Source organism: Scandinavium sp., assembly GCF_051650185.1.
Taxonomy (GTDB): domain Bacteria; phylum Pseudomonadota; class Gammaproteobacteria; order Enterobacterales; family Enterobacteriaceae; genus Scandinavium.
Genome location: NZ_JBOFIN010000125.1, coordinates 1 through 57,671 on the forward strand (window position 1 = coordinate 1; position 57,671 = coordinate 57,671).

At 55.1% G+C, this 57,671-nt stretch carries 52 protein-coding genes, 1 pseudogene and 1 riboswitch (1 of these 54 running past the window's edge); of the genes and pseudogenes, 29 read left to right on the forward strand and 24 right to left on the reverse strand.

Annotated features, from left to right (window positions below; genetic code table 11):
• Window positions 1-56: 56 nt before the first annotated feature.
• The 3 genes from cspE (at window position 57) to rlmA (ending at window position 3,064) form a co-directional block, all read left to right on the forward strand.
• On the forward strand, window positions 57-266 hold the full coding sequence (gene cspE / locus ACRCWW_RS16265) for a transcription antiterminator/RNA stability regulator CspE (protein ID WP_001062678.1): 210 nt from the start codon (window positions 57-59) through the stop codon (window positions 264-266).
• A 206-nt stretch (window positions 267-472) separates the two neighbouring features.
• On the forward strand, window positions 473-2,206 hold the full coding sequence (ftsI, locus tag ACRCWW_RS16270; RefSeq protein ID WP_438683329.1) for a peptidoglycan glycosyltransferase FtsI: 1,734 nt from the start codon (window positions 473-475) through the stop codon (window positions 2,204-2,206).
• Window positions 2,207-2,269: 63 nt separating this feature from the next.
• Window positions 2,270-3,064: a 23S rRNA (guanine(745)-N(1))-methyltransferase gene (gene rlmA, locus ACRCWW_RS16275; RefSeq protein WP_438683330.1), complete on the forward strand. Its 795-nt coding sequence runs from the start codon at window positions 2,270-2,272 to the stop codon at window positions 3,062-3,064.
• Here rlmA and mntP read toward each other — a convergent pair.
• The 5 genes from mntP to manX all read right to left on the reverse strand — a co-directional run bounded on the left by mntP (window position 3,061) and on the right by manX (window position 7,241).
• Window positions 3,061-3,627, reverse strand: a complete 567-nt coding sequence (gene mntP / locus ACRCWW_RS16280) for a manganese efflux pump MntP (protein ID WP_404656757.1) — start codon at window positions 3,625-3,627, stop codon at window positions 3,061-3,063. The genes rlmA and mntP overlap by 4 nt on opposite strands.
• A gap of 5 nt (window positions 3,628-3,632) precedes the next feature.
• Window positions 3,633-3,835, reverse strand: a riboswitch (yybP-ykoY riboswitch).
• Between the two features lie 199 nt (window positions 3,836-4,034).
• Entirely contained in the window at window positions 4,035-4,493 is a 459-nt protein-coding gene (locus ACRCWW_RS16285; RefSeq protein WP_438683416.1) for a DUF986 family protein, read from the reverse strand.
• Between the two features lie 56 nt (window positions 4,494-4,549).
• Window positions 4,550-5,401, reverse strand: coding sequence for a PTS mannose transporter subunit IID (locus ACRCWW_RS16290; protein WP_330983575.1), 852 nt, complete (start codon window positions 5,399-5,401; stop codon window positions 4,550-4,552).
• Window positions 5,402-5,413: 12 nt separating this feature from the next.
• A complete protein-coding gene (locus ACRCWW_RS16295) occupies window positions 5,414-6,211 on the reverse strand; it encodes a PTS mannose/fructose/sorbose transporter subunit IIC (RefSeq protein ID WP_330983574.1) in 798 nt (265 codons plus the stop codon).
• Window positions 6,212-6,272: 61 nt separating this feature from the next.
• The gene (gene manX / locus ACRCWW_RS16300; RefSeq protein WP_438683331.1) at window positions 6,273-7,241 is read right to left on the reverse strand and encodes a PTS mannose transporter subunit IIAB; all 969 of its coding nucleotides are present in this window, start codon (window positions 7,239-7,241) and stop codon (window positions 6,273-6,275) included.
• Window positions 7,242-7,695: 454 nt separating this feature from the next.
• On the opposite strand from manX, the gene yoaE reads away from it, so the two are divergent.
• Entirely contained in the window at window positions 7,696-9,258 is a 1,563-nt protein-coding gene (gene yoaE, locus ACRCWW_RS16305) for a CNNM family cation transport protein YoaE (RefSeq protein WP_438683332.1), read from the forward strand.
• Window positions 9,259-9,261: 3 nt separating this feature from the next.
• Here the strand turns inward: yoaE and ACRCWW_RS16310 are convergent, their stop codons facing one another.
• From ACRCWW_RS16310 to pabB, 4 genes are all read right to left on the reverse strand, one after another.
• The gene (locus tag ACRCWW_RS16310) at window positions 9,262-10,854 is read right to left on the reverse strand and encodes an EAL domain-containing protein (protein ID WP_438683333.1); all 1,593 of its coding nucleotides are present in this window, start codon (window positions 10,852-10,854) and stop codon (window positions 9,262-9,264) included.
• A 130-nt stretch (window positions 10,855-10,984) separates the two neighbouring features.
• Entirely contained in the window at window positions 10,985-12,349 is a 1,365-nt protein-coding gene (sdaA, locus tag ACRCWW_RS16315; protein WP_404656761.1) for an L-serine ammonia-lyase, read from the reverse strand.
• A gap of 174 nt (window positions 12,350-12,523) precedes the next feature.
• Entirely contained in the window at window positions 12,524-13,102 is a 579-nt protein-coding gene (locus ACRCWW_RS16320) for a CoA pyrophosphatase (RefSeq protein WP_438683334.1), read from the reverse strand.
• A 3-nt stretch (window positions 13,103-13,105) separates the two neighbouring features.
• Window positions 13,106-14,461, reverse strand: a complete 1,356-nt coding sequence (gene pabB, locus ACRCWW_RS16325) for an aminodeoxychorismate synthase component 1 (RefSeq protein WP_438683335.1) — start codon at window positions 14,459-14,461, stop codon at window positions 13,106-13,108.
• Window positions 14,462-14,546: 85 nt separating this feature from the next.
• Between pabB and ACRCWW_RS16330 the strand changes: the two genes are divergently transcribed.
• On the forward strand, window positions 14,547-14,744 hold the full coding sequence (locus tag ACRCWW_RS16330) for a YoaH family protein (RefSeq protein WP_438683336.1): 198 nt from the start codon (window positions 14,547-14,549) through the stop codon (window positions 14,742-14,744).
• Between the two features lie 110 nt (window positions 14,745-14,854).
• Here the strand turns inward: ACRCWW_RS16330 and ACRCWW_RS16335 are convergent, their stop codons facing one another.
• The gene (locus ACRCWW_RS16335) at window positions 14,855-15,199 is read right to left on the reverse strand and encodes a RidA family protein (protein ID WP_438683337.1); all 345 of its coding nucleotides are present in this window, start codon (window positions 15,197-15,199) and stop codon (window positions 14,855-14,857) included.
• Between the two features lie 129 nt (window positions 15,200-15,328).
• Here ACRCWW_RS16335 and ACRCWW_RS16340 point away from each other — a divergent pair, with 129 nt between their 5' ends.
• The 5 genes from ACRCWW_RS16340 (at window position 15,329) to rnd (ending at window position 21,737) form a co-directional block, all read left to right on the forward strand.
• Window positions 15,329-17,239, forward strand: a complete 1,911-nt coding sequence (locus tag ACRCWW_RS16340; protein ID WP_438683338.1) for an ATP-dependent DNA helicase — start codon at window positions 15,329-15,331, stop codon at window positions 17,237-17,239.
• Window positions 17,240-17,307: 68 nt separating this feature from the next.
• Window positions 17,308-18,003 (forward strand): tRNA (adenosine(37)-N6)-threonylcarbamoyltransferase complex dimerization subunit type 1 TsaB, encoded by a 696-nt coding sequence (tsaB, locus tag ACRCWW_RS16345; RefSeq protein WP_438683339.1) that lies wholly within the window; start codon window positions 17,308-17,310, stop codon window positions 18,001-18,003.
• 38 nt (window positions 18,004-18,041) lie between these two features.
• Window positions 18,042-18,635: a Slp family lipoprotein gene (locus ACRCWW_RS16350; protein ID WP_438683340.1), complete on the forward strand. Its 594-nt coding sequence runs from the start codon at window positions 18,042-18,044 to the stop codon at window positions 18,633-18,635.
• Between the two features lie 215 nt (window positions 18,636-18,850).
• On the forward strand, window positions 18,851-20,536 hold the full coding sequence (fadD, locus tag ACRCWW_RS16355) for a long-chain-fatty-acid--CoA ligase FadD (protein WP_438683417.1): 1,686 nt from the start codon (window positions 18,851-18,853) through the stop codon (window positions 20,534-20,536).
• Window positions 20,537-20,609: 73 nt separating this feature from the next.
• On the forward strand, window positions 20,610-21,737 hold the full coding sequence (gene rnd, locus ACRCWW_RS16360) for a ribonuclease D (RefSeq protein WP_438683418.1): 1,128 nt from the start codon (window positions 20,610-20,612) through the stop codon (window positions 21,735-21,737).
• 109 nt (window positions 21,738-21,846) lie between these two features.
• Here rnd and minE read toward each other — a convergent pair whose 3' ends face one another.
• From minE to minC, 3 genes are read right to left on the reverse strand one after another with little or no spacing between them, the layout of a single operon-like run.
• Entirely contained in the window at window positions 21,847-22,116 is a 270-nt protein-coding gene (gene minE, locus ACRCWW_RS16365) for a cell division topological specificity factor MinE (RefSeq protein ID WP_064544824.1), read from the reverse strand.
• 3 nt (window positions 22,117-22,119) lie between these two features.
• Window positions 22,120-22,932 (reverse strand): septum site-determining protein MinD, encoded by an 813-nt coding sequence (gene minD / locus ACRCWW_RS16370; RefSeq protein ID WP_330983561.1) that lies wholly within the window; start codon window positions 22,930-22,932, stop codon window positions 22,120-22,122.
• Window positions 22,933-22,955: 23 nt separating this feature from the next.
• Complete coding sequence (gene minC, locus ACRCWW_RS16375) at window positions 22,956-23,654, reverse strand: septum site-determining protein MinC (protein WP_438683341.1); 699 nt, start codon at window positions 23,652-23,654, stop codon at window positions 22,956-22,958.
• 126 nt (window positions 23,655-23,780) lie between these two features.
• On the opposite strand from minC, the gene ACRCWW_RS16380 reads away from it, so the two are divergent.
• From ACRCWW_RS16380 to ACRCWW_RS16390, 3 genes are all read left to right on the forward strand, one after another.
• Window positions 23,781-24,056, forward strand: coding sequence for a YcgL domain-containing protein (locus tag ACRCWW_RS16380; RefSeq protein ID WP_438683342.1), 276 nt, complete (start codon window positions 23,781-23,783; stop codon window positions 24,054-24,056).
• 19 nt (window positions 24,057-24,075) lie between these two features.
• On the forward strand, window positions 24,076-24,735 hold the full coding sequence (locus tag ACRCWW_RS16385; RefSeq protein WP_438683343.1) for a fumarylacetoacetate hydrolase family protein: 660 nt from the start codon (window positions 24,076-24,078) through the stop codon (window positions 24,733-24,735).
• Between the two features lie 94 nt (window positions 24,736-24,829).
• Window positions 24,830-25,273, forward strand: coding sequence for a YcgN family cysteine cluster protein (locus ACRCWW_RS16390; RefSeq protein WP_438683344.1), 444 nt, complete (start codon window positions 24,830-24,832; stop codon window positions 25,271-25,273).
• A 64-nt stretch (window positions 25,274-25,337) separates the two neighbouring features.
• Here the strand turns inward: ACRCWW_RS16390 and ACRCWW_RS16395 are convergent, their stop codons facing one another.
• From ACRCWW_RS16395 to nhaB, 3 genes are all read right to left on the reverse strand, one after another.
• Entirely contained in the window at window positions 25,338-27,527 is a 2,190-nt protein-coding gene (locus tag ACRCWW_RS16395) for a TonB-dependent siderophore receptor (RefSeq protein ID WP_438683345.1), read from the reverse strand.
• 213 nt (window positions 27,528-27,740) lie between these two features.
• Complete coding sequence (dsbB, locus tag ACRCWW_RS16400) at window positions 27,741-28,271, reverse strand: disulfide bond formation protein DsbB (RefSeq protein WP_438683346.1); 531 nt, start codon at window positions 28,269-28,271, stop codon at window positions 27,741-27,743.
• A gap of 135 nt (window positions 28,272-28,406) precedes the next feature.
• Window positions 28,407-29,963: a sodium/proton antiporter NhaB gene (gene nhaB / locus ACRCWW_RS16405; protein ID WP_438683347.1), complete on the reverse strand. Its 1,557-nt coding sequence runs from the start codon at window positions 29,961-29,963 to the stop codon at window positions 28,407-28,409.
• Window positions 29,964-30,177: 214 nt separating this feature from the next.
• Here nhaB and fadR point away from each other — a divergent pair, with 214 nt between their 5' ends.
• On the forward strand, window positions 30,178-30,897 hold the full coding sequence (gene fadR / locus ACRCWW_RS16410) for a fatty acid metabolism transcriptional regulator FadR (RefSeq protein WP_438683348.1): 720 nt from the start codon (window positions 30,178-30,180) through the stop codon (window positions 30,895-30,897).
• Window positions 30,898-31,002: 105 nt separating this feature from the next.
• Here the strand turns inward: fadR and ACRCWW_RS16415 are convergent, their stop codons facing one another.
• Window positions 31,003-32,535 carry a SpoVR family protein gene (locus ACRCWW_RS16415; RefSeq protein ID WP_438683349.1) on the reverse strand — a complete coding sequence of 511 codons (1,533 nt, stop codon included), beginning with the start codon at window positions 32,533-32,535 and terminating at the stop codon, window positions 31,003-31,005.
• A 319-nt stretch (window positions 32,536-32,854) separates the two neighbouring features.
• On the opposite strand from ACRCWW_RS16415, the gene ACRCWW_RS16420 reads away from it, so the two are divergent.
• Window positions 32,855-34,153 (forward strand): D-amino acid dehydrogenase, encoded by a 1,299-nt coding sequence (locus ACRCWW_RS16420; RefSeq protein WP_438683350.1) that lies wholly within the window; start codon window positions 32,855-32,857, stop codon window positions 34,151-34,153.
• A gap of 9 nt (window positions 34,154-34,162) precedes the next feature.
• Window positions 34,163-35,233, forward strand: coding sequence for a catabolic alanine racemase DadX (gene dadX / locus ACRCWW_RS16425; RefSeq protein WP_438683351.1), 1,071 nt, complete (start codon window positions 34,163-34,165; stop codon window positions 35,231-35,233).
• Between the two features lie 159 nt (window positions 35,234-35,392).
• Here dadX and ACRCWW_RS16430 read toward each other — a convergent pair.
• Window positions 35,393-37,060, reverse strand: a pseudogene (locus ACRCWW_RS16430) (potassium/proton antiporter); the annotation flags it as partial.
• Window positions 37,061-37,158: 98 nt separating this feature from the next.
• Window positions 37,159-38,070 carry a muramoyltetrapeptide carboxypeptidase gene (gene ldcA / locus ACRCWW_RS16435; RefSeq protein ID WP_438683352.1) on the reverse strand — a complete coding sequence of 304 codons (912 nt, stop codon included), beginning with the start codon at window positions 38,068-38,070 and terminating at the stop codon, window positions 37,159-37,161.
• Window positions 38,071-38,163: 93 nt separating this feature from the next.
• On the opposite strand from ldcA, the gene emtA reads away from it, so the two are divergent.
• Entirely contained in the window at window positions 38,164-38,784 is a 621-nt protein-coding gene (gene emtA / locus ACRCWW_RS16440; protein ID WP_404656782.1) for a membrane-bound lytic murein transglycosylase EmtA, read from the forward strand.
• On the opposite strand, the gene ycgR is transcribed toward emtA, so the two are convergent.
• Window positions 38,781-39,512 carry a flagellar brake protein YcgR gene (gene ycgR, locus ACRCWW_RS16445; RefSeq protein ID WP_438683353.1) on the reverse strand — a complete coding sequence of 244 codons (732 nt, stop codon included), beginning with the start codon at window positions 39,510-39,512 and terminating at the stop codon, window positions 38,781-38,783. The two genes, emtA and ycgR, sit on opposite strands and share 4 nt — an antisense overlap.
• A 205-nt stretch (window positions 39,513-39,717) precedes the next feature.
• On the opposite strand from ycgR, the gene ACRCWW_RS16450 reads away from it, so the two are divergent.
• A complete protein-coding gene (locus ACRCWW_RS16450; protein WP_438683354.1) occupies window positions 39,718-39,969 on the forward strand; it encodes a GlsB/YeaQ/YmgE family stress response membrane protein in 252 nt (83 codons plus the stop codon).
• Window positions 39,970-40,071: 102 nt separating this feature from the next.
• On the opposite strand, the gene ACRCWW_RS16455 is transcribed toward ACRCWW_RS16450, so the two are convergent.
• Together ACRCWW_RS16455 and ACRCWW_RS16460 are read right to left on the reverse strand one after the other, a co-directional pair.
• Entirely contained in the window at window positions 40,072-42,192 is a 2,121-nt protein-coding gene (locus ACRCWW_RS16455) for a TonB-dependent siderophore receptor (protein WP_438683355.1), read from the reverse strand.
• Between the two features lie 269 nt (window positions 42,193-42,461).
• Entirely contained in the window at window positions 42,462-44,150 is a 1,689-nt protein-coding gene (locus tag ACRCWW_RS16460) for an alpha,alpha-trehalase (protein WP_438683356.1), read from the reverse strand.
• 299 nt (window positions 44,151-44,449) lie between these two features.
• On the opposite strand from ACRCWW_RS16460, the gene ACRCWW_RS16465 reads away from it, so the two are divergent.
• The 6 genes from ACRCWW_RS16465 (at window position 44,450) to dbpA (ending at window position 51,149) form a co-directional block, all read left to right on the forward strand.
• Complete coding sequence (locus ACRCWW_RS16465; RefSeq protein WP_438683419.1) at window positions 44,450-45,844, forward strand: glycoside-pentoside-hexuronide (GPH):cation symporter; 1,395 nt, start codon at window positions 44,450-44,452, stop codon at window positions 45,842-45,844.
• A 159-nt stretch (window positions 45,845-46,003) separates the two neighbouring features.
• Complete coding sequence (gene phnC, locus ACRCWW_RS16470; protein WP_438683357.1) at window positions 46,004-46,846, forward strand: phosphonate ABC transporter ATP-binding protein; 843 nt, start codon at window positions 46,004-46,006, stop codon at window positions 46,844-46,846.
• 47 nt (window positions 46,847-46,893) lie between these two features.
• On the forward strand, window positions 46,894-47,832 hold the full coding sequence (phnD, locus tag ACRCWW_RS16475) for a phosphonate ABC transporter substrate-binding protein (RefSeq protein WP_438683358.1): 939 nt from the start codon (window positions 46,894-46,896) through the stop codon (window positions 47,830-47,832).
• A 59-nt stretch (window positions 47,833-47,891) separates the two neighbouring features.
• A complete protein-coding gene (gene phnE, locus ACRCWW_RS16480) occupies window positions 47,892-48,758 on the forward strand; it encodes a phosphonate ABC transporter, permease protein PhnE (protein WP_438683359.1) in 867 nt (288 codons plus the stop codon).
• A complete protein-coding gene (phnE, locus tag ACRCWW_RS16485) occupies window positions 48,755-49,636 on the forward strand; it encodes a phosphonate ABC transporter, permease protein PhnE (RefSeq protein WP_438683360.1) in 882 nt (293 codons plus the stop codon). Before phnE (ACRCWW_RS16480) ends, phnE (ACRCWW_RS16485) begins: the two co-directional genes overlap by 4 nt.
• A gap of 139 nt (window positions 49,637-49,775) precedes the next feature.
• Window positions 49,776-51,149: an ATP-dependent RNA helicase DbpA gene (gene dbpA / locus ACRCWW_RS16490; protein ID WP_438683361.1), complete on the forward strand. Its 1,374-nt coding sequence runs from the start codon at window positions 49,776-49,778 to the stop codon at window positions 51,147-51,149.
• Window positions 51,150-51,260: 111 nt separating this feature from the next.
• On the opposite strand, the gene hutU is transcribed toward dbpA, so the two are convergent.
• The gene (gene hutU, locus ACRCWW_RS16495) at window positions 51,261-52,946 is read right to left on the reverse strand and encodes a urocanate hydratase (RefSeq protein WP_438683362.1); all 1,686 of its coding nucleotides are present in this window, start codon (window positions 52,944-52,946) and stop codon (window positions 51,261-51,263) included.
• 141 nt (window positions 52,947-53,087) lie between these two features.
• The gene (locus ACRCWW_RS16500; protein WP_438683363.1) at window positions 53,088-53,630 is read right to left on the reverse strand and encodes a HutD/Ves family protein; all 543 of its coding nucleotides are present in this window, start codon (window positions 53,628-53,630) and stop codon (window positions 53,088-53,090) included.
• A gap of 208 nt (window positions 53,631-53,838) precedes the next feature.
• Between ACRCWW_RS16500 and ACRCWW_RS16505 the strand changes: the two genes are divergently transcribed.
• The 5 genes in view from ACRCWW_RS16505 to ACRCWW_RS16525 are tightly spaced (at most 12 nt apart) and all read left to right on the forward strand, a layout consistent with a single transcriptional unit that may run on beyond the window.
• Window positions 53,839-54,684: a transporter substrate-binding domain-containing protein gene (locus ACRCWW_RS16505; protein WP_438683364.1), complete on the forward strand. Its 846-nt coding sequence runs from the start codon at window positions 53,839-53,841 to the stop codon at window positions 54,682-54,684.
• Window positions 54,685-54,696: 12 nt separating this feature from the next.
• Window positions 54,697-55,416, forward strand: coding sequence for an ABC transporter permease (locus ACRCWW_RS16510; RefSeq protein ID WP_438683365.1), 720 nt, complete (start codon window positions 54,697-54,699; stop codon window positions 55,414-55,416).
• Window positions 55,417-55,425: 9 nt separating this feature from the next.
• Complete coding sequence (locus ACRCWW_RS16515; RefSeq protein ID WP_404656802.1) at window positions 55,426-56,157, forward strand: ABC transporter permease; 732 nt, start codon at window positions 55,426-55,428, stop codon at window positions 56,155-56,157.
• A 1-nt stretch (window position 56,158) separates the two neighbouring features.
• Complete coding sequence (locus tag ACRCWW_RS16520; RefSeq protein ID WP_404656803.1) at window positions 56,159-56,953, forward strand: ABC transporter ATP-binding protein; 795 nt, start codon at window positions 56,159-56,161, stop codon at window positions 56,951-56,953.
• Window positions 56,950-57,671, forward strand: partial view of an HAL/PAL/TAL family ammonia-lyase gene (locus ACRCWW_RS16525; RefSeq protein WP_438683366.1) — the 5' end (the start) only. 775 nt of this gene lie beyond the right edge of the window; the window shows 722 of its 1,497 coding nt (coding positions 1-722); its start codon is at window positions 56,950-56,952; its stop codon lies beyond the right edge, outside the window. The genes ACRCWW_RS16520 and ACRCWW_RS16525 overlap by 4 nt, the downstream gene beginning before the upstream one ends.

A 57,671-nucleotide genomic window follows, 5' to 3' on the forward strand; every position in this document is an offset into this window, starting at 1 on the left:
AGTTTTAGCTATGTAAGTGCCCACGGGCGAAGAAAACACTCTAAGGAATTTTGCAAATGGCAAAGATTAAAGGTCAAGTTAAGTGGTTCAACGAGTCTAAAGGTTTTGGTTTCATTACTCCTGCTGACGGCAGCAAAGACGTGTTCGTACACTTCTCTGCAATCCAGGGTAACGGCTTCAAAACTCTGGCTGAAGGCCAGAACGTTGAGTTCGAAATTCAGGACGGCCAGAAAGGCCCAGCAGCTGTTAACGTAACGGCTATCTGATTACGAATCCACTGATCTCTATTTGACATCAGCCATAAAGCCTCGCTCTTAGCGGGGCTTTTTACTGTCCGTTGCAAACTATGTCTGTATTCCCCCGCTGTCGCGCTTTGTTGCAAATCCACATCATTATTAGCATTGTTTAGCGGTTATCCTGGCCTCTTTTCACGTTAAATCATTGGGTTGTAAATTATAACCCGGGAGCCGGAGTGCAGAACCATCGCCGTCATTTTACCCCTGTCCGTTTTGGGCTGGTGTGTGTGGGAATTTTATGTTGTCTTGGACTGTTGCTGGCGCGCGTTGGCTGGTTGCAAATCATTTCTCCGGATAATCTCGTCAAACAAGAAGATATGCGCTCACTGCGTGAAGAGCCCATTGATGTTCCGCGCGGTATGATTGTCGATCGTGAAGGCAGGCCATTGGCAGTCAGCGTGCCAGTGAGTGCCATTTGGGCCGATCCGCAAACGCTCATAGAAAAGGGCGGCATCGGCTACAACGCCCGCTGGCAGGCACTCGCGAATGCATTACATCTTTCACTTAACGACCTGACAGCGCGCATTACCCAGCATCCTCACTCTCGTTTTCTTTATCTGGCTCGCCAGGTTGATCCCCAACAGGCGAACTGGATTGAAAAACTGCATCTGCCGGGCATCAATCTGCGTGATGAGTCTCGTCGTTTTTACCCTGCGGGGCATGTGGCGGCAAATCTGATTGGTTTCACCAATATCGACGACCAGGGTATTGAGGGCGTTGAAAAAAGCTTCAATACCCAACTGCAGGGAAAACCTGGGTTACGTCTGGTGCGTAAAGATCGCCATGGTCAGGTCATTGAAAATCTGACCGAGCAAACGCCGGTGCCAGCGCATAATTTGCAACTCAGTATTGATGAGCGTCTGCAAACCGTCACCGAAGATGCTCTGGACAATGCTGTTCGCTGGAATAAGGCGGAATCTGGCGCGTCGGTTTTAATTAAAATCAATACCGGTGAAATTCTCTCAATGGCGAGCTTCCCGGATTTTAATCCTAATAATCGCGACAAGGCGACACTCGACGATTTCCGCAACCGTGCCATCAGCGATACCTTCGAGCCCGGCTCTACGGTAAAACCTCTGGTTATCATGACCGCGCTGCAACAGGGCATTGTCCAGCCAGACAGCGTAGTGGATACGCATCCCTATGTTGTGGACGGGCACAGGATCCGCGATGTGGGCTACTATCCTGAACTGACACTCACCGGCATTTTGCAAAAATCGAGCGACACAGGCGTTTCGCATTTGTCACTGGCGATGCCCATTCAGCGACTGCTCGATACCTATAAAGCCTTTGGTTTTGGGCAATCGACGGGATTAGGGTTAACCGGTGAAAGTCAGGGACTCATGCGGCAACGCCGCTTTTGGGGACAGCTTGACCGCGCGACGTTTGCCTTTGGCTATGGCCTGATGGTGACCCCGCTTCAGCTTGCCCATGTGTATGCCACGATAGGGGGTTTTGGCATGGAGCGCCCACTCTCTATTACGCGTATCGATCCGCCGGTTATGGGTCACCAGGTGATGTCGCCGGAGATTGTGCATCAGGTCGAACATATGATGGAGAGCGTGGCTCTGCCCGGCGGGGGAGGGATTAAGGCAGCGGTGCATGACTACCGCGTGGCCGTGAAAACCGGTACGGCGAAAAAGATTGGGCCGGATGGTAAGTACATCGACAAATATATCGCTTATACCGCAGGTGTCGCGCCAGCCAGCAATCCTCAGTATGCGCTGGTGGTGGTCATCAACGATCCACAAAATGGAGATTACTACGGCGGGGCGGTCTCTGCGCCAGTCTTCAGCCAGATTATGGGCGATGTGCTGCGTCTGGAAAATGTCATGCCGGACGGCATTGCGCCGGGTTCCGATAATCTCATCGTGATGCACCATGACAACAGCGAGACTCCGGCGCTGTAATCCATTCACCTGAAGGGCGAATAGCGGTACACTTTCGCCCTTTCTACTGTGACCGGAGTCATCATGTCCTGGAGTTGTCCTCTCTGTAACGCACCGCTTGAGCGCCATAACAACAGCTATTTCTGCCCGCAGCGCCATCAGTTTGATCTGGCGAAAGAGGGTTATCTGAACCTGTTGCCGGTGCAGTTCAAGCGTTCGCGCGATCCGGGTGACAGCGCGGAGATGATGCAGGCGCGTCGGGCGTTTCTGGATGCCGGGCATTATCAGCCTCTGCGAGACACCATCAGTGGGATGCTTAAGCAGGTTAATGCTGCCAATATTCTCGATATCGGTTGTGGCGAGGGGTATTACACTCACGTCTTTGCTGAACATGCTGAGCACACCTGGGGGCTGGATGTGTCAAAAGTCGCCGTGCGTTATGGCGCTAAGCGGTATCCGCAGGTGGATTTTTGTGTGGCTTCAAGCCAGCGTTTACCTTTTAGCGACGCCTGCATGGATGCTGTCGTTCGCATCTACGCGCCCTGTAATCCGCAAGAGCTGAAACGAGTGGTGAAAGAGGGCGGAGTGGTGATTACAGCTACGCCGGGGCCGCGCCACCTGATGGAGCTCAAAGGGTTAATCTACGATGAAATTCGACTGCATGAAGCCAACAGCGAAGTGCTTCCAGGTTTCCGCCTGAGTGAAACGCAGCAGCTTGCCTATCCTATGAAGCTGAAGGGCAGTGAAGCGGTCGCTTTATTGCAGATGACGCCGTTCGCATGGCGGGCAAAACCTGAAGTATGGGAAAAACTGGCGGGGCTCGAAACATTTGACTGCCAGACCGACTTTTTGATTCAGGTCTGGCAGCGCGAAGATTAACCGGCGAAGTGGCTCCAGAGGATCTGGACGCCAATGCCAATCAGCACAATACCGCCGAGGATCTCGGCTCGCTTGCCCAACAGCGGGCCGATGAAACGTCCGACCATCATGCCAATGGTGGTCATCACCAGCGTGGCGCAGCCAATAGCCAGCGCGGTGAACACAATATTCACCTGCAGGAAGGCAAGGCCGACACCGACCGCCATGGCGTCCAGACTGGTGGCAATCGCGGTGGTGACCAGCAGCCAGAAACCGTGACGGCTTGGGGCTTTCTCTTCTTCATCTTCATTTCCACGCCAGCCTTCAATCAGCATTCGACCGCCGAGGAAGACCAGCAGGACAAAAGCAATCCAGTGATTCCATTCCAGCACGAACTGGCTGGCAAGCATGCCGAGGCCCCAGCCGATCAGCGGGGTGATGGCTTCAACACAGCCAAAAATAAGGCCAGTGCGTAAAGCTTCAGAGAATTTCGGTTTATGAAGTGAAGCGCCTTTACTTATCGATACCGCAAACGCGTCCATCGACATACCAAAAGCTAGGAGGATAGTGGCTGAGAGATTCATCGCTTGTCCTGACCGGGGAAATATCCATATGACACACCACTGCCCCCAGTAAACCCATGCCCGAATAATCCGGCCATGATGCAGGTGGTATGTCTATGGTCTCGCCTGATCATCTTGCTGATGAACCGTACGTGCCACGTTTTGCAACGAGTATGTTGACACGTACATTTCCGGGAAAGGAAATCGGCTACTCCCCAACGACGGGCGCAACCTTAACATAATTTGAGAAAATAAAACAATAACAAAAAGACGTTATTTAAATGACTTATTGATAACGATTTTCATTTGGCTTTACAGGTAAGTGAATCGTTAATAAATATGAGGGAATAAAAAGAGGGAATATAGCCATGGCTATACAATTACCTGCACAATATAGCAGCGTATATAGCCATGGCTATAAATATAACTTACTGAGAATTAACAAGAAGTTTGTAAATGCGTTCAAGGTCGTCGATATTTTTAACCCTGATGAGCAGGCGCCGTTGTTCTAATTGCATAACCAGAACACCATCTTCAGATAAATTCATTTCTTTGATTCGGGAATAAGCAATCCACACGTTGCTGAAGAAAAAGCCATCTTGTTTAAAAATAATTTTTGGCGTGCGGATCCAGAACAGATATAACCCCATTAAGGCCAGAGCACATAATAACCATGTGGTGATTAACTGACCGTGGGCATTGATGTTTTGGTAAATCAGAATAGCGACCAGACCGACGAAAATCAGGCCATCAACGCGTCCACGGCGGAGCAGGGGAATGGCAAGCCGCGTGGCACCGTGGCGGCCCGGCATGATGAACTGATCGTAAAGGGCGTACGCGAGCAGGGCCACAATAAACAGCACCAGCACCCAATCCGTGATTGTCATTGAACCTCCAGAAATAAAAAACCGGGGCACGATGGCCCCGGCTGAACAACGCGTTATTACAGACCCAGCAGGCCGACCGCGTAGCCCGCGATACCGATGACGAAGAAGCCAACGATGATCCACAGCGGGTTCACTTTCTTACGCAGCAGCCACATACAGGCGAAGGTCAGCAGCAGCGGTACCAGGCCCGGCATCAGCTGGTCAAGGATAGTCTGCACGGTGGTCACACGAGTTTGGCCATCCTGACCGGTGATGGTCGACACCACCAGCGGGATATTCACGTGCGTCCACTTGTTAACCAATGCCCCCATGACAAACAGGCCGAGGATTGACGCCCCCTCAGTCAGTTTCTGCAGGAAGCCGCCGCCCATATCTTTAACGATGTCCACACCTTTACGGTAGCCGTAAGCCACGCCGTAGTAACGGGTTGCCAGACGCACGGCGTTGAACAGGATGAAGAACAGCAGTGGGCCGAGCAGGCTGCCGCTCATCGCGATACCGGCACCCAGTGCCGCAAATACCGGACGGACGGTACCCCAGAAGATTGGGTCACCCACGCCTGCCAGCGGACCCATCAGACCGACTTTGATACCGTTGATGGCACCATCGTCAATCTCTGCGCCGTTTGCACGCTGTTCTTCCATCGCCAGCGTCACGCCCAGTACCGGAGCGGCAACGTAAGGATGGGTGTTGAAGAATTCCAGGTGACGCTTAATCGCCTGACGACGCGCTTCGTTATTTTCCGGATACAGGCGTTTGATAGCCGGCACCATGGAGAAGCAGAAGCCCAGCGCTTGCATACGTTCGAAGTTCCATGAACCCTGGAACAGGTTAGAACGAAGGAACACGCCACGAATGTCACTCTGAGTGAGTTTTTTCTCAGTGGTAGTTTTAGTGATATCAACCATTTCGCTCACCTGTTAGTCCAGTTGGTTATCGAGATCGTTGTTAGCAGCCTGTACCGGGCCACCCGCAACGCGATTGTATTTAGGGCTCAGCTGGATATACAGAATTGCCATGACGGCACCAATCACACCCAGAGCAACCAGGTTGAAGTTGGTGAATGCTGCGGTAACGAAGCCGAGGTAGAAGAACGGCATCAGGTAGCCAGCACGCATCATGTTGATGACCATTGCGTAACCCACAACCACGATCATGCCACCGGCGATGTTCAGGCCGCCTGTCACCACTTCAGGGATCGCATTCAGCATGCTCTGTACTTCGCTGGTTCCTACGGAGATAGCCACGATAACCGCCGGAATAGCGATACGCATTGCCTGCAGGAACAGGGAAGAGACGTGGATCCAGGACAGCGCCGTCAGGTTGCCATTCTCTGCCGCCTTATCTGCCGCGTGCTGGAAGGCTACGGTGATAGTACGAACGATGATGGTCAGAACCTGGCCTGCTGCTGCCAGTGGGATAGCCAGTGCAATACCTGCACCGATGCTTTGATGTCCTGCGATAACCAGAACGGTTGAAATGATGGACGCCAGTGCGGCATCAGGGGCAACCGCCGCACCGATGTTCATCCAGCCCAGGGCGATCATTTCCAGGGTACCACCGATGATAATACCGGTTTTCATGTCACCAAGAACGGCGCCAATCAGGGTACAGGCGACCAGCGGACGGTGGAACTGAAATTCATCGAGTACCGATTCCATACCCGCAATACACGCGACGATGAACACCAGCACAATCTGAAGAGTGGTAATCTCCATTGTACTTCTCCTATAACGTAAGTCTTAAGGTTGAAAATTCAGTGAACAGACAGTGCCGGACTTATTTGCCAACCTTGCCTATCAAATCCATCATTTTCAGTCGCTGATCGGTGGAAACTTTACGCGCTTCCAGTTCGATACCGCGCGCATTCAGTTTGTTGAAGGCTTCGATATCTTTCTCATCAACAGAAATGGCGTTGTTGACCTGAGTTTTACCCTGACGGAAAGCCATACCCCCGATGTTCACGGTGGTGATTTTCACGCCTTGTTCAACGATACGTTCAACGTCGGTCGGGTTAGTAAACAGCAGCATGACGCGCTCGCCTGCATACTGCGGGTTGTTGTAGACGCGGATCATTTTCGCCACATCAACAACGTGCGCGGTCACACCCGGAGGCGCAACCTGAGTCAGCAGCGTTTTACGAACGGTATCTGCCGCCACTTCGTCGCTGACGACGATAATGCGGGTGACGTTGGTTTCTTTAGTCCAGCGGGTTGCAACCTGGCCGTGGATAAGACGGTCATCGATACGCGCCAGGCCGATAACCATATAGTCATTCGGGCCCATTGGTTTCTCGGATGCCGCAGCTTTCTGGGCAACAGGCGCTGCCGCCGGTGCTGCTTTCACTGCCGGTTTTGCTTTCAGCGCTTTCACGCCTTCGCGACCGGTTTCCACCGCCAGTGCGACCAGCTCGTCAAACGTTGGGTTGTCGTCACGCGCCATCAGCGTTTCAACCAGCATAGGGATGTTTACGCCCGCGATAACTTCGTGATGCTCTTTATCGACGACAATGCGGCTTGCAGCGTTAAACGGGCTGCCGCCCCATGTATCAACGAGAAACAGCACACCTTTACTGGTGTCGAGTTTTTCGAGCTGTGCGTTGTACTTCTCGATAAGCGTTTCTGCATTCTCGCCAGGCACGAAATCGATCCAACCCACGTTTTCCTGCTCACCCAACAGCATTTCTGCCGTTTTCAGCAGTTGTTCTGCAGCCCAACCATGTGTGCCTATTACAATAGCAATCGTCACTTGCTACCTCCTTTATTATCGTTGCGTCTAAAGTTCGGACGCTTGATGAACCGTTGGTGGTGACCGAATCGATTCAGATAGGGGTTAGAGTAAAAATGTTTATTACTTCCGTGAATTATTTTAGATAGTGAAAAAATAATTAATGTGATGAAGATCCGTAATTTACTCATCCAGCGGGAATAATTTTGGAGCGCAAAAAATCACCGACAAAACCCATCGGACGAATGCAAAAAGACGTAAATTTTTTTCCGGTTATGCATTCTGTCTGATATGTTTACTTTCCGTTTAAATACACAGGAGTATAGGGCATAGCCCGAAGTATGGACCGTCACCGACGTCAGTTCACCACCTGGCACGAAGCTGCCACACCCCGTTCCCCATCCAGTCGCACCGAGATAGTCACGTCTGTTGTTGACAAGGCGATGACAACTATTGCCGTTAGCAGGAGCTATTCATGGAACTTTTAATGGATCCTTCAATCTGGGCAGGCCTGCTGACGCTGGTCGTCCTGGAGATTGTTCTTGGTATCGATAACCTGGTGTTTATTGCCATCCTGGCCGACAAGCTGCCACCCAAACAGCGTGATAAAGCGCGTTTAATCGGTCTGTCGTTGGCGCTGTTCATGCGTCTTGGCCTGCTGTCGGTCATTTCGTGGATGGTTACCCTGACCCAACCGCTGTTCAGCGTCATGGATTATTCGTTCTCGGGACGAGATCTGATCATGCTGTTCGGGGGTATTTTCCTGTTGTTCAAAGCCACGACTGAGCTGCATGAGCGACTGGAAAACCGTCAACATGACGAAGGGCACGGCAAGGGTTATGCCAGCTTCTGGGTGGTTGTCGCGCAGATTGTGGTGCTGGACGCCGTGTTCTCCCTTGATGCGGTGATCACCGCCGTGGGCATGGTGAACCATCTGCCGGTGATGATGGCGGCCGTGGTGATTGCGATGATTGTGATGCTGGTGGCGTCAAAGCCGCTGACTAACTTCGTCAACCAGCACCCGACGGTGGTCGTACTGTGTCTGAGCTTCCTGCTGATGATTGGCCTGAGCCTCGTCGCAGAAGGGTTTGGTTTCCATATTCCGAAAGGCTACCTGTACGCCGCGATTGGCTTCTCGATAATCATCGAACTGTTTAACCAGATTGCCCGTCGTAACTTCATCAAGCACCAGTCAAACGTGCCGCTGCGCGCCCGTACCGCTGATGCGATCCTCCGTCTGATGGGCGGCCGCAAGCAAAACGTGGTGCAGCACGATGCCGAGAACCCGGTGGCTGTGCCTGTGCCGGAAGGGGCATTTGCTGATGAAGAACGCTACATGATCAACGGCGTGCTGACGCTGGCTTCGCGTTCAGTGCGCAGCATCATGACACCGCGCGGCGAAATCAGCTGGGTCGATGCCAACCTGAGCATGGATGAAATCCGCCAGCAGCTGTTGTCTTCGCCGCACAGCCTGTTCCCGGTGTGTCGCGGTGAGCTGGACGAAATCGTCGGGGTAGTGCGTGCCAAAGAGATGCTGGTGGCGCTGGAAGCAGGCGAAGATGTCGCCGCGATGGCTTCTGCTTCACCGGCGATAGTGGTGCCAGAAACGCTGGATCCGATTAATTTGTTAGGCGTTCTGCGCCGCGCCCGCGGCAGCTTTGTTATCGTGACCGACGAGTTCGGTATGGTGCAGGGTCTGGTGACACCGCTGGACGTGCTGGAAGCCATCGCGGGTGAATTCCCGGATGCTGACGAAACGCCAGAAATCGTCGCCGACGGCGACGGGTGGCTGGTGAAAGGTGGCACAGACCTGCACGCCTTACAGCAGGTTCTGGGACTGGATCATCTGCGTAATGACGACGATGATATCGCCACCGTGGCAGGCCTGGCGATTGCTGTGAACGGTCATATTCCACAGGCCGGTGATGTGCTGAGCGTCCCGCCGCTGGAGATAACCATCGTTGAAGCGAATAACTATCGAGTCGACCTGGTTCGCGTGGTGAAACAACCCTCGCTTCACGACGAAGAAGAAGAGTAAACCTCACAATATAACGGGCAGCACATGCCCGTTATGCTCCTTCGGTGGGGAAGAACCGCCTTCGAGCCAGCGAGGAAAATCCGCGACGGGCATCGGCTTAGCATAAAGATAGCCCTGCAAAAAATGAACGCCATGGCGACGCAGATAATGCGCCTGCTGTGGCGTTTCTACCCCTTCAGCCACCAGTTCAATATTCAGCCTCTGACCCAAAGCAATAATGATATCCGTCACCGTTGAGTTCACCGCGTCGGTACCAATCGCATTGGTGAAGGATTTATCAATTTTGAGAATATCCGGCCGAAGCTGTTCCAGCCAGGAAAGCGCGCTGCTGCCCGTACCAAAATCATCAATCGCCAGGCGCACGCCTTTGCGATGCAGTTCCCGCACCAGCCTGTAATCCACGCCCTGAAGGTTGTCACGCTCTGTAATCTCAAGCACAAGCTGTTGCTGAGGGCGCGCGTTAAACCAGTATTGGTTCACATCCCGCAGTAAAGCACCCTGCAGAAAGTGGCTTGAGGAAACGTTAATGCTGATATCAAAACGCGGGTCTGCCGGGAAATAGCCAATCTGGCGAATGGTTTCACTGATCACATAGCGCGTCAGCGGCGCGATAAGGTTTTCTCGCTCTGCCACAGGAATAAAAACTTCAGGGGATATCCAGCCCAGGCGAGGGTTGTTCCAGCGCAGCAAAATTTCCACGCCGTTGCACCGTTGAGTGCGGGTATCCAGCTGTGGCTGGCAATAAAGTTCGAATTCGCGTCTCGCCATGCCAACCGTGATTTCACGCGTGAAACTCATCCTTCCGGCTGTCGCAAACCACGAAATGCCCGCCAGCAACAGGCTAAGAATAAGCGCCAACGGAGCCTGTGACGGGAGATCATCCAGCGCCAGCGCTGTTGCTCCAGGCGTGGTCACGCTGATACTGAACGGAAAAAGCTCGGACTGGCGAGTGACAACCTTTTCGTCGTCAGTCAGCTGTAGCTGATCGCTTATCCCCTGTGATTCGCTGTAGTACCGGTTACCCACCGAGACAATTACTCGCTGGATCATGGGTTGTTGAGGCTCCAGTAAAAGGGAGCTCACGAGATGAATATTTATCGTCAGCATGACCCCATCCTCGCCGTCAGCGGAGGACGGGTACCACTGAATCAGAATGGGCGAGCCTTTAATCAGAGACTGGTCAATCGACAGCAGCAATCTGGATTGCGCAGAAGGCAGTTCGGGCTGATTTTCCCGCAGGGCGACATCACGATCGCCGAAGACGCTGGAGCAGTAAATCACGCCAGATTTAACCAACGCGATAGAACGCAAGGTTTGCAATGCGGCGGCTTGTTTGCGCATCGGCAGGTGAACCGCTTCACAGCTTTGCCCGACCAGATTCACCAGTTCATGACGTTTCCCGGCAACTGGCATCAATACTTTGTCGAGAGTTTCCACAGCATGGCGGGCATAGGCGTCGATCCGTTGCTGATTTACGCTGCGCTGCGAAATAAATCGCAGGCCAAAGGTCAGGAATAAAGCCAACAGCGCAACCAGCAAGCAAATCACAATTCGCTTGCGGCGATACCCCATGATCAGGTTTTGAGCTGTTTGCATGACGCGCATCCACTCCGCTGAACGCCGACCAGAATGTCAGTGTTAACAGAGCAAGTGTAGTGCTCTATGGCTAAAAAAAGGGGAGAGGTATAAAAAATCGCCCATCTGTGGGAGATGGGCGAGGGGGGTTTTAGTCACATTGCACTTTGATGGCCAGACCGCCGCGCGAGGTTTCGCGGTATTTGGCGTTCATGTCTTTGCCGGTCTCGTACATGGTTTCAATGACTTTATCGAGTGAAACACGCGGTTCGCTGGTGCGGCGCATAGCCATACGAGCGGAGTTGATGGCCTTCACGGAGGCAATCGCATTACGCTCAATACATGGCACTTGCACCTGTCCGGCGACCGGGTCGCAGGTGAGGCCGAGGTTGTGTTCCATGCCAATCTCTGCGGCCACACAAACCTGTTCAGGGCTTGCGCCCAGCAGTTCTGCAAGGCCAGCGGCGGCCATCGAACAGGCCACACCCACTTCACCCTGACAGCCGACTTCTGCGCCAGAAATAGAGGCGTTCATTTTGTACAGCGCGCCAATTGCACCGGACGCGAGGAAATAGCGAATGTAGCTTTCCGGGCTAACCGGCTCGATAAAGTGGTTGTAGTACGCCAGCACCGCCGGAACGATACCGCATGCGCCATTGGTTGGCGCGGTGACCACACGGCCACCCGCAGCGTTTTCTTCGTTAACGGCGAGCGCAAACATGTTGACCCAGTCAACGACGGTCATCGGATCGCTGTTGGTTTTGTCCTGGCTGACCAGCATACGACGAAGTGCTGCGGCACGACGTGGAACACGCAATGGCCCAGGCAACACGCCTTCGGTATTTAAACCGCGATCGATACAGGCCTGCATGGTCTGCCAGACGTTAGCAAAATAGTCTTCAATTTCTTTTTTGCTGTGCAGCGCCAGTTCGTTCTGCATCACCATGCCGGAAAGTGACAGGCCGGTTTCTTTGCAGTAGTCCAGCATCTCTTTGGCAGACTTAAACGGATACGGCACCTTCACATCACCGCTGACGTCCTGCCCAAAATGCTCTTCATCGACGATGAAACCACCGCCGATAGAGTAATAGGTCTTGCTGTAAATGACTTTCTCGCCCGCGAAAGCATGAATCGACATGCCGTTTTCATGCAGGGAGAGGTTGTCACTGCGAAAACGCATGCCGTCATCCTGCGGGAAATCCACTTCGCGACGGCCCTGGGCCAGCAGCAGACGCCCGCGGGATTCTACATCACGGATAAACGCCGGGATGGCGTCGATATCGACGGTATCGGGCATGTTGCCTGCCAGACCCATAATAATGGCGATATCGGTATGGTGGCCTTTGCCGGTCAATGACAGTGAACCATAAACGTCAACCGCCACGCGGGTAACGTCATCGATCATTCCCTTTTCGACCAGGTCATCGACGAACTGTTTACCGGCCTTCATCGGGCCTACAGTGTGGGAAGATGAGGGGCCAATCCCCACCTTGAACATGTCGAATATACTAATCACGCTAACACTCCTGACAGGGTTACCGGAAAGCTCCGATAACGATGTAATAACTGCGCATAGTGTAAGAGGGAACCGGTAACGCAGCTTAACTATTCACATGAATTAAACTAATGCTTCACCTTGAATTTACTAATAGCGTAAGGCGGATCACATCAGCGCTATTCCACAGTATAGCTAAGGTTTAAGACCGACTTGCAGCGCCAGCTCACGAATAATGCCTGCGGTCATTCCCCAGACAAAATAATGCTGATACCACGAGAGCCATACGCGGTGTGAATTGCCGCGACGATGGATATCCAGCGGGTGATAGCGCCCAAGACGCAGTGCTTCGGCGAGCGGCATTTCGAACACCGCAGCCACTTCATCTTCGCTGGCATGATAATGAAGGTCGGGCGGGATGATGCCCACGACAGGCGTGACCTGAAAACCTGTGACGCTATCCACGGGTGGGAGCACGCCCAAAATTTCAACCGAAGAGGGGGGGATCGCGACTTCTTCCTGCGCTTCACGCAGTGCGGCCGCAATCAGCGACGCATCACTGCTGTCGACTGCACCACCGGGAAAAGCGACTTGCCCGGCATGTTTACGCAGTTGCGAAGAGCGTTTGGTCAACAGCAGGCCCGGTTCTTCCCGGCGCACGATGGGGATCAGCACCGCCGCTTGTCTTTGATTCAGTGACGCCCTGGTTGGCTGCGGGCGCAAAAGCTGAAAGCGGGAAATAAACTCATCAAGTTTAAGGTCCGGGTGCTGCATGCGTTAAGACTCCAGTTGTCGCAGGATACGGTTGACTTTATCAAAAGTTTCCTGATATTCCGCTTGCTCTTCGCTGTCGGCGACGATACCGCCACCTGCGGAGCAAGAGAGCTTACCCTGAGTGGCCGTCAGAGTACGGATAGTAATGCTGGTATCCATTGTGCCGCAAAAGCTGAGATAGCCAATGCTGCCACACCACGCATTGCGGCGATGCGGCTCCAGTTCATCAATGATTTCCATCGCTCTGACTTTCGGCGCGCCGGTTATCGAACCGCCAGGAAACGCTGCGCGCAGGAGATCGGTGGCGTGCAGATGACCGGGCAATTCAGCCGTTATCGTACTCACCAGATGATGCACCGCCGGGAAAGGTTCAACGACAAACAGTTCGGGGACGCGAACGCTGCCGGGCACGGCAACGCGGCCAATATCATTGCGCATCAAGTCCACAATCATCAGATTCTCCGCCCGATCTTTTGGCGAAAGCCGGAGCTTTTCTGCCTGTTGCGCATCGGCGACCGGGTCGGACAGCCGCGGCAGAGTGCCTTTAATGGGGCGCGTCTGGATATGTCCTGCCTCAAGGTGAATAAAACGCTCAGGCGAAAGACTCAAAATAGCGCTTTGAGGCAGGCGCAGAAACGCGCTGAAAGGCGCACGGTTTGAGGCGTTCAGATGCTTAAAGGCCTGCCACTCGTCGCCGCGATACTCGGCCTGAAAGCGCTGGGCAAGATTGACCTGATAACAGTCGCCGCTTTGCAGATACGCCTGCACCTGGCGAAACTTTTCGCCGTATGTTTCGCGAGTCATGTTGGATTGCCAGGCGGAAGTCAGCGCGAAATCGACGGGCTTCGCGTTTGAACAGCTTTCAAGCCAGGCGAGGCGAAGGTTCGGGTCGTCATAGCTCAATAAAGACACCACTTCGCGGTGATGGTCGACAATCAACGCCCAGCGATAAATCCCGACGGCCATATCTGGCGTATCAAGATCTGCCCCGGCTTGTTCCGGCAGGGATTCGAAACGGCGGCCAAGATCATAACCGAACAAACCCAGTGCGCCGCCCTGGAAAGGATAATCCGCATTTATAGTCGGGTTAATCTGATGCTTTATGAGGGCCTGTTTCAGTAACAACAACGGATCATCGGCAGATTCACAACTATGCCCGTCTTCTTCAATGCGCGTGATCTTTCCGCAGGTTTGCAGCGTCGCAACAGGATCGGCGACCACGATATCAAAACGGTTGTGAGCATGGTCTGCGTGCCCGGAGTGCAGCAGCATTGCCCAGGGCCGGGATGAAAGCGGGGAAAAATAGTGTTCAGCGGCATCAGCGCGCCAGGGAAGCGTAATGACAGCAGGGGACAACATCGACCTCAATCCATCTGCGCCGCCTGCTGGCTATGTGGCAGGTGGCATGAAATAATAAGCGTCCACAATGTAGCAGGAGTTCACCATGTTTGCAGGTTTACCTTCACTGAGTCATGAGCAGCAGCAACAAGCCGTCGAGCGCATTCAGGAATTAATGACACAGGGAATGAGTAGCGGGGAAGCAATTCAACTGGTGGCTCAGGAGCTACGCGCGAATCATACCGGCGAGCAGATCGTCGCGCGCTTCGAGGATGAAGACGAGGACGAAGACGAAGACGAGTAATTCTGGCTGGCTGACTGGCTGGCGGCGCTAAGCTTGCACAGGCCTACTCACTGCCATTTTGCGGCTTTTGTAGGCCGGGTTAGCTTAGCGCCACCCGGCAAAGGGCAAAATCAGACAGCCGCGATGATTTTAATCTCAACCTTATACTGAGGTTTCATCAGCCCGGCCTGCACGGTGCAACGCACCGGCGCATGACCGGCCACCACCCACGCATCCCACGCTTTATTCATCGCAGCAAAATCTGCCTTATCAGCGAGAAAAATGGTCGCGTCGAGAATGCGAGATTTATCGCTACCCTGTTTTTCCAGGATTTTATCAATCTGCGCCAGGGTATTGGCGGTTTGTTCAAATGCATCCGCATCCAGGTTTTCCGGTACGCCGGTGTAGTAGATAGTCTGGTTGTGAATGACAACATCAGACCAGCGGGCTTCTGCATCAATACGAACAATCGTCATTTCAGTGTCCTCTTAGGCTTCCATTTAAACGCGGCAAGAGTGCCACAATGTGGCGGCTGCGTCACCCATTTGGCTGGCACAACGCCCCCTGCACTGACATAATCACTGTCCAGATTTACAGGGGGCAGTGTGACGGACGATTTTGCAACAGACGGGCAGCTCGCGAAAGCGATCCCCGGATTTAAACCCCGCGAACCGCAGCGGCAGATGGCTGAGGCGGTTACGCACGCCATCAATGAAACGCGTCCGCTGGTGGTTGAAGCGGGCACCGGCACAGGCAAAACCTACGCTTACCTTGCCCCTGCGCTGCGCGCCAATAAAAAAGTCATTATTTCTACGGGCTCTAAAGCTTTGCAGGATCAGCTTTACAGTCGCGATTTACCGACGGTGGCCAAAGCCCTGGAATTTAAGGGCAAGGTCGCGTTGTTGAAAGGGCGCTCAAACTATCTTTGTCTGGAGCGCCTTGAACAGCAGGCGTTAGCCGGTGGCGATTTGCCAGTTCAGACGCTGAGCGATGTCATTCTTCTGCGTAGTTGGTCAAATCAGACTGTGGATGGCGATATCAGCACCTGCGTTAGCGTGGCGGAAGACTCACAGGCCTGGCCGCTGGTTACCAGTACCAATGACAACTGTCTGGGCAGTGACTGCCCGCTGTACAAAGACTGTTTTGTGGTGAAAGCGCGTAAAAAAGCGATGGATGCCGACGTGGTGGTCGTGAACCATCACCTGTTCCTTGCTGATATGGTGGTGAAAGAGAGCGGCTTTGCGGAGCTGATCCCCGAGGCTGAAGTGATGATTTTCGATGAAGCTCATCAGCTTCCGGATATCGCCAGCCAGTATTTCGGTCAGTCGCTTTCCAGCCGCCAGCTTTTGGATATGGCAAAAGACATCACCATTGCCTACCGCACTGAGCTCAGAGACACCCAGCAGTTGCAAAAGTGCTCCGACCGTCTGGCCCAAGCGACGCAGGATTTTCGCCTGCAGCTGGGTGAGCCAGGCTATCGCGGCAATTTGCGCGAGCTTCTGGCTGACAGCGGCATTCAGCGAGCGCTGCTGCTGCTCGATGATGCGCTCGAACTCTGTTATGACGTGGCGAAACTTTCTCTAGGCCGCTCCGCCTTGCTGGATGCGGCATTTGAACGCGCCACGCTTTATCGCGCACGGCTCAAACGTTTAAAAGAGATCAACCAGCCTGGCTTCAGCTACTGGTATGAATGTACTTCCCGGCATTTCACGCTGGCGTTAACGCCGCTGACGGTCGCCGACAAATTTAAAGAAGTGATGGCACAAAAAGAGGGGAGCTGGATTTTCACCTCCGCGACGCTATCGGTAAATGACGATTTGCATCACTTTACCGCTCGCCTTGGCATTGATGATGCGCAATCGCTACTGCTGCCAAGCCCCTTCGATTATGCGACCCAGGCCTTGCTGTGCGTGCCGCGAAACTTACCGTCACCGAATCAGCCCGGTGGCGCCAAGCAACTGGCGACCATGCTGCGCCCGATGATTGAAGCGAACAACGGCCGCTGTTTTATGCTTTGCACTTCGCACGCCATGATGCGCGAGCTGGCGGAGCATTTCCGTGCCATGCTGGATTTGCCGGTCTTATTGCAGGGCGAAACCAGCAAAGGCCAGTTGCTTCAACAGTTCGTGAGTGCGGGTAACGCGCTACTGGTTGCGACCAGCAGCTTCTGGGAAGGTGTGGATGTGCGCGGCGATACGCTTTCGTTAGTGATTATCGATAAGCTGCCATTCACCTCACCGGAAGATCCGCTGCTGAAAGCACGCATGGAAGATTGCCGCTTACGCGGCGGCGATCCTTTCGATGAAGTGCAGTTACCAGATGCGGTGATTACCCTGAAGCAGGGTGTCGGGCGTTTAATTCGTGATGTGGACGACCGTGGCGTGCTGGTGATTTGCGATAACCGTCTGGTGATGCGTCCTTACGGGGCTGTGTTCCTGTCGAGCTTACCGCCCACGCCACGAACCCGTGATATCAGCCGCGCCGTGCGCTTTCTTGCCGGGTTGTCACTAACGTAATTTGTGACGAACTGTGTTAAGATGCGCGCCTTTTTTATTGAACGCTACCTGCGAGAGCGCAACGTCCTATGCGAATTCTGGCTATTGATACCGCCACTGAGGCCTGTTCCGCGGCCCTGTGGAACGACGGTGCCATCAGTGCTCATTTCGAGCTTTGTCCACGCGAACACACCCAACGCATTCTGCCTTTAGTGCAGGATACTCTGACTGAAACCGGCGTCATGCTCACCGAGCTTGATGCGCTGGCGTTTGGCCGTGGCCCGGGCAGTTTTACCGGGGTGCGCATCGGGATTGGCATTGCACAAGGTCTGGCGCTGGGGGCGAATCTGCCGATGATCGGCGTCTCAACGCTTGCCACCATGGCGCAGGGTGCGTTTCGCAAGACTGGCGCGACCCGCGTGCTGGCCGCGATTGACGCTCGCATGGGGGAAGTGTATTGGGCTGAATATCAGCGTGATGAGCAGGGCATCTGGCAGGGCGAAGCGACTGAAGCTGTGCTCAAACCAGAGGCCGTTAACGCCCGGTTGAAGCAACTTAGCGGCGAGTGGGCTACTGTTGGAACAGGCTGGGCTGCATGGCCGGATATGGCCGCTGACAGCGCGGTAACGTTGATTGATGGCGACGTTTTATTACCTGCGGCACAAGACATGTTGCCACTGGCTGTACACCAGCTTTCTCTGGGCCACACTGTTGCGGTCGAGCATGCCGAACCGGTTTATTTACGCAATGAAGTGGCGTGGAAGAAACTTCCTGGCCGGGAATGAATCTCAGTATATATCGCTGAGAATAAAGGAGTCGCACCATGGCGAGTCAAAAACGGGTAGTGCGTGGATTACTGACAGGGTTGGTTATGGCTGCATTGAGTGGCTGCGTTTCCGTTCCCGATGAAATCAAAGGCACCAGCCCAACACCGCAACAGGATCTGACCCGAGTAATGGCGGCCCCGCAGCTGTATGTCGGTCAGGAAGCGCGTTTTGGCGGGAAAGTCGTTAACGTGCTGAACCAGCAGGGCAAAACCCGGCTTGAAATTGCTACCGTCCCGCTGGATGAAGGGGCTCGACCTGCACTTGGTGCGCCTTCCCGCGGACGTATTTACGCCGATGTGAATGGCTTCCTCGACCCTGTTGATTTCCGTAATCAGCTGGTCACCGTGGTGGGGCCGATTACCGGCACCCAAAAAGGGAAAATTGGCTCGGCGGAATATACCTACATGGTTATGCAGGCCGCTGGCTTCAAACGCTGGCGCATCACGCAGCAGGTGGTGATGCCGCCACAGCCGATTGATCCGTACTGGGGTGGCGGCTGCTACCGCCATCGCTGTGGTTATCCTGGTTACGGCGGGTGGGGCTGGTACAATCCAGGCCCGGCGCAGGTGCAGACTATCGTAACTGAATAATAGCTTGTTTTTATTAGCTTAAGTGACAGCGGCTGGTCCGCTGTTTCTTTTTGGCGGGATGGACTCCCGGACATAAGAAAAATAAATAGTGACGCGCTTCGCAACCTTAAATCCGTTTAATTAATAAACTGGTACGATTAGTTAATATGTTGTTAATGACTTGTTTATTAACAGGGGTTGTGATGACGACGAATTCTCATTTCAGAGGTGATGCATTGAAAAAGGTTTGGCTTAACCGTTACCCCGCTGATGTGCCGGCGGAGATCGATCCTGACCGTTATCAATCCCTGGTAGATCTGTTCGAACAGGCGACAACCCGTTTTGCCGACCAGCCCGCGTTTACCAACATGGGCGAGGTGATGACATTCCGTAAGCTCGAAGAGCGCAGCCGTGCGTTTGCCGCCTGGCTGCAAGAAGGGCTTGGCCTGCAAAAAGGCGACCGTGTGGCGCTGATGATGCCGAACCTGCTGCAATATCCGGTGGCGCTGTTTGGCATTCTGCGGGCTGGCATGATTGTCGTGAACGTGAATCCACTCTACACTCCGCGTGAGCTTGAACATCAGCTCAATGACAGCGGTGCCAGCGCGATTGTGATTGTCTCCAACTTTGCCCACACGCTGGAAAAAGTTGTCGAGAAAACGCAGGTTCGCCACGTGATCCTGACGCGCATGGGCGATCAGCTTTCAACGGCCAAAGGCACGCTGGTTAACTTCGTCGTCAAATACATCAAGCGTCTGGTGCCGAAATACCATCTGCCGGATGCCATCTCCTTCCGTCGCGCTCTGCAACAGGGCTACCGGATGCAGTACGTCAAACCTGAAGTGGTCTCTGAAGATCTGGCGTTCCTGCAATATACCGGCGGGACAACCGGCGTTGCCAAAGGCGCAATGCTGACGCACCGCAATATGCTGGCAAACCTCGCGCAGGTTCACGCGACCTACGGGCCGCTGTTCCATCCTGGTAAAGAGCTGGTGGTGACTGCGCTACCGCTGTATCACATCTTTGCGCTGACCATGAACTGCCTGCTGTTTATTGAGCTGGGCGGCCAAAACCTGCTGATCACCAATCCGCGTGACATTCCGGGTCTGGTAAAAGAGCTGGCAAAATACCCGTTCACTGCCATTACGGGGGTGAACACGCTGTTCAATGCGCTGCTGAATAACAAAGAGTTCCAGCAGCTCGATTTCTCCACCATGCGCCTTTCTGCGGGTGGGGGCATGCCGGTTCAGCAAGTCGTGGCTGAACGTTGGGTTAAGCTGACCGGGCGCTATCTGCTGGAAGGCTATGGCCTGACGGAGTGCGCGCCGCTGGTGAGCGTGAACCCGCACGATATCGACTATCACAGCGGCAGCATCGGCCTGCCGGTGCCTTCTACGGAAGTGAAGCTGGTGGACGATGACAATAACGAAGTCGCGCCGGGCGAACCGGGTGAACTGTGCGTCAAAGGCCCGCAGGTGATGCTGGGCTACTGGCAGCGTCCGGATGCCACCGATGAAATTATCAAGAACGGCTGGCTGCATACCGGTGATATCGCGGTGATGGACGAAGAGGGCTTTATGCGCATCGTTGATCGCAAAAAAGACATGATTCTGGTATCGGGCTTCAACGTCTATCCAAACGAAATTGAAGACGTGGTGATGCAGCACTCAGGCGTGCAGGAAGTGGCCGCTGTCGGCGTTCCTTCTGGCAGCAGTGGAGAAGCCGTGAAGATCTTCGTGGTTAAGAAAGACGCCTCGCTGACCGAAGAAGCGCTGATCACATTCTGTCGCCGTCAGCTGACCGGATACAAAGTGCCGAAGCTGGTTGAGTTCCGCGATGAGCTGCCGAAATCTAACGTCGGAAAGATTTTGCGACGAGAACTTCGTGACGAAGCCCGCGCTAAAGTGGACAATAAAGCCTGAGCTATACGTCAGTCGCCAACAGACGCCGGTTAAGCCGGCGTTTTTTATGGGCGCAAACCCTAGAGAACGCAAATTGAATTATCAGATGATCACCGAGGATGCTGCGCTGCAGGCCGCTTGTGAAGCGGCGCGCGACGTCCCTGCTATTGCGCTGGACACCGAATTTGTCCGCACCCGTACCTATTATCCGCAACTGGGCCTGATTCAGATGTTTGATGGCAATCAGGTGGTGTTGATTGATCCGCTGACCATCCACGACTGGCGTCCTTTTAAAGCGCTCATGCAGGATAAAAATGTCACCAAATATTTGCATGCGGGCAGCGAAGACCTTGAGGTCTTCCTGAATGAGTTTGGTGAATTGCCCGATCCGCTGATCGACACACAGGTTCTGGCTGCCTTCTGCGGCCGTCCGATGTCGTGGGGCTTTGCCGCGATGGTGGAAGAGTACACCGGCATTGCGCTGGACAAGAGCGAATCCCGTACCGACTGGCTGGCGCGTCCGCTGACAGAGCGCCAGTGCGATTACGCGGCGGCAGACGTCTGGTATTTATTGCCGATTGCTCAAAAACTGATGGATGAAACAGGTACCAGCGGTTGGCTGCCTGCGGCGCTTGATGAGTGCCGCCTGATGATGCAGCGTCGTCAGGAAGTGGTCGACCCGGCTGAGGCGTGGCGTGACATCACCAATGCTTCTCAGCTGCGCACGCGCCAGCTGGCCTGCCTCAAGCTGTTGGCTGACTGGCGTTTACGCAAAGCGCGTGAGCGTAATCTGGCCGTGAATTTCGTGGTTCGCGAAGAACATTTATGGAGTGTGGCGCGCTACATGCCGGGGTCGCTCGGCGAACTCGACAGTCTGGGCCTCTCAGGCAGCGAAATTCGTTTCCATGGCAAAACGCTGTTAAGCCTTGTCGAAAAAGCACAAGCTTTGCCGGAAGAGGCGCTGCCTGAACCGCTGCTCAACCTGATGGATATGCCGAGCTACCGCAAAGTGTTTAAAGCGATTAAAGCTTTGATGCAGGAAGTCAGTACCGAGAAGGGCGTAAGCGTTGAGCTGATGGCCTCGCGTCGACAGATTAATCAGTTGCTGAACTGGCACTGGAAGCTGAAACCGCAGAGTTCGCTGCCAGAACTGGTGTCAGGCTGGCGCGGCGAATTGATGGCCGATCGCCTGAATGCGTTGTTGGCTGAATATCCAGGGTAAAAAATGCCGGGCGGCACTGCGTTTGCCCGGCCTACTTTGTAGCCCCGGTAAGCGTAGCGCCACCGGGGAGTCGCAATAAAAAACCCCGGATTTCCGGGGTTTTTTCATATCAGGATTTCGACTCTTCCGCTTCGGGGAGCGTAACGTTAAGTTCGAGAATCGAGATATCGCCATCTTTCTGCTCTAGCTGCACGGTGACCATTTCCGGGTCAATCTGCACGTATTTGCAAATCACCTCAAGAATGTCTTTCCTGAGCTGCGGCAGATAATGCGGCTCGGCGTCACTGCGGCGGCGTTCCGCGACGATAATCTGTAAACGTTCTTTCGCGATGTTGGCGGTGTTCTTTTTTCGTGAGAGAAAAAAGTCGAGTAATGCCATAACTTATCCTCCGAACAGGCGTTTGAGGAAACCTTTCTTCTCTTCTTCGATGAAGCGGAAAGGACGTTCTTCTCCCAGCAGACGATCTACCGTGTCGGCGTAGGCTTTGCCTGCGTCCGCTTCGGTATCCAGAATAACCGGCTCACCCTGGTTAGAGGCACGAAGGACTGACTGATCTTCCGGGATCACGCCAACCAGTTTAATGCGCAGAATTTCCAGCACATCTTCCATGCTCAGCATGTCGCCTTTGCTTACGCGTCCCGGGTTGTAACGGGTCAGCAGGAGATGTTCTTTAATCGGATCTTCGCCTTTTTCTGCACGACGGGATTTGGACGCCAGGATGCCGAGGATACGGTCGGAGTCACGCACAGAAGAGACTTCCGGGTTGGTGGTGATCACCGCTTCGTCGGCGAAATAGAGCGCCATCAGCGCACCGGTTTCGATACCGGCCGGGGAATCACAGACGATGAAGTCAAACTCCATCTTCTTCAGCTCTTCCAGCACTTTTTCAACGCCTTCGTAGGTCAGCGCGTCTTTATCGCGAGTCTGAGAAGCCGGGAGAATGTAGAGATTTTCGGTACGCTTATCTTTAATCAGCGCCTGATTCAGCGTCGCATCACCCTGAATGACGTTAACGAAGTCATACACGACGCGACGTTCGCAACCCATGATGAGATCCAGGTTACGCAGACCGATATCAAAATCGATAACGACAGTTTTCTTTCCCTTCTGGGCCAAACCAGTAGCGATGGCCGCGCTGGAGGTGGTCTTGCCGACGCCCCCTTTACCCGAAGTCACAACAATAATGCGTGCCATAGAAATTCCTTGTTAAAAAGGGATTAGTTTAACGGTTCAATTGTCAGAGCGGCGGCGTCCAGACGCAGACGGACCGCTTTGCCATAATAATCGGCCGGGATATTGTCACTCAGCCAGTAAACCCCTGCGATGGACATCAGTTCTGCCGCAAGGTGGGTACAAAATATTTGTGCTTCTTTGTCGCCACTGGCACCGGCCAGTGCGCGTCCCCGCATCATGCCATAGATGTGAATATTTCCGTCGGCGATCAGTTCTGCGCCTGCGCTGACGTGACTTGTCACAATCAGATCACAGTTTGGTGCATAAATGCGCTGACCGGAACGAACCGGCGTATCAATCAATCTCGTTTTTGTGACAGGGGTAACAATTGGTGCTGGCGCTGGGGCTTCAATCGGCGCTGCACGGGGGATTTTTTCTTTCCCTTCAGTCAGTAAGGGAATGCCCGCGCGGTCGATTTCTGCTTTTAATTCCGGATTTTTGCACCCGCTGACGCCCATGATCCGCAAACCGGTGGCGGTAATGGCCTGCTGAAGCGGTTGCCATTTCGTGACATCAACAAGGCTGCTGATATTCACCACAACAGGGGCGTGGCGCAGAAAAGCGGGAGCCTGAGCGATTTTGTCTTCTAACGCCTGACGAATAACCTCGGGTTTTGCCTCGTGCAAATGAACCACGGATAACGTGAAGCTACTGCCTTTAAGTTCGATGGGCGTATTTGACATCCTGGCCTTACTCAATTTTCAATTTATCGCCCGCACCACTGCGGCGATATTCCGAAGACTACAGGGCATGTTATAGTCACAAATATAGAGAGGCAAGTAACCGCAGTCTAAATCAGAGTAAAAGTAATGTTTTGTGTGATCTACAGAAGTCCTAAACGCGACCAGACCTACTTATATGTCGAAAAAAAAGACGATTTTTCCCGTGTGCCGGAAGAATTGATGGCGGGATTTGGTCAACCGCAGTTAGCCATGGTTTTGCCCCTGGACGGGCGTAAAAAATTGGTCAATGCCGATCTGGAAAAGGTCAAAACGGCCCTGACAGAACAGGGTTATTATCTGCAACTTCCGCCACCGCCGGAAAATTTACTTAAGCTTCATCTCCAGGCTAGCGGAAAACAATAACGCAACGACAGGAGCAGGCATGTATCAACATCATAACTGGCAGGGCGCGCTACTGGATTACCCGGTCAGTAAAGTGGTTTGTGTGGGCAGTAATTACGCGAAGCATATTCAGGAAATGGGCAGCGCCACGCCGGAAGAGCCGGTGCTGTTTATTAAGCCTGAAACGGCGCTGTGTGATATCCGTCAGCCGTTAGTGCTGCCGGAAGGTCTGGGCTCTGTGCATCACGAAGTCGAACTGGCGATTCTGATAGGCGGGACGTTACGCCAGGCGACAGAAGAGCACGTGATGAAGGCCATCGCCGGTTACGGTGTCGCGCTGGATCTCACCCTGCGTGATATTCAGGGCAAAATGAAGAAAGCCGGTCAGCCGTGGGAGAAAGCGAAAGGCTTCGATTACTCCTGCCCGATTTCGGGCTTTATTCCTGCGAGTGAGTTTAAAGGCGATCCGCAAAACACCCCGCTCGGGCTGAAAATTAACGGCGAAGTTCGCCAGCAGGGCAGCACGGCCGACATGATCCACAAGATTGTGCCGCTGATTGCCTACATGAGCCGCTTCTTCACCCTGAAAAGCGGCGATGTGATCCTGACCGGAACACCGGAAGGGGTCGGTCCGCTGAACAGCGGCGATGAACTTGAAGTGACATTTAACGGCAACTCGTTAACCACCCGAGTGCTGTAACGCTCCCTTGCCGCCCATCAGGGGCGGCAAAACTTGCATCCGCATGCCAGACTGGTTATAAGGTGCACCCTGGTTTTCAATGGCGGACATTCCTATGAGCAACATCCCTTTCTGGCAAAGCAAAACGCTGGAACAAATGACCGACGCAGAGTGGGAATCTTTGTGTGACGGCTGCGGCCAGTGCTGCCTGCACAAGCTGATGGATGAAGAGAGCGATGAAATCTATTTTACCAACGTCGCCTGCCGCCAGTTGAACATCAAGACCTGCCAGTGTCGGAACTATGAGCGTCGCTTTGAATATGAGCCGGACTGCATCAAGCTGACGCGCGATAACCTGCCGACGTTTGAATGGCTGCCGCAAACCTGCGCGTATCGCCTGCTGGCGGAAGGAAAACCTCTCCCAACCTGGCACCCTTTGCTGACGGGTTCAAAAGCGGCGATGCACGGAGAACGTATTTCTGTGCGCAACATTGCGGTGAAGGAATCGGATGTGGTGGACTGGGAAGATCACATCATGAATCACCCCGGGCGGGGCTAAGTCGCCCGCTCGCAGAAAATGCCACCCGCAGCCGCCGGTGGCATTTTTGTTTCAGGCGCAGAAATCAGAACAACACGGAGTAGTTCAGACCAAAGGTGCGTCCACGGCCTTTATAGGTATACAAGCCCGGAGCGCCATACGTTGGGCTGTAAAGACCCGGCGCGCGTTGGCCCCAGACCGTGGTGTAGTCTTCATCCAGCAGGTTTTCCACGCTAAAGCTGACTTTGCCCACGGGCAGGGTGTAGCTGCCGAGGAAATCCACCGTGTTATAGCCATCGATTTTGTTGCCGTCGGCGTCAGAGACGTCGAAGGTTTGCGTGCTTTGCAGACGTAAACCCCAGTCGCCCGGTGCCCAGTTCACCCACGCGCTGAGTTTAGACGGGCTGGCGCTGTCAACCGTCAGCTTCTGCCATTTGCCGTTTTCACGGGTTTCGGACTTAATGGCGTTGAAGTTCGACCCCAGGCTCCAGTCGCTTTCAGTAAAGAAATAATCGACCTGACCTTCGACACCGTAGATACGACGTTTGTCGTCCTCAAGGGTGATGGTCATATCCGTTTTATTGATGTTGATGGTTTTATCCGACAACGAATAATAAGCCGCAATCTGCGTGCGCAGGTTGTCACCCGTCAGACGCCAGCCAAGCTCATACGCATTGACCTTAATCCCGTCCAGGGTGGAGTCATTCACGTTGACGCTGTTGTTCAACTGATAATGGCCATTCACCAGGCTGTAGTTGCCCGAACCGTAGTACTTGGCGAGATCAGGAATTTCGAAACCTTGTGAGAAGTTAAACCAAAGCTGCTGGCGCTCAGTGAGATGCCCAAGGATACCGGCGTTAAAGAGGAAGTTGTTGTAGTCGGTTTTCCCGCCAGGCACAGCATCAGCCGACGTCGCTTTGCCCGTGGCAATGGCCTGCTGCTGCGCGTAGCCGACAAAATCATCAACTTTGTTTTCGGTGTACTGGTAGCGCACGCCGCCGGAAAGGGTGATGGCATCAATGTCATAGCTCGCCTGCAGGAATGGCCCCAGGTTGGTGATGCTGTAACCTGGATAACGGCCGACGTTATACGCATTGTCCAGCGTCATGCCGCCGCTGGCTGCCGCTGTGGATAAATCGAAGAATTGCTGGTTGGCGTTGAAGGATTCATGATCGACATCCACACCCCACGTCAGCATTAAATCATCAACCGGTTTGCTGTTGAGCGTGAGCTTGCCGCCGTAAAAATCCGTCTTCTGCTGCGAAGCGCCAATGCTGGTGACTTTCCCTTTGCTCAGGGTAGGGAAGGGGTAATAAGTCAGGCTTTCGTCGCGGTAATAAATCTGCGCCACCAGTTCCTGACCCCACACGTCGGTATTGGAGTACTGAAGGTTGATCAGATGGCGTTCGGTTCCCGGCAGACGGTCAGAATCGAGGTTGTCTTTGTTGTAGGCCTGAGCATCACCGGTCACTGCTGAAAAGTTGTCGCCCAGGAACAGGCCGTGTTTGCCGTCTGACTGACTTTTGAAATATTGCGTCGTGAGCTGAAGTTGCTGGTGGTCATCAATATTGATCGTACCGGTGCCCATCACATCCAGGCGGTCGGAATACTGCAAGCCGGTTTGGGTATTGTCGATGATGACTTCATCGCCGTTGCCGTCGTACCAGCCACCGTAACGCTGGTATGCGACTGACAAGCGACCGGAGGCATTGTCGTTGCCACCGCTGATGGCCGCAGCCACGTTCTCGTCATGATCGTTATGGCTGTTGAAACCGCTCTTAGCGCCAGTCTGGAATTCCACTTCTCTGTCGGGCTGGCCCTTTTTCGTCACGATGTTGATAAGCCCGCCGGTGCTGCCGCCACCGTACAGCGAAGTGGCTCCGGAAATGACTTCAATGTGTGCGATGTTAAACGGATCGATAGAATCAAGCTGGCGGCTGTCGCTGCGTGAGGAGTTCAGGCGCACGCCGTCAACCATCACCATCATTGAGCGTCCGCGCAGGTTCATGCCGTAGTTGGTGCGCCCCTGGCTGCTGACGTCCATGCCCGGGATTAACTGAGCCAGCACATCTTTCAGCTCTTTACCGCCCTGAACCTGCTGTTCAATTTCAGCCTGTTCAATAACCCAGGTGGTTTGTGCCATCTCGGCGACGGTGTGGTTGGCACGGCTGGCAGAGACGACCAGCGTATCGTCTTTGTTATCTTCCGCCATGGCTGAGGCGGAAAGCATGGCAAGCAGGCAAGGGTTTAACACCCAAAGGCAGGAGCGCTTCATCGTTATGGATCCCCAAAGGTATGACAAGGTGTGTTTAAATATTGATAATAATTATCGTTATGATATTCATTATTGATAACTTAACAACCCGTTTTGTCATATCTGGTTTCATTATCTCCATGATTTACCCACACTTTGTGGCAGTATTGGTTTGATGAAGGCATAAAAAAACGCGCCCGGAGGCGCGTTTCGATGGGACAGACTGGCTTTTATTTAGCGTCCGAACAGGTCACGTTTCTTTGGCTTGAAAGGCTGAGCAATCAGCACCAGCAACGCAACAATCAGGAATGCTGCAAAGATACCAACCAGCCATTGCGGCATTTCAAGACTCAGAAATTCCCACTGGCGTACGGAGCAGTCACCGCTGGCCACGAATACCTGAGGCAGCCATTTATCCAAAGGCAGCCATGTCGGGAAGCGGGCAGCAAAGTCGCAGGTCTGGAACGGAGAAGGGTGAAGCTGAATCATGGTGTGTTCCCATGCCAGCTGGAGCCCGCGAATTGCGCTGTAAATCCAGATTGCAATGGCGGCTAAACGTAACGGCGATTTTGGCGTAATGGCACCCACAATACCTGCACCCATCACACCGAACAGCGCGCAACGCTCGTAGATGCAAAGAACACAAGGTTTCAGCAGCATCACGTGCTGGAACCACAGCGCCACCATCTCCAGCGCAAAAGCGGTCAACGCTAATAACAACCATGCTCCGCGACCGCGTGAGCACTGGTTTAAAAATCGCAACATAATCATTTCCCTGGAACGTGCTAAGACACCGCAGTGTAAACGAAAACATTTACCGCGCCACTATGCCGACCGAAATTATTGCGTAAAAGGGTGTGAAACGCCCGGGAAAATGCCTGGGCGTCAATCAGAACAGGCTTAATGTAGCGGTAGCGGGGTGCTGCTGATTAAGCCTTTAGCCGTCAGCCATTCGGTGTAAGGGATGAGTGTCAGCTCCACACACAGTAACCCGACCAGCGTCAGAACGAGGGTATAAGGCAATGCCATCCACACCATTCTGCCGTAGGAAAGGCGAATGAGTGGCGCCAGCGCTGACGTGAGCAGGAACAGGAATGCGGCCTGACCGTTCGGCGTCGCAACCGAAGGCAGGTTGGTTCCGGTATTAATGGCAACGGCCAACATCTCGAACTGCGGCAGGGTAATTGCACCCTGTTCGAGCGCGGTTTTGGCTTCATTGATGTAAACCGTCCCCACAAACACGTTATCGGAAATGGATGAGAGTAACCCGTTGAACAAATAGAACAGCGACAGCTGAGCGTGCGGGGAGGCTTGCAGCACAAACTCGATAATCGGGGCAAACAGGCGCTGATCGATAATGACCGCGACCACTGCGAAAAACACCGTCAGCAGAGCGGTAAAAGGCAACGCTTCGGTGAAGGCCTTACCAATAGCATGTTCATCCGTCACTCCGGTCAGAGACGTCGCCAAAATGATCACCGTCAGGCCAATTAAGCCGACTTCTGCAAGATGCAGCGCAAGCGCCACCACCAACCAGACGCCGATAATGCCCTGAACAACCAGCTTCAGTGTTTCCTGGCGCGTACGCTGTTCACGGCTGCGGGTATCATAATCTTTCAGAACCTCACGGACGCTCTCCGGCAACTGCTCGCCATAGCCAAACCACCTGAATTTCTCGACCAGCAGGCAGGTGAGCAAGCCACAGACGAAGACGGGCAGGGAAACAGGCAGCATACGCAGGAAGAACTCACCAAAATGCCAGCCCGCCGTTTTGGCAATGATCAGATTCTGAGGTTCGCCCACCATGGTCATCACGCCGCCAAGTGCGGTACCGACACCCGCGTGCATCATCAGACTGCGCAAGAAACCCCGGAATTGCTCCAGAACCTCGCGATTGTGGATCTCAATATGGCTGTCATCGAGCATGTCATTGTCGTTAGGCCGAGAGGAGGCGACACGATGATAAATGCCATAGAAGCCCACGGCGACGCTGATAATCACCGCCACAACGGTCAAAGCATCAAGGAAAGCGGACAAAAACGCGGCGGCGAGACAAAAAGCGAGCGAAAGCACCTGTTTGCTGCGAATGGATAACAGCAGGCGCGTGAAGATGAACAGCAGAAGCTGCTTCATGAAATAGATGCCCGCGACCATAAACACCAGCAGCAGGAGGACTTCGAGATTCCCGGCAATTTCTTCGCGCACGTGTTCGGCGGTGGTCATGCCAATCGCTACGCCTTCAATCGCCAGCAGGCCGCCAGGCAGTAGGGGATAGCATTTCAGGGCCATCGCGAGCGTAAAGATAAACTCTGCCACCAGTAGCCACCCGGCTACAAACGGCTCGATAAAGAAGACAATCGGGTTGATGACCAGGAAGATGAGAAGCGTTAGCTTGTACCAGTCAGGTGACTGACCCAGAAAATTGCGCCACAGCGCACGAGAGGTTGATATTTCCACGACAGAGTTCCGATCCCGTCAAAAGAATTCAGTTTCCTGAAAGAGAGGAGGAAGTATCGTGCCTGAGCGCGCGGGGATCAAGCGAAGCGGGTGTTACAATTTTGAGAAAATGAAACGGCGATCCCGTTTAATTGCAGCACTGTGCTATCTGCCCCCTCCCGGCTCTGGTATGATGAGTGCCATATTTGCAACGCTGTGTAATGGAAATCTCACTATGGTCATTAAGGCGCAGAGCCCGGCGGGTTTCGCGGAAGAGTACATCATTGAAAGTATCTGGAATAACCGCTTCCCCCCTGGAACCATCCTGCCAGCAGAGCGTGAACTTTCTGAACTGATCGGCGTAACACGCACAACGTTACGCGAAGTGTTGCAACGACTGGCCCGTGACGGCTGGTTGACCATTCAGCATGGCAAACCGACGAAGGTCAATAATTTCTGGGAAACGTCAGGCTTAAACATTCTCGAAACGTTGGCTCGTCTGGATCACGATCGCGTCCCACAGCTGATTGATAACTTGCTCTCTGTGCGCACCAACATCGCGACCATCTTTATTCGTACCGCTTTCCGCCAGCATCCTGAAGATGCTCTGGCCGTGCTGGCGACGGCGCGTGAAGTGGAAGATCATGCCGATGCGTTCGCTGAACTCGATTACAGCATTTTCCGCGGCCTGGCGTTTGCTTCCGGTAACCCGATTTACGGTCTGATCCTGAACGGCATGAAAGGCCTGTATACCCGCATCGGTCGTCACTATTTTGCCAGCCCTGAAGCACGCAGCCTGGCGCTGGGCTTCTACCATCAGCTGGCAAAAGTGTGCGAGCAAGGTCTGCACGATCAGGTCTATGAAACCGTGCGTCGCTATGGTCATGAGTCCGGGCTTATCTGGCACAAAATGCAGAAGACGATGCCGGGCGATTTGGCTCTTCACGGGCGTTAATCATACGAAAATGCCCGGTGGCGGCTTCGCCTTACCGGGCCTGGAAGCTGATGGCTCTGATTTTGCAGGCCGGGCAAGCGCATGCGCCGCCCGGCTTTTTAATGTCTAAAGCAAATTCTGCCTCGGCGGGCAACGTTCCAGCAATTCCACGCTGCCATCGGCATTCTGCTGCTCAAGCAACACGTCAAATCCCCACAGACGGTGCACATGTTTCAACACTTCCCGACGCCCCATATCCAGCGGTGCGCGGTTATGAGGCACGTAGCGCAACGTCAGCGAACGATCTCCGCGTAAATCCACATTCCAGACCTGAATATTCGGCTCCAGGTTACTCAGGTTGTACTGGGAGGAGAGGCGATTACGAATTTCACGGTAGCCTTCCTCGTTGTGGATCGCCGAAATTTCGAGGTAGTTGTTGTGATCGTCATCAAGCACGGTGAACAGGCGGAAATCTCGCATCACTTTTGGTGACAGGAACTGGCTGATAAAGCTTTCATCTTTGAAATCCCGCATCGCGAAATGCAGCGTTTCGAGCCAGTCGGAGCCCGCAATATCCGGGAACCAGTACTTATCTTCTTCGGTAGGCGACTGACAAATTCGCTTGATGTCCTGGAACATCGCAAAGCCCAGCGCGTAAGGGTTAATACCGCTATACCAGGGGCTGTTGTACGGAGGCTGGAACACCACGTTAGTATGGCTGTGCAGGAACTCCAGCATAAAGCGCTCGGTCACTTTCCCTTCGTCATACAGGTGATTCAGAATGGTGTAGTGCCAGAACGTCGCCCAGCCTTCGTTCATCACCTGAGTCTGCTTCTGCGGATAGAAATACTGGCTTACCTTGCGCACGATACGCAGGATCTCACGCTGCCAGGACTCCAGCAGCGGCGCGTTTTTCTCCATAAAATAGAGAATGTTTTCCTGCGGTTCGGAAGGATAACGCCGCGCTTCGGCGACAATTTTCTCTTCCTCTTTCTTCGGCAGCGTACGCCACAGGGTATTCACCTGGCTTTGCAGATACTCTTCCCGGCTTTTCTGCCGGGCTTTCTCCTCCTGCAAGGAGATTTTCTGCGGACGTTTATAGCGGTCAACGCCGTAGTTCATCAGCGCATGACAGGAGTCGAGCAGCTTCTCGACCTCATCCACGCCATAGCGCTCTTCGCACTCGGTAATGTATTTGCGGGCGAAAATCAGGTAATCGACAATCGAGCTGGCGTCAGTCCAGCTGCGGAACAGGTAGTTATTCTTGAAGAAAGAGTTATGCCCGTAGCAGGCGTGCGCCATCACCAGTGCCTGCATGGTCATGGTGTTCTCTTCCATCAAATAGGCGATACACGGGTTGGAGTTAATGACGATTTCATAGGCCAGCCCCTGCTGCCCATGCTTATACAGCCGCTCGGTTTCGATGAACTTCTTGCCGAACGACCAGTGGGTATAGTTGATGGGCATCCCGACGCTGGAGTAGGCATCCATCATCTGTTCGGAGGTAATGACTTCGATTTGGTGAGGATAGGTGTCAAGACGGTACAGTTTCGCCACCCGATCGATTTCCGCCAGATAGGTATCCAGCAGCTCGAAGGTCCAGTCGGGTCCATCGCTCAGACGTGTGGTGTCCTTATTCATGGAGTCAATCGTAGCCATTAGCGCGCCCTCGTTGTTGATGGCCCTCTCTGTCTGGAGAGCCTCATATCAAGAATAGAACACTCAAAACGTAATGCGCGATCGGCAAAATATTTTCTTCGCGATTTCCCTGCGTCAACGGCGATGTATTGGCTTATTTGCAGGATTTTGTGCTGACGAATTCCGGGCGGGAGCAAAAGATCGCAAATCCTTGCATACCTTTATCGCGCGGCCGGTTGTGAGGTAAGTCACCATAAATAAAGCGTATGTTGAATAATATTTTCAACTGGGTTATCAATTTGTAATCAGAAGATTGTTCTTTTACGAATCTGGAGTCGCTATGCGAATCGTCATCCTGGGAAGTGGGGTTGTGGGCGTGGCCAGCGCCTGGTATTTGCGCCAGGCCGGGCATGAAGTCACGGTGATCGACAGGGAACCGGGCCCAGCGCTGGAAACCAGTGCGGCGAATGCCGGGCAGATCTCACCGGGCTATGCCGCACCCTGGGCTGCACCGGGTGTGCCACTGAAAGCCATCAAATGGATGTTCCAGCGCCACGCACCGCTGGCAATCAGCCTGGACGGCACCCAGTTCCAGTTAAAATGGATGTGGCAGATGCTTCGCAACTGCGACACCCGCCACTACATGGAAAACAAAGGTCGCATGGTCCGCCTGGCGGAATACAGCCGCGACTGCCTGAAAGCCCTGCGTGATACCACGGGCATCGAATACGAAGGTCGTCAGGGCGGCACCCTGCAGCTGTTCCGTACGGAACAACAGTATGAGAACGCCACTCGCGACATCGCCGTATTACAGGATGCTGGCGTCCCTTATCAGCTGCTTGAAGCCAGCCGCCTGGCGGAAGTTGAACCCGCGCTGGCAGAGGTTGCGCACAAGCTCACGGGCGGCCTGCGTCTGCCAAACGATGAAACCGGCGACTGTCAGCTGTTCACGCAGCGCCTGGCGAAAATGGCGGAAGAAGCAGGGGTGACGTTTCGCTTTACTACGCCAGTGGATCGTCTACTGTCTGAGGGCGACCAGATCTACGGCGTGAAATGCGGCGATGAAATTATCAAAGCGGATGCTTATGTGATGGCGTTCGGCTCTTATTCCACCGCGATGCTCAAAGGTATTCTCGATATTCCTGTCTACCCGCTGAAAGGGTACTCGCTGACCATTCCGGTGAAAGAAGACAATGGCGCGCCGGTTTCAACTATCCTTGATGAAACTTACAAGATTGCGATCACGCGTTTCGATAATCGTATCCGCGTGGGCGGGATGGCAGAAATTGTCGGCTTTAACACCGAGCTGTTACAGCCACGTCGAGAAACGCTGGAGATGGTGGTGCGCGATCTGTTCCCGCGCGGTGGTCACGTTGAGCAGGCCACGTTCTGGACAGGTTTGCGCCCGATGACACCAGATGGCACGCCGGTTGTGGGCCGCACGCCATTTAAGAATCTCTGGACGAACACCGGGCATGGCACGCTCGGCTGGACCATGGCTTGTGGCTCCGGAAAGCTGTTGAGTGACCTGATCTCAGGCCGCACGCCTGCCATTCCTTACGATGATTTGAGCGCCGCCCGCTATCAATCTGGCTTTACGCCGTCGCGCCCACAGCATTTGCACGGCGCACACAACTAAGGAGCAGTTATGTCTCGTCCTGTTCTCGCCAGCCTTGATTTACAGGCGCTACGGCAGAACCTCTCCGTTGTTCGCCGCGCGGCACCGGATTCTCGCGTCTGGTCAGTGGTGAAGGCCAATGCCTACGGTCACGGTCTGGAACGTATCTGGGGAGCATTGAACGATACCGATGGCTTCGCGTTGCTCAATCTGGAAGAGGCCATCCTGCTGCGTGAGCGCGGCTGGAAAGGCCCGATCCTGATGCTGGAAGGCTTTTTCCACGCCGAAGATTTACCGCTCTATGACCAGTACCGGCTGACCACGACAGTACACAGCAACTGGCAGCTCAAAGCGCTGCAAAATGCACGCCTGCAGGCACCGCTGGATGTCTACGTGAAGGTGAACAGCGGCATGAACCGCCTGGGGTTCACGCCGGACAAAATTCATACCGTCTGGCAACAGCTGCGTGGGATGAGTAACGTCAGCGACATGACGCTGATGTCGCATTTTGCCGACGCGGAAAATCCGGACGGTATTGTTGAGGCAATGGCGCAGATTGAGCAGGCGGCGGAGGGGCTCAACTGCTCACGCTCGCTGTCGAACTCCGCCGCCACGCTCTGGCATCCTGAAGCGCATTTCGACTGGGTTCGTCCGGGGATTGTGCTCTACGGCGCATCTCCGTCCGGAAAATGGCAGGATATCGCCAACAGCGGACTGAAACCGGTGATGACGCTCAGCAGTGAAATTATCGGCGTGCAAAATCTGAAACCGGGGGACACCGTCGGCTATGGTCGCTGCTACACCGCAACGCAGGAGCAGCGCATCGGGATTGTCGCCTGCGGGTATGCTGATGGTTATCCGCGTATTGCACCAGACGGCACGCCGGTGCTGGTGGACGGCATCCGCACAGGAACCGTAGGACGCGTCTCAATGGATATGCTGGCGGTGGATTTAACACCCTGTCCGCAAGCAGGCATCGGCACGCCGGTGGAGCTGTGGGGGAAAGAGATTAAAATCGATGATGTGGCAAACTGCTGCGGCACGGTAGGGTATGAGCTGATGTGCGCTTTGGCACCGAGAGTGCCTGTTATTGCAGGGTAGCCAGAAAAATTGCCCGGCGGCGCTGGCGCTTGCACGGGCCTGCATACGAGGTAGGCCGGGTAAGGCGAAGCCGCCCCCGGCAACTCACAAGAGCTAAACAGCTTCCTCTTCCGCGACGCGAACGCCGACCTTCAGCACTTCATTGTCTTCTTTCTCTGCCACTGTCCACACCATGCCAGCAAACTCAACCTGGTCGCCGACAACCGGGGCGGCCCCGAGCATGTGTTGCACGATGTCGCCCAGCGACTGTTGGTTATCACGGAATTCTTCCCCGCCATCAAGACCATATATCAGCGCCACGTCAGCAAATTTGGCACTGGCTTCCAGAATAAAGTCACCGAAGAAGCGCTGGTCCAGCGCCACTGGCGGCGACTGGCTGAACAGCTTGCCGAGCAGAGGTAAATCGCGCTCACGACCGATAACGCACAGCACATCGCCTTCCTGTAACCGCGTGCTGCCCGTTGGATGCAGCAGAACGTTATCGCGGAATAGCGCGGCGATGCGAGTATCTCGCGGCATGTGCAGGTCGCGCAGGGCAGCGCCCACGCACCATTTGTCGGCGCTCAGCTGGTATACGAACTGTTCCCACGGGTTTTCCGGGTGAATGTCCAGCCCCACGCGCGAAACCGGCCAGCCCACGGGCGGAACGACAACTTTGGCTTTTTTCGCCGCCCACGACAGCGACGTGCCCTGTAGCAGCAGGGAAATCAGCACCACGAAGAAGGCGACGTTAAAGAACAGGCGCGCGTTCTCAAGCCCGGCCATCATCGGGAAAACGGCGAGGATGATGGGCACAGCGCCACGTAATCCAACCCAACTGATAAACACGCGCTCGCGCAGATTAAAGCCACGGAAAGGCAGCAGGCCGATAAACACCGAAAGCGGACGAGCGAAGAAGATCATCCCTGCCGAAAGCAACAGCGCCGGAATGGCAATCGGCAACAGGTCAGAAGGCGTGACCAGCAGGCCGAGCACAAGGAACATGCCGATCTGCGCCAGCCACGCCAGGCCATCGAAGTTTTGCAAAATCGCGTAACGGTTACGAATAGGGCGGTTGCCCAGCAGAAAACCGCACAAATAGACCGCCAGGATCCCGCTGCCATCGAGCGTTGTCGTGACGCCGAAAATCATGATCCCACCGCTCAGCGCCAGCAGAGGGTATAGCCCCGCAGGCAGCGAAATGCGGTTGATCATCTGCAACAGCAGGTAGCCGCCGCCGAGGCCAATCAGGATACCCAGACCAAATTGCTGAATGATATGCACGGCAAACATCCAGTTCAGCCCGGCCTGATGCTGCTGGATCATCTCAATCAGGGTGATGGTCAGAAATACCGCCATCGGATCGTTACTGCCGGATTCAATTTCAAGCGTGGAGCCGACACGTTCGTTCAGCCCTTTGCCGCCAAGCAGTGAAAATACCGCTGCGGCATCGGTCGACCCGACAATTGCGCCAATCAGAAGCCCCTCAATCAAATTCAGCTTGAACAGCCAGGCGGCCATCATGCCGGTCAACCCGGAGGTGATCAGCACGCCAACGGTCGCCAGTGACAGCGCGGGCCCAAGCGCTACGCGAAACGAACTTGCCTGGGTACGCATCCCGCCATCCAGCAGGATAACCGCCAGCGCGAGGTTGCTTATCATGTAGGCGAAAGGGTAGTTATCAAACGGAATGCCGCCAATGCCGTCAATACCGGCGAGCATGCCTATGGCGAGGAAAATGACCAGAATCGGGATGCCGAGTCGGGAGGAGAATGAGCTCAATAAAATGCTAAGGGTGACCAGCACCGAACCCAAAATAAACAGACTGATTATTGCTCCAGCATCCAACGTTCACGTACTCCCGGCTATCGCGCGATTTGAAGAGCTAAAACGTTACCATATTCGTACGCGAAACGATGGATTTATCAGAGGTATGAATGGTTTTTTTATTCTGCGATAACCGGATGTCCGCTCAGGGAGAGCGTGGTGGTGACACTGTTATGCACTAAACGGCCTTTTGCACCCAACGGCAGCGTAACGGTGCGCTGCTCATGGCCAAAATCCAGCCCGCCGATCACCGGGATAGCCAGTCGCGATTGAAGATAGTCGACCATCACGGGAATATCGTAGCCGTCGTCATAATCATTCGGCTCCGCGCCGCTAAAGCTGCCCAGAACAATGGCGTTCTGGCGCGAAAGAATGCCGGCATGGAAAAGCTGCAACAGCATGCGTTCAACGCGGAACGGATGTTCGTTGATGTCTTCGACCACCAGAATGCCGTTTTCGATCGTGGGCATCCACGGCGTACCGATAAGCGACACCAACAACGCCAGGTTTCCGCCCCAGACGGTGCCTTCAGTTACGCAGTCTGGCCCGTTTCCTTGCCATTCGACAGTGAACTCAGGATTGCGCAGGGCGCGCCAGAAGTGATCGACGGTGAACTCGTTAAGCGTTTCTGCGCCGAAATTTCCGGCAAGCATTGGGCCGCTGAAAGTGACCACGCCTTCGCAAAGTAAAGCCATCTGAATGGCGGTGAAATCGCTGTGACCGCAAATCAGCAAAGGATCTTGCTGTTGGCGAGCGGCAAGCGCAGGCCAGTCAATCTTATCGAGTAAGCGACTGACCCCGTAACCGCCCCGCACGGGCATCACTATGGTGTTGTTTCCGGCAAGGGCTGCCAGGGCGTTGATATCCTCTGCTCGCTCGGCCTCTGTGCCGGCAAATCGCTGCTGGCGACGGGTGACAACCTGCTGATTCAGCACCTGATGACCTTGCGCTTCAAGACGCTGAATACCGAGAGCCGCGGCCTTCTGGTTAATGCAATAGCCCGATGGCGCGATCAGATGAAACAGATTCATGGCAATTCCTTGCAGAGAATGAAACGGTTATCATGCCGCCTGAATAACGCGTTGTCATTATGCGCGGCACATTTCCATCAGAAGGATAGATGCGTGAAATTAAGATGGTTTGCCATTCTGGCTGTTCTGCTTGCGGGCTGTAGCTCAAAACCGAAATACGATTATACCCAACCTCCTTACAACCCCACGGTGCCTGTTCAACGGGCAATGCAATGGATGCCAATCAGCCAAAAAGCCGGTGCGGCCTGGGGGCTTGATCCGAAATTCATCACCGCCATTATCGCCGTGGAATCTGGCGGTAATCCGAATGTCATCAGTAAATCCGGTGCGGTTGGTCTGATGCAGCTCAAACCGTCTACGGCCGGGCGCGAAGTTTATCGCTACATGGGCTGGAGCGGGGATCCTTCTGTCAGCGATTTAAAGAACCCTGAGCGTAATATTTCGATGGGATCGGCTTACTTCAGCATTCTTGAACACGGCGTGCTGGCGGGCATTAAAGATCCGGAAGTAATGCAATATGCGTTAGTGACGTCTTACGTGAACGGCGCTGGGGCATTGCTGAGAACTTTCTCCTCCGATCGTAAGAAAGCGATTTCCGAGATTAACGGTATGGACAAAGAGGAGTTCTTCGAGCACATCGTGAGGAACCATCCGTCGCCGCAGGCCCCTCGCTATATCTGGAAAGTGCAAAAGGCCATGGACGCGATCGATTAACGGACTTTATTGGCGCGTTCTCGCGCTTCACGCTCCAGGGAGAAAATAATGCGCTGGAGCGTGCGCTCGATGGCGGGGTTGACGTTAAGAAAGCGGAAACTCAGGCGCGGCGTGCTGATAGTCTCATTTTTGCTGTCCACCACCTTCCGTTCGCTCAGCGAAATCAGCTGAGCATCAAAATGAAATTTTCCCCACTCGCCCATATCCAGCTCCAGCTGCGGGATCATCAGACCATCTTTCAGCAGCGCAGGCGGCGCTTCATCCATTAACGCCCCCATGCCGCCGAGTGATAAATCACACAGTCGGAAACGAATTTCGCTTTTATCCGGCAGCTTCGCTTTGCAGTAATAAACCGGGTGAAGCGGGGCGGCAATACGGAAAAATTCCCGGCGCTGAACAAACCACAGTGAAGGCGGCACCGGCATGGTGAACGCCGGTAGATCGAGAAACTGGCCGCTGTTGACCTTTGGCACTGTGAATTCGACTTTTGCTCCCTGAGTCTCGGCGGACAGGGTGATGTTTTCTGCACGGACGACGGCCCGGTTTTCATATTCCTGACTGCCGTAGTCAATGATCAGCGCCTGCGAAGAGATATCGAGAATGCGGCTGATGAACTGGTTCGTGCCCCACGACACACGCAACGGAATACGGTCGCGATGGAGATCGCGCAACACGTTCAACACTGCCAGCGGACTTTGCTTAAGGAATTGCTCATTGTAATGACTCACGCCTGATAGCTCCTGGATGACAGACCATTGGTAAACTATCGGCAGCGCGTTTGAGAACTTAATACAAACAGAATAAAAAAATTCCGCGATAAATAGTTGAAGAGTTCACCCGCGTTTTAGGAATGTTTACCTATACTTAAGGGAACCGGAGCGCACAATACACACGTTTTTTCTATGGCTATTGTTTATTTGGAGGATGGTTAAAATGGGTATCATTGCCTGGATTGTGTTTGGACTGATTGCCGGTGTGATTGCGAAACTGATTATGCCGGGTCGTGACGGCGGCGGCTTCATCCTTACCTGTATTTTAGGGATTGTGGGTGCGGTAGTCGGTGGCTGGCTGGCAACCATGTTTGGTATGGGCAGTGTTTCAGGATTCAATTTGCACAGCTTCCTGGTCGCGGTGGTCGGTGCGATTGTCGTGCTGGTCGTGTTCAGATTGTTGCGTCGAAACTAAGTCGATATTTTTGTTGAGAAGGGCAGCCTGCGGGCTGCCCTTTTTTATCCTGTTGTAGGCCAGTGCAAACGAAGTGCCGCCCGGCAAGTGTCAGCATTGCGATTAAAAATCATACCCGACCGTCGCAATCACCGAGCGTTCCGCGCCCCAGTAGCAGTTGTTGGTGCCATAACAGCCTGAAAGGTATTCACGATCCGTCAGGTTGTTGGCGTTAACCTGCAGCCACGCGCCTTTCAGGGCTGAAGTCCATGCCCCTAAATCCGCACGCACCATGGCGTCAACCAGGGTGACAGAAGGCAGGCGTTCAGTGTTGGCATCATCTGCCCACTGCTTGCCGATATAACGGACGCCGGCGCCAGCGCTGATGCCGAAATCAAACTGATAATGCGCCCACAGTGAAGCCATCTGATCCGGAGTCAGCTGCGGCGTATTGTCGTCGGTGCCATCTTTGGTATCGGCAAAACGCAGGCGGTTCCAGCTGTAACCCGCAATCGTGCTCAGGCGCGGAGTGATCTGATTGCGCGCTTCGAGTTCAACGCCTTGTGAATGGACTTTTCCGGCTGGCAGGAACGTGGCCGTGCCGATGTTGGTATCACGGGTCGCCACGTCTTTTTGGGTCAAATCATACAGCGCGAAGCTGTACATATCGCTGGTGCCGGGTGGCTGGAACTTAAGCCCTGCTTCATATTGTTCGGCCGTAGTCGGTTTCAGCAGGTTGCCGTCCGGGCCGACCAGCATCGCTGGCGTGATCGCCTGGCTGTAGCTCAGGTAGGGCGACAGGCCATTTTCGAAGGCATACAGCAATGAGCCGCGAGTGCTGATGTGATCGTCTGAACGGCGCGTGGAAGTGCCAAAGGTGTCACTCACCTGCTGCGAAACGATACGGTCATAGCGCGCAGACAAATCCGCATGCCAGCGATTCCAGACCATTTCATCCTGCAAATATACGCCTGCCTGATAATAGCGACGGTTATTGTCATCGCTGTAGGTCACGGTATGCCCGGTCTGCGGGGTGTAATAAGTCCATGGATCAAGAGGAGAAGCTGTACCCGCGCCGGTCCATAAATCGTTACGGAAGCGATGGTACTCGCCACCCAGCACGACGGTGTGCGCCACTTCGCCAGTCGTAAAATCAGCCTTAATACGGTTATCCGTAGACCAGCCATCAAGGGAGCCCTTCGAGCCGCTATAGCCACGGGCCAGCATGTCGCTGTCATCAATCCAGCCCACCTGATAAACCTGATTCAGGTTCACATCCGAATGGGTATAGCTGCCGCTTGAGTGAACAGACCAGATGTCGTTGAACTGGTGATCGAACTCATAGCTGTAAATCTGCTCGCGGCGCTGATAGCCATCGCCCGCGTCACCTTCGTTGGTGTGATTGCTGAGCTTGCGCCCGTTGTGCTCATAGCGGGTACCGTCGAGCGGCAAAGAACCGTGATAGCCGCCGGAAGGATCTTTTTGCAGATAAGCGCGAAGCAGCAGGCTGGTGTCTGAATCCGGCTGCCAGAGCAGGGAAGGGGAAATGGCGTACCGCTCTTCGCGGGTATTGTCGAACTGCGTATCGGTATTGCGGGTAATGCCAATAATGCGGTAAGCCCACTGGTCGTTAATGGCATCCGTGTAATCAAAGGCCGCGCCTTTAGTGTTCTGCGTGCCGCCAAACGCCTGAATATGTCCTTCAGATTTAAACTGAGGGCGTTTTGAGGTGAGATTGACCAGACCGCCCGGCACGCTCTGGCCGTAAAGCGCGGAGGACGGGCCCTTAATCACATCGATTCGGTCGATAAACCACGGGTCGATTTGCAGCACGTTGTGGCTGCCGCCGTCGCTCATCAGGCGCATTCCGTCGAGGAAAATATTATCGACGTCGCCGCCGTGGAAGCCGCGCAGGGAAATCGCGTCAAACCTTGTCGCCGCGCCGCCAAAGGTGCTGTAAACGCCAGGTGTGTAGCTCAGCGCCTGGCTGACGTTGGTGGCTCCCTGATCTTCCATCTGCTGGCGGGTGACCACCGAAACAGACTGTGCCGTAGTGATCAACGGCTGATCGGTTTTGGTCGCGCCGGTGGAGGTTTTTGCCGTATAGCCCTGGGTTGGCGCAGTGGCAGAATCCGCAGGCTGCGCGGTCACCACCACGGTTTCTTCGGCGAAGGTGGCGCAGGGGAAAGCCAGCGCGAGGGCGCACAGCGCCGACGAGCGTTTAAGAAGCAGAACAGTATTCATCGCATAATCCTGAAAAACATGGCCTGGCACTCCTGTGCGCCACCATGTCAAAGCGTGCGAAAATGTCAGTTTTCGTTAAAAATAATGCGAATTATTATCGTTTACGTGGGTTGAATCAAGCGAAGAAGGGTGTAGAAGGAGGCGGCTACCAATATTGGTAGCGGGGGAGGTGTGCCGAACAAAGAATTGCCCGGCGGCGGTAAGCTTGCCGGGCCTACAAACCGGAGCTGTAGGTCCGGCAAGCCAGCGCCGCCGGGCAGTGAGCAATGTTACTGCGTTTTCACCGTCGCTGGTGCAGCCGCGGGCCGCGTTTTCGGCACGTCGTCGCAGGGCTTCTCTTTCGGGCAGATCAGATCCAGCATTTTCAGCGTCACGCCGTTACTCCAGCCGAAGCCGTCCTGTAACGGATATTCGCCGCCGCCTCCGCCCGTGCCGGTTGACGTAATGTCATACTTCTCGACCAGCTTTTTCTCACGATCGTAGGTGTGCTGCACGTTGGTCAGGAACCGCCAGCTGACTTCCATGGCGATGTCGTCCTTACCGTAGTTTTGCAGCCCTTCGGTGGCCACCCATTGCAGCGGGGCCCAGCCGTTTGGCGAATCCCACTGCTGACCGCTGTTGACCGTCGTGGTCGCAATACCGCCAGCTTTCAGCAGGCGAGATTCCGTTGCCGCCGCCATTCGTGACGCCCGATCGTTGGAAGCCGCATTAACATAAAGCGGGAACAGGGCAGCGGCCGTCAGCTGATTGCGCACTTTGTGGGATTTCAGGTCGTAATCGGCGTACCAGCCTTCTTTATCGTTCCACAAATAGTGTTCCATCGCTTTCTGGCGTGTGCTCGCCATTGCGTCGTAGCCTGATGACTTCCCGTCATCGCCTGCCGCTTTACTGGCGCGAGCGATGATTTTTTCCATCTTGTACATCAAAGCATTGAGGTCGACCGGCACGATGCTGGTAGTGCGGATAGTGCTGAGCTTCTGTGGATCATCCATCCAGCGCGAGCTGAAATCCCAGCCGGAAGCGGCAGCGGAACGCAGGTCGCGGTAAATCTCTGTCGCCGGGCGATTAGGGTTACTTTTGGCGGTATTCACATCATCCAGCCAGGATTCCGGGCGCGGTGTGTCTTTGTCATCCCAGTAGCGGTTTAGCACCGTGCCATCGGCGAGTTTCACCACGCGCTTATTCGCTTGCCCTGCCTGGAGAGCATCTTGCCCGTCCATCCAGTAAGCGTGCTCTTTCTCCATTTGCGGAAGGTATTTCTTCAGCGCCGCATCGCCATCATGGGTGGCGAGCAGTTCGACCATCAGCGAGAAGAACGGGGGCTGAGAGCGGCTCAGGTAATAGCTGCGGTTGCCGTTGGGAATGTGGCCCCAGGTGTCAATTTCATAAGCGAAGTTATCCACCATATCTTCGATTTTGTCCCAGTGCCCGCTCTCGGCAAGCCCCAGCATGGTGAAGTAGCTGTCCCAATAATAGACTTCGCGAAAACGCCCGCCCGGCACCACGTACGGCCTGGGCAACGGCAGCAGGGAATCCCATTTGGCGGCGGTATCCGTGGTGCGCGTCAACACCGGCCACAGACCATCAATATGTGCTCGCAGGCTCTCGCCTTCCGGTGGAACATATTTATCTTTCTCTTCCGGCAGCGTGAAATTCACGTCAACGAAATGGCGAAGATCAAAGCTGCGCTGGTTTCGCTGCATGCGGTAATCCGCAAGGATCATCAGCGGGTCGCCTTTGGGGATCGCATCAGCAAAGGTTTTCTGATCCGGGAACAGTTTAGCGCTCTGCACATCATTAAAGAGTGGCCCGAGCAGCACGTCCGGGGACTGCGGCGGTGCGGAAGGCGCATCGTCGGCCTGCGCGGAGGCAAGAGTCAGTGAGAGAAGCATGCCGCCAAGGGCGAGTTGCAAAGCAGCGTAAAGGGGAGAGGTGCGGCGCAAAACGGGTTTTCTCATCGGTTATTCTCCTTGTAAGAAGCGCTAATTCCGCAGCTTCAACCATAGACGAATATCCACTGGCGCGCGTGTCGCGGTTAACGTTTTACACTTTTCCAGACAAATTACCGGGACATTCGCCTGTGACCGGGAAAACAAAAAATAGAGCCAGATTCAGCCTCAAACCCTTACAGATCACATAAAGCAAAAAACATAAGAAATTAGCAAAAAAACATAATGGATCTGTTTTCCACGCCTGTGCGAAGAATAACGCCTCAAACTGGAACCGGTTGCAGTTCACTATCCTTAAAGGGGAAAATATCGTGGCTGGAGAAAAATTATCTGTCAGAGAAAAAGTCGGCTATAGCCTGGGTGATGCCGCAAGTCATATTGTATTTGATTCCTCAGTCGCTATTCTTGCCTGGTATTATACCGACATTTATGGCCTGCCTCCGGCGGTGATGGGCACCATGTTTTTACTGGTTCGAATATTAGATGCCATTACTGACCCTATTATGGGCGCGATTGCAGATGCGACCGCAACACGCTGGGGCCGCTTCCGTCCCTGGCTGATTGCCATCTGCATACCGTTCGCCGTCAGCTGTGTGCTGGTCTATTCCATCCCGAGTTTTTCAGACAGTGGCAAAGTGGTATACGCCGTCGCGGCATATATATTTATGACCCTGATGTACACCGCTATTAATATTCCTTATTGTTCATTGGGTGCGGCATTAACCACGGATCCACAGGAAAGTTTGTCATTGCAATCCTGGCGTTTTGCCATTACGCCAATTGGTGGTGCATTAGGCACCGCATTTATTTTACCGCTGGCTGATTTGTTGTTTCCGGGGGACCGGGCGACGGGTGTTCAGGCCGCAATGGCGATATTTGGGGTGATGGGTTGCCTGATGTTTATCGTCTGCTTCTTTACCACCAAAGAACGCGTACAGCCAATTAAAGAAGAAAACCTCAATATTGCGCGGGATATTAAAATTCTGTTCCGCAACGATCAGTGGCGCATATTGTCCATCTACAACTTTACGATGCTGGTGGCGGTGGTTATCCGTGGCGGCGCGGTGGTCTATTACGTCAACAGCGTGCTGAGCAAAGGCGCGGATATTATCAGCTGGTTTATGCTCGGCGGGATGTTTGCCTCGATGTTCGGTTCGGTGCTGGCGAAACCGTTCGGTACGCGTTTTTGTAAGGTCAAACTGTCGTTCTGGATAAACATGATTAACGCCGCCCTCGGTGCGGTGTGTTTCCTGCTCCCCATTCAGTACTGGGTGATCCCGCTGTTTGCTCACATGCTGATTCAGCTGGTGCAGGGCGGAAACGCCGCCATCCAGTGGTCGATGATCACCGACGCTAACAACTATGGCGAATGGAAAACGCAGCGCCGCATTACCGGCATGAACGTCGCCGCCAACATCTTTGTGATTAAGTTAGGCGTGGCGGTCGGCGGGGCGATTCTGGGCTGGGTGCTGGCGTTTTATGGCTATGCTTCCAGCAGCAGCGTGCAGTCGGCTGAAGCCATCGGCGGTATCGTGCTGCTGTTCTCCATCATTCCTTCAGTGTTCTATGTGCTGACGGCCATCGCTATTCGCTTCTATGGCCTGAACGAAGCCCGAATGAACACGATCGTGGGCGACCTTAACCGTGGGGAATATGCCAGCGCCGCGCCAGAGCTGGGCGGCCCGGTGACGGCTGAGAAGTAACCTCCTGCCTCTTCCTGCGTCAGAGATAGCACTCTGGCGCAGGCCTTTCTTTATTTCCGTTGGCCGTCATCTTCATCTGTTTATCGTTTTTCTGTCATTAAAGCGTCACGCGCAGCGTTGTTAATAACCCACGACGAATTCAGGCTACGTGGAACCGATATGAACAACGCACGCGCACTCTTTTCCCTGAACGATTATCCGACCTTGCCGCAAATCACGGGCGTCCAGCAGCGTAAAGTGCTGAGCGTGAAAAATTTGTACAAATCGTACAACGCCAGCCAGCCGGTGCTGAATGATATTAATTTTGACCTGCATGCAGGTGAAATGGTCGGGATTGTCGGGCGCTCCGGCGCGGGGAAATCCACGCTGTTGCACGTGCTTAACGGCACCCATAGCGTGACCTCCGGTGAAATGCTGAGCTACCCGGAAGTGGGCATGCCCCATGATGTGTCCGGTCTGCGCGGTCGCGCGTTAAATCAATGGCGTACAGAATGCGGGATGATTTTCCAGGACTTCTGCCTGGTGCCACGTCTGGACGTGCTGACCAACGTGCTGTTGGGCCGCCTGAGCCAGACCTCGACGCTGAAATCTTTATTCAAAGTGTTCTCCGATGACGACCGCGCACGCGCCATTGCGCTGCTCGAATGGATGAACATGCTGCCGCACGCCTTACAACGTGCTGAAAACCTTTCTGGTGGGCAGATGCAGCGCGTCGCCATTTGCCGGGCATTAATCCAGAACCCTTCCATTCTGCTGGCCGATGAACCGGTGGCCTCGCTGGATCCGAAAAACACCCAACGCATCATGAGCGTGCTGCGCGAAGTGAGCGAGCAGGGCATCAGCGTGATGGTTAACCTGCACTCTATCGAACTGGTCAAAACGTACTGCACCCGCGTGATTGGCATCGCGCAGGGGAAAATTGTGTTTGATGACAGACCGGAGCTGCTGACTCCGGATGTTCTGCACCAGCTGTATGGCGACGAAGTCAGCCAGCTCCATTGATTCTCTTCACCAACGTTTCTCAACATAAGACAACACGGGCAAAGATAATGACTAAGCACATGACGAGCGCATTACGATTTTCCGCATTGATGGCAGGGCTGCTGGTGGCATGGCAGGCAACGGCTGAGCAACCAAAAGAGCTGAATCTGGGGATTCTGGGCGGGCAAAACGCCACACAGCAAATCGGCGATAACCAGTGCGTCAAAACGTTCCTCGACAAAGAGCTGAATGTGGACACCAAACTGCGCAACTCTTCTGACTACTCTGGTGTGATTCAGGGCCTGCTCGGCGGCAAAGTGGATGTGGTTCTGAGCATGTCGCCATCCTCTTACGCTTCCGTGTACATCAACAACCCGAAAGCGGTCGATATCGTGGGCCTTGCTGTCGATGACAAAGATCAGTCGCGCGGTTATCACTCAGTGGTGATTGTCAAAGCCGACAGCCCGTACAAAACCATTGATGACCTGAAAGGGAAATCTTTTGGCATGGCAGACCCGGATTCCACCTCGGGCTTCCTGATCCCAAACCAGGCTTTCAAACAGAAATTCGGCGGCACGCCGGATAACAAATACAACAACTTCTTCTCCAGCGTGACCTTCTCTGGCGGCCACGAGCAGGACATTCTCGGCGTGCTGAACGGTCAGTTCGCCGGCGCAGTGACCTGGGCTTCCATGGTCGGTGATTACAACGACGGTTACACCGCCGGTGCCTTCAACCGCCTGATTCGTATGGATCACCCGGACCTGATGAAAAACATCCGCATTATCTGGCAATCGCCGCTGATCCCTAACGGCCCGATTCTGGTCAGCAACAGCCTGCCTGCGGATTTCAAAGCCAAAGTGGTTGAGGCAGTGAAGAAACTGGATAAGGAAGATCACGCCTGCTTTATCAAGGCGATGGGCGGCACTCAGCACATCGGCCCGGCCACCGTCGCCGACTTCCAGCAGATCATCGACATGAAGCGCGAGCTGGTTAACGCCCGTTAATCCGCCACACTTTTCTCTCCCGGCGTCATGCCGGGAGAGCGACTCTTTCGCGAGTGAACATGCTGAATACTGAATTTGAACGCTATTACCAGCAGGTCAAAATGCGCCAGACGCGTGATACGGTGACCTGGTCCGCGCTACTGCTGGTGCTCTATTTTGCCGCCGGACACGCGGCTGAATTTAATCTCATCACCATCTGGCACTCCTTGCCGAACTTCTTCGATTACATGCTGGAAACGGTGCCGACGCTGCACGGCAGCCTGCTGTTTGCCGATGCGCACACCAAAGGGTCGCTGGCGTACTGGGGTTACCGCTTGCCCATTCAGCTGCCGCTTATCTGGGAAACGCTGCAGCTGGCGCTGGCCTCCACGCTGGTGGCAGTGGCGATTGCCACCCTCCTTGCTTTCCTCGCGGCGCGTAACGCCTGGTCGCCTGTGGGGTTACGCTTCGGCATTCGTGCCTTAGTCGCCTTTCTGCGCACCATGCCGGAACTGGCCTGGGCCGTTATCTTCGTCATGGCTTTTGGTATCGGCGCGATCCCCGGTTTTCTGGCGCTGACGCTGCACACCATCGGCAGCCTGACCAAACTCTTTTATGAGGCGATTGAAAGCGCGCAGGACAAACCGGTACGTGGGCTGATTGCCTGTGGGGCCACGCCCGTTCAGCGGATGCGCTTTGCGCTGTGGCCGCAGGTGAAGCCGGTATTTCTCTCGTACGGTTTTATGCGTCTCGAAATTAATTTCCGCTCCTCAACCATTCTTGGGCTGGTGGGTGCGGGCGGCATCGGCCAGGAGCTGATGACCAACATCAAACTGGACCGCTATGACCAGGTCAGCATGACCCTGCTGCTGATTGTCATTGTGGTGTCACTGCTGGACACGCTCTCCGGGCGACTGCGTCAGCGCGTGCTGGAGGGAGCGAAATGAAGAGCTGGCAGGCGGTGACCGACACCGCACACTATCAGGAAGAACATCCGGCGCTGTTTAAGGCTCAAAGACGCTATCTGCGCCATCTGGCGCTGCTGGCGCTGGTTGTCGGGCTGTATTACGTCTGGTTTTTCATTCAGTTCGGCATCAGCTACGAACAGCTGACCACCGGGATGCAGCAGCTTGGTCGCTATTTCTTCCGCATGTTCGTCTGGCATGATTTCCTGAACTGGCCGTTTGGCTACTACTTCAGCCAGATTGGCATCACCCTCGCGATTGTGTTTTCCGGCACCATCACCGCCACAGTGATTGCTCTGCTGTTGTCGTTTCTGGCGGCGCGAAACATCATGCGTGGCCCGGTGACCAGGGTTATCGCCATGCTGATGCGCCGGCTGTTCGACATGCTGCGCGGCATTGATATGGCTATCTGGGGGCTTATCTTCGTTCGCGCTGTCGGGCTGGGGCCGCTGGCGGGTGTACTAGCGATCATCATGCAGGATACGGGGCTGTTAGGGCGTTTGTATGCGGAAGGACATGAAGCCGTTGAACGTTCACCGGGCAGAGGATTAACCGCCGTTGGGGCAAACGGTCTGCAAAAGCACCGTTTCGGCATTTTCACCCAGTCTTTCCCGACGTTTCTGGCCCTCAGCCTGTATCAAATTGAATCCAATACCCGCTCAGCAGCGGTGCTGGGCTTCGTGGGAGCCGGCGGGATAGGGCTTATCTACGCCGAAAACATGCGCCTGTGGAACTGGGATGTGGTGATGTTCATCACCCTGATTCTGGTTGCGGTAGTGATGACCATGGATGCGCTCTCTTCCTGGCTGCGACGCCGTTATATCACGGGCGTAGCGGTGCCGTTGTTCAATCAACCATGAAACGCAGGCTGGGCAGTCAATTGCGCCCGGCCTGAGTTGGTCTGCTTGAAAAAATCCCTCAGTTACGCTTCAAATGGTATCATTGCCGCCTTGATGCCAGCCTTGTGCTGTTTCCCTTCTTTTATACCGGAATACCGACGTGACCTCTTTTGCTGACTTAAACGCACTTCCTGCGGAACTTTTGACTAATCTGACTGAACTGGGTTACCTGACCATGACCCCGGTGCAGGCGGCAGCGTTACCGGCCATTCTTGCGGGGAAAGATGTTCGCGCCCAGGCAAAAACCGGCAGCGGGAAAACGGCGGCATTTGGCCTCGGTTTGCTGCAGCACATTGATGCCAGCCAGTTTAATACCCAGTCTTTGATTCTGTGTCCGACTCGCGAGCTGGCCGATCAGGTGGCGAAAGAGCTGCGTCGTCTGGCTCGCTATATGCCGAATATCAAGGTGCTGACGCTCTGCGGCGGCCTGCCGTTCAGCGTCCAGCGCGATTCACTGATTCACGCGCCGCACATTATCGTGGCAACACCGGGTCGTCTGCTCGATCACCTGAAAAAAGAGACGGTGAAACTTGATGCGCTGCAGACGCTGGTGCTTGATGAAGCCGATCGCATGCTGGACATGGGTTTTGCCGATGCTATCGACGAAGTGATAAGCCATGCGCCGGCGAAGCGTCAGACCTTGCTGTTTTCGGCCACCTGGCCAAAAGCGATTGCAGCCATCAGTACCCGCATACAACGTGACCCTGTCACGGTTGAAATTGATACCGTGGATGAGCTACCGGCTGTGGAACAGCAGTTCTACGAAGTGTCTCGTCACGGCAAAATCAGCCTCCTGCAAAAGCTGCTGAGCAAACATCAGCCAGCCTCCTGCGTAGTGTTCTGCAACACCAAGAAAGACTGTCAGGCTGTGTGCGATGCGCTGACCGACAGCAATCAGAGTGTCCTGGCACTGCACGGTGACATGGAACAGCGAGATCGCGACCAGACCCTGGTGCGCTTTGCAAACGGCAGCAGCCGCGTGCTGGTGGCGACCGATGTTGCGGCTCGCGGCCTGGACATTAAAGCGCTGGAAATGGTGATTAACTTCGAACTGGCGTGGGACCCGGAAGTGCATGTCCACCGAATCGGGCGTACCGCGCGAGCAGGCGAAAGTGGGCTGGCGATAAGCTTCTGCTCACCGGAAGAAGGCCAGCGTGCCGCAGTGCTGGAAGAGATGCTCAATATGAAAGTGGAATGGCAGCAGCCGCCAACGGGCATCAACGTCGCACCGCTGGAAGCGAAAATGGCGACGCTGGCCATCGACGGTGGCAAGAAAGCCAAAATGCGCCCAGGTGATATTTTAGGCGCGCTGACCGGGGATATGGGGCTGGACGGCGCGGATATCGGCAAAATCGACATTCACCCGATTCATGCTTTTGTGGCGGTGAAGCAGAGCGTTGCCCGCCACGCCTGGAAACAGCTCCAGCAGGGCAAAATCAAAGGCAAATCAGTGAAGGTTCGGTTGCTGAAGTAATCTTTTTTGCCCGGTGGTGGCTACGCCTTACCGGGCCTACGTGAACGGATTAAACCCCGCCTGACCGGGGCAGGTAGGCCGGGTAAGCGTCAGCGCCACCCGGCAACAGGGTTAACGGATCATCGGCAGATTAAGTTCGTGCTTTTTCGCACACTCAATCGCCTGCTCATAGCCCGCGTCGGCGTGGCGCATCACGCCAGTGGCCGGGTCGTTCCACAGCACTCGCGCCAGGCGTTTATCCGCTTCCGGCGTACCGTCGCAGACAATCACCACGCCAGAGTGCTGCGAGAAGCCCATCCCGACGCCGCCACCGTGGTGCAGGCTGACCCACGTTGCGCCGCCTGCGGTGTTGAGCAGGGCGTTCAGCAGCGGCCAGTCGGACACCGCATCCGAGCCATCCTTCATCGATTCCGTTTCCCGGTTTGGTGAGGCGACCGAGCCGCAGTCGAGGTGATCGCGCCCAATCACAATCGGCGCTTTTAGTTCGCCGTTACGGACCATTTCGTTAAACGCCAGCCCCGCCAGATGGCGCTCGCCAAGGCCCAGCCAGCAGATACGCGCCGGTAAGCCCTGGAAGGCGATACGTTCCTGCGCCATGTCCAGCCAGCGGTGCAGGTGGGCATTGTCCGGGAACAGCTCTTTTAATTTGGCGTCGGTTTTGCGGATATCCTCTTCATCGCCCGACAGCGCCACCCAGCGGAAGGGGCCTTTACCCTCGCAGAACAGCGGGCGGATATAGGCCGGAACGAAGCCCGGGAAATCAAAGGCGTTTTTCACGCCCTCATCCAGCGCAACCTGGCGAATGTTATTGCCGTAATCGACCGTCGGAATGCCCATATGGTGGAAATCCAGCATCGCCTGAACGTGAACGGCCATTGAGGCTCGCGCCGCTTTCTCCACGGCTTTTGGCTGCGTTTCACGCTCGTCCAGCCAGCGGGTCACGCTCCAGCCTGCCGGTAAATAGCCGTTGATCGGGTCGTGGGCGGAAGTCTGATCGGTGACGATATCCGGGCGCATGCCACCCGCCCTGGCGCGTTTCACCAGCTCCGGCAGTATTTCTGCGGCGTTACCGAGCAGGCCCACTGAAATGGCTTTTTTCTTCGCATTGGCGTCGGCAATCAGCGCCAGCGCCTGGTCGAGGTTTGTCGCTTTGTAATCGACATAGCGGGTACGAATGCGGAAATCTATGCGCGATTCCTGGCACTCAATCGCCAGAACCGAAGCGCCCGCCAGCACGCCCGCCAGAGGCTGTGCGCCACCCATGCCACCGAGGCCCGCAGTCAGGATCCATTTACCGCTCAGGTCGCCGTTGTAATGCTGGCGGCCCGCTTCGGCGAAGGTTTCATAGGTGCCCTGCACGATGCCCTGTGCGCCGATGTAAATCCACGATCCGGCGGTCATCTGGCCGTACATCATCAGCCCGGCCTTATCGAGTTCGTGGAAGTGATCCCAGGTGGCCCAGTGCGGCACCAGGTTAGAGTTCGCCAGCAGCACGCGCGGCGCATCGGCGTGGGTGCGGAACACCGCAACCGGTTTGCCCGACTGAATAATCAGCGTCTCTTCCGGCTGCAAGGCTTCCAGCGAACGCAGAATTTGCTCGAAACACTCGCGGTTGCGTGCCGCTTTACCGATGCCGCCATACACCACCAGGTCTTCCGGGCGCTCGGCCACATCCGGGTCAAGGTTGTTCTGGATCATGCGGTAGGCGGCCTCAATCAGCCAGTTGGCGCAGTGCAGCTTATCGCCGCGAGGGGCACGAACCGTACGGGTGAGGGCAGTCGTCTTAGGTGTGGTCATAGGGGCGCTTCCTGATTCGGTTGTTTGTTATGAAGATGTAACAACAATAAAAGCGATGATGTACAAACCTGTCTATACAACCGTGCGTATAATGCAGACCCGATCACAGTTGCTATCGTTAAACCTATTTCAAACAATGAGTTAGAAAAGAGTGATTTCTGCCAGCAGCAGCGTGGCGTCTCCGGAACAGGGTTCCAGTGGGCCCGGCTGTTCGTTTTTCCAGCTGAGACCGCCGTTTGCCTGATGGGTCTGACCGGCCATCAGCCAGCCACCCCGCAGCACAAAAGCCACGCCGCTTTCGCCCGGCGTTTGTGCGGTGGTCGCGACCCGAACCCGTGCCGAAGCCCGCCCTCGCAGAGTCATGATGTTGAAATCCATTCCTTCACCGCGAATGCCGTGAGACGAAAGCGGTAACTCCCCGGCGAATGCCCACGGCTGCCAGCATTCAAGGCGATGATTGATGCCGCCGCCGCGCAGCCACAGAGGCTCGCCCTCAATCAGCGTTATTACCCTGTCCACTCCCTCGAACAGCGAAAAGGGGCCGTCGGCGCTGAGCGTAGCGAGGCTCGCTCGCCACAGGAAAGGCGCGTCGTCTGCGTCGATTTTGACGATTTCCCGGGTTTCACCGCCGCCGTTTTTCCAGCGGGTGACCGGCAGCGACTCAAAAATAAAGGGGCTTTTCATGGCGCTAACTCCCTGGTTTTTCGCGCGTTAAGTTGCTTTAATGCCACATTTGCGAATCATTTTGATTACAAATTATTTACAACACGGCTCACAAATCCATCATTCGACGAGTGTGATGGAAAGTCAACGGTTGTATATACATGTTCTGTCATTTGTTTCACGCCACGGCTTAAGCACGAAATACGCTAATGAAATCAGGAGAATCATCATGAAGCAGCGCACCACATTTCGCGGGATCTGTCTGACCACTCTGCTTTCAGGGCTACTGCTGAGCGCAAGCGGCGCACAGGCAAAAGAGTGGAGCTCGATAACCATCGCGACTGAAGGCGGGTATGAGCCGTGGAACCTGACGCTGCCGGGCGGCAAGCTGAGCGGCTTTGAGCCGGAGCTGATGGAAAATCTCTGTCAGCGGATGAGCGTCAAATGCAGGCTGGTGGTCCAGAACTGGGACGGAATGATTGCCGGGCTGAACGCCGGGAAGTATGACGTGATCATGGACGCCATTGTGATCACCCCGGAGCGCAAGAAGGTGGTGAGCTTTACCGTCCCTTACGCGGCGACACCGGCCTCGTTCATTACCGTCAAAGGCTCGCTGCTGCCGCCTGCGCCAGCCATCAAACTGCATGACGACGAGAAAGAGATTCAGACGGCTATCGCCCCGCTGAAGGCCGCGCTGAAGGGCAAAACTATCGGTATTGCCTCCGGCACCGTGTACACGCCGTTCATCGATAAATACTTCAAAGACGTCGCCGACATCCGGGAATACAACAACTCCGCCGATGCGATCCTCGATTTACAGTCCGAACGTATCGACGCGGTGTTCGACGACATCACCTTCGCCAACTCGACGCTGGCCCGCCCGGAAAACAGCAATCTGACCTTCAGCGGCCCGCAGCTGGCCGGCCCCATCTGGGGGGAGGGCGAGGCGATGGGCATGCGTCCGGCTGATGCTGACCTGAAGGCCAAACTGGATACCGCCATCAAAGCGGCGCTGGCCGACGGCACGGTGAAAAAGCTCAGTGAGAAGTGGTTTAAAGCCGACGTCACGCCATAAGCGAGGTGCATCATGCTCAATTTTCTCGGTCTGGGAGAGGACGGCTGGGGCCGCCTGATCCTCAGTGCGACGCTGACCACGCTGCTGCTTTCCGTAGCGGCGCTGCTGGTCGGTGCGGTGGTCGGGGGCGTGATTGCCTCCGCCAAACTCTCCTCACGGGCGCCGGTTCGCGGGCTGGGCGCGGCCTATTCGGTGGTGTTTCGCGGCATTCCTGAGCTGCTGATCATCTACCTGTTCTACTTTGGCGGCTCCGGGCTGGTGTCACTTATCGGGCAGATGTTTGGTGCCGACGGCTTTATCGAAATGCCGCCGTTCCTGATTGGCGCGCTGGCTATTGGCCTGATTTCGGCCTCCTATCAGGCGGAAGTGTACCGTGCCGCGCGGCTGGCGCTGTCTGCCGGGGAAGTGGAGGCGGCGCTGGCTATCGGCATGCCGCGCTGGCGCATTCTCCAGCGGGTGATGCTGCCGCAAATTTTCCGCTACGCGCTGCCGGGGCTGTCGAACGTCTGGCAGATGAGCCTGAAGGATTCGGCGCTGGTGTCGGTAACAGGCATCGTCGAGCTGATGCGCGCGAGCCAGATTGCCGCCGGATCGACCCGCGACTATTTCCTGTTTTATCTCATCGGCGGCGGCTGCTATCTGCTGCTGACGCTGCTGTCGAACCGCGCCTTTATTCGCGCGGAAACCCGTCTCAACCGCGCCTGGCAGCGCCGTACTGCCGCCACGGCTTAAGGAGCGAACATGGTTATCGACTTTGCGTTTCTCGGCGACACGTTCCTCAAGCTCTCCGCCGCGCTGCCGGTGACGCTCGGACTGTTTGCCTGCTCGTTCCTGCTCGGCGGCGTGCTGGCGCTCGGTATTCTGGCGATGCGCATGAGCTCGTGGCGGGTGCTGAGTAGCTTTGCGCGCGGCTACATCCTGGTATTTCGCGGCTCGCCGCTGATGATCCAGCTGTTTCTGGTCTATTACGGTCTCGGACAGTTTGGCGTGATCCGCCACAGCTTTATGTGGCCGCTGCTGCGCGAGCCGTTTATCTGTGCGGTGCTGGCGCTGTCACTTTGCACAGCGGCCTATACCGCTGAAATTCTGCGCGGCGGGCTGCTGGCTATTCCGGCCGGGCAGATTGAGGCCGGACGCGCCTGCGGGATGTCCCGATTTTTGCTGCTGCGGCGAATTATCGCCCCGGTGATGCTGCGCTATGCGCTCCCGGCGTACTCGACCGAAGCCATTCTGCTGGTGAAATCCACCGCGCTGGCGAGCCTCGTGACCGTCTGGGATGTCACCGGCGTGGCGCAGCAAATCATTCAGCGCACCTATCGCACCATGGAGGTGTTTCTGTGCGCCGCCGTCATTTACCTGATCCTCAATTTTATCATCGTCCAGCTGTACGCCTGCCTTGAGCGTCGGCTGACGCCGCACACCCGTCAGAGCGCGCAAACCCTCGCGCTGAAGCCTGCGACCAAAGGAGAATAAAATGCACGAACTGCGTCCCGTCACCCTGTCGGTCAGCGGCATCCACAAATCCTTCGGCCCGCACGAGGTGCTGAAGGGTATTTCGATTGAGGCCCGCAAGGGCGATGTGATTTCAATTCTCGGGGCCAGCGGCTCGGGGAAAAGCACGCTGCTGCGCTGCATTAACCTGCTGGAAACGCCGGATGCGGGCGTGGTCAGCGTCGGCGGTGAAACCATTGAAATGAAACAGCACGCACGCGGTCATCGGCTGGCGGCGAACCCGAAGCAGATTGAGCACCTGCGCTCGCGGCTCGGGATGGTGTTCCAGAGCTTTAACCTGTGGTCGCACATGACGGTGCTGCAAAACGTCATCGAAGGGCCACACTACGTGCTGAAGCGCAATAAGCGGGAATGCATTGAGCAGGCCGAACAGCTGCTTGACCGCGTCGGCCTGCTCAACCGCAAAGATTACTACCCGGCTCAGCTCTCCGGCGGCCAGCAGCAGCGCGTGGCGATTGCCCGCGCGCTGGCGATGGACCCCGAAGTGATGCTGTTTGATGAACCGACGTCGGCGCTTGATCCTGAACTGGTGGGCGAGGTGCTGAAGGTGATGCGCAGCCTGGCGGAAGAGGGGCGCACGATGCTGGTGGTTACCCACGAGCTTGGTTTTGCCCGTCACGTCTCGAACCGCGTGGTGTTCATGCACCAGGGCAATATCGACTGCGAGGGCTCGCCGGATGAACTGTTCGGCGAACAGTGCTCGCCGCGTTTTCGCCAGTTTATCTCCAGCCACTACCAGAAGGAGACCACCCTGTGAGCGGAGCGGTAGAGTGGGGCGTTCAGCCATTACGCTGGCAGGATGTGGCGCGCGTGGCGCGTGGGAAAGCGCAACTGACTTTAAGCGACCGCGCCTGGTCGCGCATCACGCAGGGGCGGGAAATCGTTAATCTTATAGTCGCCAGCGGGCATGTAGCCTATGGCGTGAACACCGGGCTGGGGGCATTGTGCAACATCAGCCTGCCGGAAGAGCAGCTCGGGCAACTGTCGCGAAACACACTGCTGAGCCACGCCTGTGGAGTGGGGCCATTGCTCGATGAGGCGCAGACCCGCGCCATCATGTGCGCCGCCATCGCCAACTACAGCCACGGTAAATCAGGAATTTCCCCGGCTATCGTCGAACAGCTGCTGGCGTTTCTGAATCTGCAAATAACTCCGCAGGTGCCGTCGCAGGGCTCGGTGGGGTATCTCTCGCACATGGCGCACATTGGCCTGGCGCTGATGGGCGTCGGCGAGGTGGGCTGGCAAGGGAAAACAGTTCCCGCCCAACAGGCGCTGACGGAAGCCGGATTAGTGCCGATAGCACCCGGCGCGAAAGAGGGCCTGAGCCTGGTCAACGGCACGCCGTGCATGACCGGCATGGCCTGTCTGGCGCTGGACGATGCGAAGCGTTTGCTCGACTGGGCCGACGTCACCGGGGCGATGAGCTTTGAGGCATTGCGCGGGCAAATTGTCGCCTTCGATGCGGAGATTCTGGT

What these genes read in the sequence shown, in the direction of transcription:
- phnD (WP_438683358.1), top strand. Translation starts at nt 46,894, where the DNA reads ATGACTAAGCACATGACGAGCGCATTACGATTTTCCGCATTGATGGCA.
- ACRCWW_RS16310 (WP_438683333.1), bottom strand. Translation starts at nt 10,854, where the DNA reads ATGCAAACAGCTCAAAACCTGATCATGGGGTATCGCCGCAAGCGAATT.
- ACRCWW_RS16295 (WP_330983574.1), bottom strand. Translation starts at nt 6,211, where the DNA reads ATGGAGATTACCACTCTTCAGATTGTGCTGGTGTTCATCGTCGCGTGT.
- ACRCWW_RS16515 (WP_404656802.1), top strand. Translation starts at nt 55,426, where the DNA reads ATGGTTATCGACTTTGCGTTTCTCGGCGACACGTTCCTCAAGCTCTCC.
- ACRCWW_RS16455 (WP_438683355.1), bottom strand. Translation starts at nt 42,192, where the DNA reads ATGAATACTGTTCTGCTTCTTAAACGCTCGTCGGCGCTGTGCGCCCTC.
- ACRCWW_RS16390 (WP_438683344.1), top strand. Translation starts at nt 24,830, where the DNA reads ATGAGCAACATCCCTTTCTGGCAAAGCAAAACGCTGGAACAAATGACC.
- cspE (WP_001062678.1), top strand. Translation starts at nt 57, where the DNA reads ATGGCAAAGATTAAAGGTCAAGTTAAGTGGTTCAACGAGTCTAAAGGT.
- ACRCWW_RS16335 (WP_438683337.1), bottom strand. Translation starts at nt 15,199, where the DNA reads ATGACGATTGTTCGTATTGATGCAGAAGCCCGCTGGTCTGATGTTGTC.
- ACRCWW_RS16420 (WP_438683350.1), top strand. Translation starts at nt 32,855, where the DNA reads ATGCGAATCGTCATCCTGGGAAGTGGGGTTGTGGGCGTGGCCAGCGCC.
- mntP (WP_404656757.1), bottom strand. Translation starts at nt 3,627, where the DNA reads ATGAATCTCTCAGCCACTATCCTCCTAGCTTTTGGTATGTCGATGGAC.
- pabB (WP_438683335.1), bottom strand. Translation starts at nt 14,461, where the DNA reads ATGTTGTCCCCTGCTGTCATTACGCTTCCCTGGCGCGCTGATGCCGCT.
- ACRCWW_RS16380 (WP_438683342.1), top strand. Translation starts at nt 23,781, where the DNA reads ATGTTTTGTGTGATCTACAGAAGTCCTAAACGCGACCAGACCTACTTA.
- fadR (WP_438683348.1), top strand. Translation starts at nt 30,178, where the DNA reads ATGGTCATTAAGGCGCAGAGCCCGGCGGGTTTCGCGGAAGAGTACATC.
- minD (WP_330983561.1), bottom strand. Translation starts at nt 22,932, where the DNA reads ATGGCACGCATTATTGTTGTGACTTCGGGTAAAGGGGGCGTCGGCAAG.
- dsbB (WP_438683346.1), bottom strand. Translation starts at nt 28,271, where the DNA reads ATGTTGCGATTTTTAAACCAGTGCTCACGCGGTCGCGGAGCATGGTTG.
- ACRCWW_RS16330 (WP_438683336.1), top strand. Translation starts at nt 14,547, where the DNA reads ATGTTTGCAGGTTTACCTTCACTGAGTCATGAGCAGCAGCAACAAGCC.
- ACRCWW_RS16395 (WP_438683345.1), bottom strand. Translation starts at nt 27,527, where the DNA reads ATGAAGCGCTCCTGCCTTTGGGTGTTAAACCCTTGCCTGCTTGCCATG.
- ACRCWW_RS16290 (WP_330983575.1), bottom strand. Translation starts at nt 5,401, where the DNA reads ATGGTTGATATCACTAAAACTACCACTGAGAAAAAACTCACTCAGAGT.
- ACRCWW_RS16285 (WP_438683416.1), bottom strand. Translation starts at nt 4,493, where the DNA reads ATGACAATCACGGATTGGGTGCTGGTGCTGTTTATTGTGGCCCTGCTC.
- tsaB (WP_438683339.1), top strand. Translation starts at nt 17,308, where the DNA reads ATGCGAATTCTGGCTATTGATACCGCCACTGAGGCCTGTTCCGCGGCC.
- dadX (WP_438683351.1), top strand. Translation starts at nt 34,163, where the DNA reads ATGTCTCGTCCTGTTCTCGCCAGCCTTGATTTACAGGCGCTACGGCAG.
- ACRCWW_RS16350 (WP_438683340.1), top strand. Translation starts at nt 18,042, where the DNA reads ATGGCGAGTCAAAAACGGGTAGTGCGTGGATTACTGACAGGGTTGGTT.
- ACRCWW_RS16505 (WP_438683364.1), top strand. Translation starts at nt 53,839, where the DNA reads ATGAAGCAGCGCACCACATTTCGCGGGATCTGTCTGACCACTCTGCTT.
- ACRCWW_RS16415 (WP_438683349.1), bottom strand. Translation starts at nt 32,535, where the DNA reads ATGGCTACGATTGACTCCATGAATAAGGACACCACACGTCTGAGCGAT.
- ACRCWW_RS16520 (WP_404656803.1), top strand. Translation starts at nt 56,159, where the DNA reads ATGCACGAACTGCGTCCCGTCACCCTGTCGGTCAGCGGCATCCACAAA.
- minE (WP_064544824.1), bottom strand. Translation starts at nt 22,116, where the DNA reads ATGGCATTACTCGACTTTTTTCTCTCACGAAAAAAGAACACCGCCAAC.
- yoaE (WP_438683332.1), top strand. Translation starts at nt 7,696, where the DNA reads ATGGAACTTTTAATGGATCCTTCAATCTGGGCAGGCCTGCTGACGCTG.
- rlmA (WP_438683330.1), top strand. Translation starts at nt 2,270, where the DNA reads ATGTCCTGGAGTTGTCCTCTCTGTAACGCACCGCTTGAGCGCCATAAC.
- ACRCWW_RS16320 (WP_438683334.1), bottom strand. Translation starts at nt 13,102, where the DNA reads ATGCAGCACCCGGACCTTAAACTTGATGAGTTTATTTCCCGCTTTCAG.
- ldcA (WP_438683352.1), bottom strand. Translation starts at nt 38,070, where the DNA reads ATGAATCTGTTTCATCTGATCGCGCCATCGGGCTATTGCATTAACCAG.
- ACRCWW_RS16510 (WP_438683365.1), top strand. Translation starts at nt 54,697, where the DNA reads ATGCTCAATTTTCTCGGTCTGGGAGAGGACGGCTGGGGCCGCCTGATC.
- minC (WP_438683341.1), bottom strand. Translation starts at nt 23,654, where the DNA reads ATGTCAAATACGCCCATCGAACTTAAAGGCAGTAGCTTCACGTTATCC.
- ACRCWW_RS16385 (WP_438683343.1), top strand. Translation starts at nt 24,076, where the DNA reads ATGTATCAACATCATAACTGGCAGGGCGCGCTACTGGATTACCCGGTC.
- ACRCWW_RS16450 (WP_438683354.1), top strand. Translation starts at nt 39,718, where the DNA reads ATGGGTATCATTGCCTGGATTGTGTTTGGACTGATTGCCGGTGTGATT.
- ACRCWW_RS16500 (WP_438683363.1), bottom strand. Translation starts at nt 53,630, where the DNA reads ATGAAAAGCCCCTTTATTTTTGAGTCGCTGCCGGTCACCCGCTGGAAA.
- hutU (WP_438683362.1), bottom strand. Translation starts at nt 52,946, where the DNA reads ATGACCACACCTAAGACGACTGCCCTCACCCGTACGGTTCGTGCCCCT.
- ACRCWW_RS16460 (WP_438683356.1), bottom strand. Translation starts at nt 44,150, where the DNA reads ATGAGAAAACCCGTTTTGCGCCGCACCTCTCCCCTTTACGCTGCTTTG.
- phnE (WP_438683360.1), top strand. Translation starts at nt 48,755, where the DNA reads ATGAAGAGCTGGCAGGCGGTGACCGACACCGCACACTATCAGGAAGAA.
- phnC (WP_438683357.1), top strand. Translation starts at nt 46,004, where the DNA reads ATGAACAACGCACGCGCACTCTTTTCCCTGAACGATTATCCGACCTTG.
- phnE (WP_438683359.1), top strand. Translation starts at nt 47,892, where the DNA reads ATGCTGAATACTGAATTTGAACGCTATTACCAGCAGGTCAAAATGCGC.